Origin of the sequence: Mycobacterium sp. SMC-21 (assembly GCF_045310825.1) — a bacterium.
In the GTDB taxonomy this organism is placed as follows: Bacteria; Actinomycetota; Actinomycetes; order Mycobacteriales; family Mycobacteriaceae; genus Mycobacterium.
In genome coordinates this window covers 1-57671 of sequence record NZ_JBJIAO010000005.1, presented here as the reverse complement: position 1 = coordinate 57671, position 57671 = coordinate 1, and the positions used below count along the sequence as shown (strand labels likewise).

Genomic DNA, 57671 nt, shown 5'->3' with positions numbered 1-57671 from the left:
CCGCCCCCACCTCGGCGACCGCAGCATCCCACCCATCACAGGCCCACCACTGCCGACCATCTTCGTCAGCGACACGCAACGCCACCAGATCAGCGATCGCCCGAAACTTCCCGCACTCAGCCACATTCGACACCCGCGCGAAATGCACCACCGCATCGACCACAGAGGCATCGTGAACCAGCACACCGCCGACCCCGACACTCACATGTTCGAACATATGTGCGATTATGCCAGACGGGTCGGACACGTGCCATGTATTGCCGCCGGGTCCCGTGCACAATCGGTGCGTGACCGGCCGACCGCTCAAGCCCTGGCACTTCGTCCTCGTCTTCGGGGTGGTGAGCCTGCTCGCCGACATGGTGTACGAAGGCGCCCGCAGCATCATCGGTCCCTATCTTGCGACCCTCGGCGCGTCCGCCGCAGTCGTCGGATTGGTCGCCGGCGCAGGCGAATTCATCGGATACGGGCTGCGCGTCGTCGCCGGCTATGCCGTCTCGCGCACCCAGCACTACTGGACGTGGACGATCACCGGCTACGCGCTGACCGTGCTGAGTGTCCCGTTGATCGGCGTCACCGGATCTCTCGTTCCGGCGCTGCTGTTGTACGGCACCGAGCGTCTCGGCAAGGCGGTGCGCTCGCCGGCGAAGGACACTCTGCTGTCGCATGCGTCGACGAGCACCGGGCGCGGCAGCGCGTTCGGCGTGCACCAGGCCCTCGACCAGACCGGTGCCATCGCCGGGCCGCTGTTGCTCGCGGCGGTGTTGAGCGCCCACGCGGGCGACTACCGAATGGCGTTCGGCGTACTCATCGTTCCCGGCGTCCTGGTCCTGGTCCTGCTGGGCTGGCTTCGGTTTCGCGTTCCCGACCCGCGGAGCTACGAAGAAGAGGCCGTTCGCGAAGCCACGGAATCCACCCCGGGCAGCCCCGCGGTGCCGAAGCGATTGCCCGCCCAGTTCTGGCAGTACGTCGTCGCGATCGGCCTGCTGTCATGCGGCGTCGCATCATTCCCGTTGTTGGCGTTCCATGCCCAGCGCACCGGACTGCTCACCGACGCTCAGGTGCCGATCCTGTTCGCGATCGCGATGGCGGTGGACGGCGCAGCGGGTCTGGTGATGGGCCGGGTGTACGACAAGCGTGGACCGATCGTGCTGCTCGCGGTTCCCCTCGCCGCCGCGTGCTCGGCGATTGCTTTCACCGGTGACCGCACCCTGGTCTGGGTCGGCGTCGCGATCTGGGGTGTCGTCAACGGCGTGCTCGATTCCACGGTGAAATCGGTGGTCACCGAGCTCGTGCCGGCAAACACCAGGGCCATCGCCTTCGGCTGGCTGGCCCTGTTGCGGGGCGTCGCGTTGCTGATCGCCGGCGGCCTGCTCGGTGCCGTCTACGACATCTCCCCCGGCTACACGATGGCCCTGATCGTCGTGGCGAACATCGCGGCGCTCGCCGGTTTGGTGCCGGTGTTGCGGCGGATCCAGCCGGCCGCACGCTGACGCCGCGCTGAAACACCTGGGTGAGGCCTGTTCGGCGCACGCGCCAGCGTGCCTGTCAACCCCTACGTGCCCTGCCAGCGGGACGACCTGCAGAACCGGAAATGCCGATCGCTAACATGAATGCGCTGCTCAGCGCGATCGGCCAAGCGACCCGTAGGACAGATGAGTTGAATACACCAGAACTTGCCAATTGGAACACCCAGGAAGCCCTGGCGGAGGCGATGATTCCGATCGTCGGCACCTTGCACCGCACGCGCGGCGTCACCGTCCTGCTGCACAGCCGGTCGCTGGTGAACAAGTCGGTGATCAGCATCCTGCGCACCCACCGTTTCGCTCGGCAGATCGCCGGCGAAGAGCTGTCGGTGGTCGAGACCTTCCCGTTCCTGGAGGCTCTGGCGAACCTGGACCTGGGTCCGGCCAAGATCGATCTCGGCCTGCTGGTACACGCCTACCGCGCCGATGAGCGTGGCCTCTCGGTCGCCGACTTCGTCGCCGACGCGCTGTCCGACGTCACCGGTGACAACAAGGCCGAGCCGCAGGGCCCGCGCGACGTGGTCCTGTACGGCTTCGGCCGGATCGGTCGCCTCGTGGCGCGACTGCTCGTCGAGAAGGCCGGCGGCGGCAACGGCCTGAACCTGCGCGCCGTCGTGGTCCGCAGCGGTGGCGCCGACGACCTGAAGAAGCGTGCTTCGCTGCTGCGCCGCGACTCGGTGCACGGACACTTCAACGGCACCATCAAGGTCGACAAGGAGAACAACCTCCTCATCGCCAATGGCAACGTCATCAAGTTCATCTACGCCAACGACCCGTCCGAGGTCGATTACACGCAGTACGGCATCAACGACGCCATCCTCATCGACAACACCGGCAAGTGGCGTGACCGCGCGGGTCTCGAGCAGCACCTGCGTCCGGGCGTCTCGAAGGTCGTCCTGACCGCGCCGGGCAAGGGCGACGTGCCGAACATCGTGCACGGCGTCAACCACCTCGGCCAGGATGTCAGCCAGCAGATCTTCTCGTGTGCGTCGTGCACCACCAACGCGATCGTCCCGCCGCTCAAGGCGATGGACGAGAAGTTCGGCATCATCCGCGGCCACGTCGAGACGGTGCACTCGTTCACCAACGACCAGAACCTGCTGGACAACTACCACAAGGCCGACCGTCGTGGCCGTTCCGCGCCGCTGAACCTGACGATCACCGAGACCGGCGCCGCCTCGGCCGTCGCCAAGGCCCTGCCGGAGCTCAAGGCCAAGATCACGGGCAACTCGATCCGCGTCCCCACCCCCGACGTCTCGATCGCCATCCTGAGCCTGCAGCTCAAGAAGGAGACGACGAAGGACGAGGTGCTCACGCACCTGCGCGAGACGTCGCTGTCGGGCCCGCTGAGCCGCAACCTCGACTACACCGCGGCCACCGACGCGGTGTCGAGCGACTTCATCGGTTCGCGTGCGGCGTCCATCATCGACGCGAACGCGGCCATCGTCGATGGCGACCAGGCGATCCTGTACTGCTGGTACGACAACGAGTTCGGTTACTCGTGCCAGGTCGTCCGCGTCGTGCAGTTCCTCTCGGGTATCGAATACCCGACGTACCCGCGCAGCTGATCCACCTTCCGCCGAAACGGCATTCCGACAGACAAGTTCACGAGACTTGCTCTGCTGGAATGCCGTTTCGGCGCTAGAGGGGCAGCCCGTAATGCGCCGCGATACCGGTCAGCAGCAACGTGATTCGATGCTGGAAGGCCTCGTCACCGAACGGGTCGTCACCCGATTTCGCGATGGCACGCAACGTGGGAAACTCCGACGGTGAACGTTTGGCGGTGAGCGCGAGAATCCGGGCCAACCATGGCTGCCCGCTCTCGGAGTACAGGTATTCGCGATGGGCCTCGGTGACACTGCCGACTGCCATGGTACTCACCGATGCCCATACCGCGAGGGCGTCGCTCGGCGACAAACCTTGCGCGGCAAGCGCTTCCACTGCATCGGCGGTGTACTCCATCTCGACGTCATGGCCGACCGCACCACTGACGAACTTCTCCACCAGCGCGGGTTCGGCGGCCAGCACCGTCCGGATGTAGGACGCATAGTCGCGGAGCCAGGTCGCCCAGTGTCCGCCGGTGTACCGCGGCGGCGGTGAGTTCGTCAGGGCACTGACGGTGGCCAGGCGCAGCAGGTCGTGCTGGTTTTTCACGTGATGGTAGAGCCCCGGCAGGCTGATACCGAGATGCTCGGCGACCCGGCGCATCGTGGCGTTCTCGGTGCCGATCTCCAAAACCGCTGCGGCAATGGCACTCTGGTCGACACGCGGCGGCCGCCCCCGGCGGGGTGCTGCGTTGTTGACGCTCATCGGACTCTCCTGGCGACCACTTCCACATTCGGGGTTGACGATAACCGAGAGGACTTTTAATAATCAATATGAAAACTCTCCGGTACCCACAGAAACGACACGATGAACCGAGAAAACCGTCAGATCCGGTTGCGGCGCCGCCCCAACGGTCTGGTCTCCCCCGACGACACCGAGATGGTGACGGTGCCCGCACCCGTCCCCGCAGAGGGTGAAGCACTGCTGCGGACGACCTATGTCGGCATCGACGCCGCTGCCCGCACCTGGCTGGACGGCGAACCCGGTTATCTCCCGGCGCTGGGGCTCGGTGAGGTGGTGCGCGTGGCAGGCATCGGCGAGGTCGTCGAATCTCGTTGCGAGGCCTACAAAGTCGGCGACCTGGTCACCACGCTGACCGGCCTGCAGGACTACGCGATCATCCGCGACGACCTGTTCAGCACACCGGTGGTGGGGTACACCGACCCTCTCGCGGTGATGTCGATCTACGGTCCCACCGGGGCGACCGCCTACTTCGGCATGACAGGCGTCGGAAAGCCCCAACCCGGCGAGACGGTCGTCGTCTCCGCCGCTGCAGGCGCCACCGGATCGGTCGCCGGGCAGATCGCCAAGATCGCCGGCGCGCGCGTCGTCGGCATCGCGGGCGGCCCGGAGAAGTGTCGCGTCGTGGTCGAGGAGTTCGGGTTCGACGCCTGCGTCGACTACAAGGCCGACGATTTCCCGGCCGCCTTGAAGGCGGCCTGTCCGGGCGGCATCAACGTCTACTTCGACAACGTCGGTGGCGACATTCTCAATGCCGCACTCGGCAACCTCGCCCACCGGGCGCGGGTGGTCATGTGCGGCATCATCACGACGTACCTCAACGGCGACCACCCCGGTCCGTCCAACTACGTGAACCTGCTGTCCACGGCCTCGACGATGCAGGGCTTCATCGCACTCGAGGAGTGGGCACGGTTCGACGAGGCCTTCGCGGCACTCAGCGGCTGGGAACAGCAGGGCCTGCTGGTGCATCGCGAAACCGTTTACGAGGGACTGGAATCCAGCATCGACGCGCTGAACGGTCTGTTCACCGGGGCGAACATCGGCAAGATGCTGGTGAAGATCAACGACCCGAAGCGGTGACGCCGCCGTGCTGACGCCCTTTGACGACTATCCGATTCACGCCTCGGCAGACCCGGTAGGCGTGCCGGCCAGCGGTGACCCCAACCACTACGATCGCTACTGGTTCAACGGCCACCAGCGTGACGGCGACTTCTACTTCGGTGCGGCCATGGGGCACTACCCCGTTCGCGGCATCATCGACGCTGCCTTCAGTGTCGTGAAAGACGGTGTCGAACATTCGATCTTCGCCTCGGGCGCTATGCCCCTGGACCGGTCGGCGACCATCGGCCCTTTCCGCGTCGAAGTCGCCGAACCATTGCGGACCATCCGCTATGTCGTCGAGGACAACGAGCAGAACATCTCCTGCGACCTGACCTTCCGAGCCACCACCGTGGCCGTCGAGGAGCCACGTCAACAGCGCCGCACCGCTGAAGGCATCGTGCTGACCGACCACACCAGGCTGACGCAATGGGGGTCGTGGGAAGGGATCATCAGCGTCGACGGCGAGGACCTTGCGGTCAGAGCCGGTGACGTGCCGGGGACCCGGGATCGGTCGTGGGGCATCCGGCCGGTCGGCGAACAGCTCGCCGTGTTGCGCCAACCCATGCCGTTCCAGGTCTTCTGGCTCTGGGCGCCATTGCATTTCGGAGACCGATTCACCCACTACGCGTTCCATGAGCATGAGGACGGCCGCCGGTGGCTGGAGACTGCCGCGGTCCTGGACCCGCTGCCGGACGGTGCGTCACCGTGCAGTCGCGTCGGCGTACGCGAGTGCTACGACATCGGCTACGAACTGGACTGGGAGCCCGGGCGGCGCGAAATCCGGCGGGCCCACCTGTGGTTCACCGATCCCATCGAGGGCGAGACACACATCGAACTGGAGAAGCTCTATACGTTCCGGATGCGCGGCATCGGCTACTGGCACCCGCACTGGGGCCACGGCTCCAATCATGGCCCGTACGAAATCGGCAGGGAATCAATCCGGTTGGGCGATTTCGATCCGACGGACTTCACGTCGCTGCACCTGCAGAACGTCGTGAAGGCGACCATGGGTGAGCGCACCGGGATCGGCGTCGTCGAACAGATCGCCATCGGTCCGCACACCCCGTCGGGACTCACCGGATTCCTGGAGGGCTACCAGGGCTGACCCGGCACGGCAAAGATCTCCCCCGCTGACGCGACCGTCAGTGGCGTACGGCACAGTAGACCCCGGATCGGGGAGCAGTCTCTTGCCGCATCAGCAGAAGGAGGTGTCGAGTTGTCTGACACGAGTGTGGTGGCACCGGTACTGCCGGACGGTGGCGTGTTGCCATTCCCGCCGGTTCCATCCGCCAGCATCGCCGGCCGGACGCTGCAGGAGTCGACGTACCAGCCGCGGACCGTCCCCAAGCGGTTGCACGACGACACCCCCAACATCGTCATCGTCCTCATCGACGACGCCGGTCCCGGACTGCCGTCCACTCTCGGTGGTGAAGTGACCACCTCGACACTCGACCGGGTGTGCGCGGAAGGCGTCTCCTACAACAGGTTTCACACCACGGCCATGTGCTCGCCGACGCGGGCCTCGCTGTTGACGGGTCGCAACCATCACGAGATCGGCAACGGGCAGATCGCCGAACTCGCCAACGACTGGGACGGGTACGCGGGCAAGATTCCGCGGTCCAGCGCGACGGTCGCCGAAGTTCTCAAACAGTACGGCTACGCCACCTCGGCTTTCGGCAAGTGGCACAACACCCCAGCAGAGGAAACCACCGCGGCCGGCCCGTTCGAGAACTGGCCCACCGGTTTGGGTTTCGAATACTTCTACGGCTTTCTCGCCGGTGAGGCGTCCCAGTACGAACCCAACCTGGTCCGCAACACCACGGTGGTCGCCCCGCCGAAGACTCCCGAAGAGGGCTACCACCTGTCGGAAGACCTCGCCGATGACGCCATCTCGTGGCTGCGCCGGCACAAGGCCTTCAATGCCGACAAGCCGTTCTTCATGTATTGGGCGAGCGGCTGCCTGCACGGCCCGCACCACATCATGAAGGAATGGGCGGACAAGTACGCGGGCAAGTTCGACGACGGCTGGGATGCCTACCGGCAGCGGGTCTTCGAGCGGGCCAAGGAAAAGGGCTGGATTCCGCAGGACTGTGAACTCACCGAACGCGACGAGACCCTGCCGGCGTGGGACGACATCCCCGAGGACGAGAAGCCGTTTCAGCGGCGCCTGATGGAGGTCGCCGCCGGCTACGCCGAGCACGTCGACGTTCAGGTCGGCCGGATCGCCGACGAACTCGATGCCCTCGGCTACGGCGACAACACCCTGTTCCTGTACATCTGGGGCGACAACGGTTCCTCCGGCGAAGGCCAGAACGGCACGATCTCAGAGCTGTTGGCGCAGAACGGAATTCCCACGACGGTGCGCCAGCACATCGACGCGCTCGATGAGCTCGGCGGACTGGACGTCCTGGGCTCTCCCCTGGTCGACAATCAGTACCACGCGGGCTGGGCCTGGGCCGGCAGCACGCCCTACAAGGGCATGAAGCTGCTGGCGTCGCATCTGGGCGGCACCCGGAATCCGCTGGCGGTGCGTTGGCCCGCGAAGATCGCCGCCGACACCGTGCCGCGCGACAACTTCCTGCACTGCAACGACATCGTGCCGACGATCTACGAGGTGGTCGGCATCGAGCCGCCGCGCACCGTCTACGGCGAACCGCAGATGCCGCTGGCCGGCGCCAGCTTTGCCCGCACCCTCGCCGACCGGAACGCGCCGGGCGGCAAGAAGACTCAGTACTTCGAGATCATGGGCAGCCGGGCGATCTATCACGACGGCTGGATCGCGTCGGCGCGTGGGCCGCGGTTGCCGTGGGTGCCGGGGCAACCCCCGGGCATCGCGACGTGGACGCCCGATCAGGATGTCTGGGAACTGTACAACCTGGATGAAGACTGGTCGCAGGCCAACGATCTCGCAGGGCAGCTGCCGGAGAAGCTCGCGCAGATGCGGGAGATGTTCGCCATCGAAGCGGCCCGAAACGCCGTGCTGCCAGTCGGTGGCGGACTGTGGGTTCCGGTGTACCACCCGGAATTGCGGATCGCGCCGCCGTTCCGGGAGTGGCACTTCTCCGGCGACATGATCCGCATGCCCGAGTTCTGCGCCCCGGCACTGGGCAACAAGAACAACGTGGTGACCATCGACGCCGACGTCCCGGAAAACGCATCCGGGGTCCTGTACGCCCTTGGCAGTGGCGCCGGCGGCCTGACCTGCTACCTCGAGAACGGCCACGTCCGCTACGAGTACAACCTGTTCATCCTGCAGCGCACCAAGATTCATTCCGACGCCGCCATCGCGCCCGGCCGGCACACCATCACGGTGACCACCCAGTACGCCGAGGTGCGTCCCGGTGGCCCGCTGGACATCACCGTCGCGGTCAACGGCGAGACGGTGGCCGCCGGACAGGTGCCGATCAGCGCCCCGCTGCTGTTCACCGCGAACGACTGCCTCGACATCGGCACCTGCCTGGGGTCACCCGTTTCGATGGACTACCGCGAACGCGCGCCCTTCCCGTTCGAAGGGCATATCCACCACGTCCACGTCGCCTACGCGTAAGGCGGCCGCCGTCCTGCCACGGCCCGCGCCATTGCGGACCGTGGCAGGACGCCCCGAGTTGGGTCAGGTCACCACGTCACCGACGTTTCGACGTGGCCGATCTCCGACTTCTGCTTACCGCCGGCGTCGTGGCAGGACAGCACGACGTTGTAGGTGGAGAAAGTCGGTGCACCACTGAAAGTCTCGGTGTGGTTCCCGTTGGCGGGGACATTGAATTGCCGGGTGGTCTTGCGCGGCACCAACGGATTCACCGAGTTCGTGGTGGCGACATAGTTGCACGTGGCCGCGAGATTCGACGTGTTCGAGACATTGAAGGCAATGCTCGTCGCACCCGGAGCGCCGAACGACGCCTGAATCGCGTTGGTCACCTCGGGAATCGGGGCGCACTGTTGGCCGGCATGCACCGTCGGGGTCGGCGACCCGTCCGGGCATTTGATGTCCGCCAAGGGTGCTGCCTCACACTGTTGTCCTGCAGGCACCGTCGAAGTCTTCGATCCCGGCGGACACTTCACCGGCGCCTCCTGCGGTTTGGCGGGCGGGGTGTAGTTGTAGTCGGCCCACGGCCCGCACCAGTCGCCTTCGAAGTCCTTCTTGCGGCAGCCCTGGACGCCGATCTTGAAAGCCTTGCCGCCGTTGTCATGTCCCCACCGTGCGGTGGCGCCGTTGATGCATTTGAATTCGTATTCGGACTGGATGCCGTTCCACATGATGTGTACCGCGTCGATGACGTAGTCACCGTGCACGCGAGCACATCCGCCGATGATGCACGTGACGTGGACGTCGCTGTCGGGCGTACAGGTCGCGGTGAGCCCGTTCGACAACTGATCGGCGCTCGCCGCCGGCGGCAGCATCAGACCGAACGTGCACAGACACGCGACCAGAATCGGCGTGACGATGCGTCTCAGATTTCGCCTTCGACTGGGCATGACATCTCCTCGGGCAGCGGAACATGGCAGACGGATCGCGGTGCGCTGGCCAGCTCGAACCACGGTTCGACGCTACGTCCGCGTCACGGCCCGGCAAATAAGGGAACTCCCTATGATGTGCCCGCCGCCGTCAGGCCTGCCGGATCACCGCTCGATCGAATGCACCAGGTCGATGGCGGCACCGAGCGTGGTGAACCGTTCCTCGAGAGTGTCGCCCGCCGGGTAAATCCGGACGGTGTCGACGCCGGCATCGCACCACACCTGAAGGCGATCGCGCACCATGTCGGCAGTGCCGATCAACGTGGTGGCCAGGATCATCTCGTCGGTGATCAGCGCCGCCGCGCCGTCGCGGTCGCCGGACTGCCAGCGTTCCCGGACCGCGGCCGCGACCTCGGCCCAGCCCTGCCGGCTGTACGCCTGGTTGTAGAAATTGGTCGAGGCCGAACCCATCCCACCGAGGCTGAACGCCAACTCGGACTTCCGGGCGTCGATCAGCGTCTTGAGATGGGCCTCGTCGCGGGCGAACGACACCTCGGCACCCTGGCAGATGTCGAGATCGGCACGCGCGCGGCCCGAGCGCCCGAGACCGTCGTCGAGGTGGGCGAAGTAGGCGTCGTCGGCACCTTCGGGGACGAAGCTGGTGCCGAGCCAGCCGTCGGCGACCTCGCCGGTGAGCCGCAGCATGGCGGGTGTGAGACTCGCTATGTAGAGCGGGATTTCGTGCTCCGCCCGCATCGACAGGCGCATCGGCTTCACGTCACCGCCCGGCAGCGGAATCTGGAACTGGCTGCCGCTGTGCGTGACCCGCTCGCCCGCGATTACTTGCCGGATGATGTCGATGGTCTCCCGCATCCGGCCCAGCGGCTTGGCGAACGGTACGCCGTGCAGTCCCTCGATGACCTGGGGTCCCGATGCGCCGAGGCCCAGCAGGAAGCGCCCGCCCGACAGATTCGACAGCGTGATCGCGGCCTGGGCGATGGCCACCGGCGTCCGGGTGCCGAGCTGAATGATGCCCGAGCCCAACAACATCCGTTCCGTGCACGCGGCGTAGTACCCCAGTGCCGACGGCGCGTCGGATCCCCACGCCTCGGCGACCCAACAGATGTCCAGGCCCAACTTCTCGGCCTCGGAGACGAAAAGCCTTTGATAATTCCAGTTTCCGAGGCTCGCTGCCTCGACCGTCGTCGCGGCGCGCATCAGCTCTCGGCCCGCTGCTTGATGTACGCCAGTGCGCACTGCATCCCGGACTCGAATTCGCGCAGCCGGTTGAACACGATCTTCTGCTCCTTGTCGGGCATCCGGGCGATCGCCAGAGACAACCCCGACGGTGCGGGGCCCATCTGGGCCCATTCCGCCAACCGGGTCCCGGTGCCCTCGGGGTGCAGGCTCAGGCGCCACGTTGCGGTCGGGTTGCCGGCATCGCCGATGGCCCAGGCCATCACATGTTGTGGTTCGTACTCGACGATCTCGCACTCCGTCGACCACTCCCCGAGTGCGGGATGGCTGTTGTGGCCGACGAAACGGGCGCCCACACGCGGTGCGTCACAGTCCCCGAGCCATTCGACCCGCTGCAACTCGGGGCTGCACTCGGGCATCACCGTGATGTCCGACGCCACTTCCCAGACCCGCGCCACGGGCGCGTCGATCCACGTCGACGCCTCGACGGTAGGGGCGTCGGCATACACCGCACCGGTCCATTCCATGGTCTCAACTTCCCTTCGGGGTAGGTGCGCCGGCGGCAAAGAGCGTCCGGGCTGCCAACAGCAACTTCAGTTCGGCGTTGACATCATCGAGCGGCTGCAGGCTCGATGTGGCCCGGCACATGGTGATGGCACCTTCGATGGCACCGAGCGACATGGTGGCCAGTCGGCGGGCAACCACGGTGCCGACGCCGTCGGCCACCAGACAGTCGGTGACCAGCTGGTACCAGGTGCGGAAGATCTGATTGGCGTGCTGCGCCAGCGCCGAGCCCGGTGCGGCGCTGACGGCAATGGACACCACCGGACAGCCGACCGAAAAGTTGTTCTGGCGCAGCAGCTTCCGCCAGAATCCGGTCACGGCGTCGACGACGGCCGCCGGTCCGTCCGGTGCCGCCCTGGAGATCAGCCGAGAGATGGCATCACCGCTGAGCTGCGCGGCCTCGTCGATGATCTGAGCGCGCCCGCCGGGAAAGTGGTGGTAGATGGAGCCTCGCGGCGCGCCGCTGCGGCTCAGCACATCGTCGAGCGTGACACCGTCGACGCCCCGCTCACGCAGCAGTTCGACGGCGGCGAGCACCATCGACTGGCGAGTGTCGGGCGGCATGGGGCGACTCCTGGCGAGCGGATCGATTGACTCGAATTATGATCGTGTTCATATCGAGGAGTCAAGAACCGCCCACATCCGAAGCGCACGAGCTGTATGGACGTGCGTCAACGCACCCGAATATGATCGGATTCATAACCGGCCGCGTGGCGCCCGGTGCTTACAGCGAACCGTCCAGATAGGCGGCTCTGCAGGCGCGGCGCGCCAGCTTCCCGCTGGTGGTGCGCGGGATGCCGCCGGCGGGCAGCAACCGGACCTCGGCGACGGTCACGCCATGACGCTCCGAAACGAGCGCATGGACCGACTCGATCGCGGGCCGGGGATCATGGCGCGCCGTGCCCGAGGCACGTTCGGCGATGATCACGAGCTGTTCGCCATCCTCGCCCGGCACGGTGAAAGCCGTCACGTAGCCGCGCCGCACCAGTGGTGACGCGTCGGCGGCCGTCGTCTCGATGTGCTGCGGATAGTGGTTCTGCCCACTGATCGTGATGACGTCGGCGAGACGACCCGTGACGTACAACTCGCCGTCGAGGTAGAAACCCAGATCACCTGTCCGCAACCAGGATCCGTCGACATCGGCGCCGTCGGCGTGACTGTTCAGCGGCAAGGTGCTGCGCAGCCGAGCGTGGAAAACCTCTCGGGTCTCCTCTGGCCGGCCCCAATAACCACGGCCGATGTTGTTGCCCTGCAACCAGATCTCGCCGACGCGACCGTCGGGCTGTTCGGTTCCGGTGACCGGGTCCACCAGCACCACCCAGAGACTGCTCGCCGGCTGCCCGCACGCCACCTGCGCAACCGCACCCGGTGCGTCCTCGGCCACCGGCACCGCCACACCGGACGCCAGTTGCGCGCGGTCGAAGTACCGCACCGTCGCCTCCGCGTCGGGCGCGATGTTGGACACGAAAAGTGTTGCCTCGGCGATGCCATAGGACGGCTTGATCGCCGTCTTCGGCAGTCCATACGATTCGAAGACCGCGTTGAAGCTCTTGATGGCGTCCATGCTGACCGGTTCCGAGCCCACGATCATCACCACGTTCGCCAGGTCGATGTCGTCACCCGGGCTCGGCGCACCACGATGCGCCGCCCATTCGTAAGCGAAATTCGGTGCCGCGGTGACCACTCGGCCGACCTTCGAGCCGTCCGACAACGCCTGGATCCACCGCAACGGCCGGCGGACGAACGCCGTCGGCGACATCAATGTCGAGTGCCCGCCGTACACGGTGGGAAAGCCGATCATCGACAGACCCATGTCGTGATACAACGGCAGCCAGCTGACGCCGTGTGTGTTGCGATCCAGCATGTCGATGGACAAGATCATCTGAATCAGGTTGGTGCCCACCGCTTTATGGGTGATCTCCACTCCGACGGGCGGGCGGGTCGCCCCCGAGGTGTACTGCAGGTGCGAGACATCGTCGATCTCGAGGTGGACGGGTTCGAACGAAACACCCTCGTCGTCCGGCACCTCGTCGATGGCGACGACTGCCGGCGTGCCCAGGTCCGGATGCGCGGCGAGGAATTCGGTGACGGCCGGCCGCGCCGCCGCCGTCGTCACGATCGCTGCCGGTCGCGCATCGTGGAGTGCGGTGTCCAACCGCTCGGCATGCCCCGGCAATTCGGGCGCGAACAGCGGTACTGCGATGGCGCCGGCCTTGATCGCCGCGAAGAACCCGGCGACATATTCGAGGCCCTGTGGCGCCATGATGGCAACGCGGTCACCGCGCTCGGTGACGGACTGCAGCCGGGCCGCGATGGCCGCCAGTCGCACCCCGAGTTGGGCCCAGGTCACTTCGTAAGTCCGCGCTTCGGTGCCGGAGTAGTCGAGGTAGCGGTATGCCACCATGTCGGGGAGATGCGCGATGTTCCCATCGATCAGGGCGATCAGCGTCGCGCCGGGCGGCAGCGTCACCGCCCCCGATTCGTCGACGCAGTCCTCGATCTGGAAAAGGCCGCTGCCCGGTGTCATGGGTCCAGCCTATGCGCACCCTTGAAAATGGCTGCGCCGCTACACATCTATCTGTAGTTGTTCACCGCCGCGACCACTCGTCGGCCAACAACTCGTAGGAGCGCACCCGGTCCCGGTGGTCGTGGGTGATGGTGGTGATGATCAATTCGTCGGCCCCGGTCGCGTCGCGTAGCCGTTCCAGCTTGTCGGCGACCTGTGCGGCGGTCCCCACGAACTGGGTGTCCACCCGGTCCGCGACGAGCTCACGTTCGGCAGCCGTCCAGCTGTGCGCACGCGCTTCGGCCGGGGTCGGGAACGGGATTGCGCCTTCGGCGGTGCGGATGCTGCGCACCCACAGGCCGTATCCGGTGGCGAGTTCGCGGGCCGTGGCCTCGTCATCGGCGACGACGACATCCGCCGACACCGCGACGTACGGCTCGTCGAGTTCAGTCGATGGACGGAACGCGGCCCGGTAGGCATCGGTCGCCTCGAGGACCGACGATGGTGCGACGTGGTAGTTGCTGGCGAACCGCAGTCCTCTGGTCCCGGCGACCTCGGCGCTCTCACCGCCGCTGCTGCCCAGGATCCAGATCTGGAGGTCGGCGCCTTCCCCGGGCACGACCTGCGCCGCCAAGCCGTCGGCGTCGCGGTAGACGCCGGCGATCAACGCCAGGATGTCGCTGATCTGGTCGGTGTAGTCCTGCGATTGCGCGCCGGGCAGCTGCAGGAGTGCCCGTTGGAGGGCGAACCGCGGTGACTGCAACAGCGGGCGCGGATCGAACTTCGGTGGAATCAGCAGCCCGCGCGCGCCGTTGCGGACACCCGGTGCGCCCACCGAGGCACCCACCGGGACTTTCGGTTCCCGCGGCTTCCCACCGGAGCGCCCCAGGCCGAGGTCGAACCGGCCCGGGTGCAGCGCGTCGAGCAGACCGAACTCCTCGACAGTCGCCACCGCGGTCCGGTGACCCATCTGCACTGCCCCCGAGCCCAGTCGGATCGTGGAGGTCTCCGCCGCGGTCAGCGCGAGCAGCACAGCCGGCGAGGTGCCGGCGATACCGGGATTGAGGTGGTGCTCGGCGAACCAGTAACGCGCGTAGCCCAGGGCCTCCGCGCGCTTGGCGAGGTCGATGCTGTTGCGTAGCGCCTGCGGCGCAGTCGAACCCGACGAGATCGGCACCAGATCGAGCACGGTCAGTGGAGTCGCCATGAGCTACGACGCCACTTCTGCGGAGACATTGGTGCGCACCGCCGGCCGCGGCAGCGGCGCCAGTCCCAGGTGGTCGCGCAGTGTGGTGCCCGTGTAGTCGGTGCGGTACGTGCCGCGCTCCTGCAGCAGTGGCACCACCCGGTCGACGAACGGGTCGAGGCCGCCGGGCGTGATGTGCGGGACGAGGATGAATCCGTCGCTGGCATCGGCCTGGACGTAGCGGTCGATCGTCGCCGCGATGGTGTGGGGCGATCCGATGAACGATTGCCGCCCGGTGACTTCGACGATCAGCTCGCGCGTGGTGAGGTTCTGCGCCTCGGCCTTGGCCCGCCACTCGGCGGCGATCGCGAGCGGGTCCCGGAACATGCGCACGCTGGCCCGGCCGCGCGCGATGGTGTTCTCCCCCACGACCGGATCCACCGCCGGCAGCGGCCCGTCCGGGTCGTGGTCGGACAGGTCGCGGTTCCAGAGCTGTTCGAGGAACTTGATCGCGGTCTGCCCGGACACCTGGGCGAGCCGGACCTCGTGCGCCAGGTCGGCCGCCTCATCGTCGGTGTCACCGATCACGAACGTCGCGGCCGGGAGGATGAGCAACTCGTCATGGCGCCGGCCGTAACGTGCCAACCTGCCCTTGACGTCGGTATAGAACGCCTGCCCGGCCTCCAGCGTGCTGTGCCGCGAGAAGATGGCGTCGGCAGCCGATGCCGCGAACTCGCGGCCCTCGTCCGAGTCACCCGCCTGGAAGATCACCGGGCGCCCCTGCGGGCTGCGTGGCACGTTGAACCGGCCGTGGATGTCGAAGTGGCCGTCCGTGTGCGAGAACGCGCCGGCATCGGGTTCGGACAGGAACACGCCGTTCGTCTTGTCCGCCACGATTTCGTCGCCGCGCCACGAGTCGAACAGCTCCAGCGCCGTCTGCAGGAATGTCTTGGCCCGTTCGTAGCGCTGGTCCTCCGCCAGGAACCCGCCGCGGCGAAAGTTCTCGCCCGTGAACGCATCCCACGAGGTGACGACGTTCCAGGCCGCACGGCCGTCAGAGAGATGATCCAGGGAGGCGAACTGCCGGGCCACCTCGTAGGGTTCGTTGAACGTCGAATTGATGGTGCCGGTCAAGCCGATTCGCTCGGTCACCGCGGCCAGCGCGGCCAGCACGGTGAAGGTGTCCGGGCGCCCGACGACGTCGAGGTCGTAGATCTCGCCGTTCTGTTCGCGCAGGCGCAAGCCCTCGGCCAGGAACAGGAAATCGAATTTCCCGCGCTCGGCCGTCCGCGCGAAGTGCTCGAACGAACTGAACTCGATGTGGCTGCCGGCCGCCGGGTCACTCCACACCGTGGTGTTGTTGACGCCCGGAAAGTGCGCGGCGAGGTGAATCTGCTTGACTGGCTTGCTCATTGGCTGCTCCTTGCGTAACGGTTGGACGGGCGCGGCAACCCGAGCAGGCCTCGCAACGTGTTCGCTTCGTACCCGTCGCGGAAGAGTCCGCGGCGCCGCAATTCGGGCACCAGTTGTTCGGTGATCTGGACCAGGTCGTGCGGCAGGGTCGCCGGCCGCAGCCGAAATCCCGTCAGCCCGGCGCCGTGCCACTCCGTCAGCAGGTCGGCCAATTGCGCGGCGGTTCCGGCGAACACTGTTGCATCGCTGCGATATTCGGCACCGGCGACGTCATCGAGCCGGCGCCGGCGGGCCTGTGCCGCCGGCGCACTGTCATCGAGAAACACCACCACATCGCCGAAGATGTGCAACGTCTCGGAACCGCGGCCGGCGTCGTGTTGCAACCCACGGATTTCCTCGACGACAGCTACGGCCTGTGCGGCGTCGCCAGGGGTGACAAAGCCGACGTCCGAGCTGCCGGCGATCAGCTCGTGGCCGGCGCGGCCGTGGCCCAATGCCGCGACGATCGGCTGCCCCTGCGGTGGGCGCGGCGTGATGGACGGACCCTTGACCGAGAACCAGCGGCCACTGAAGTCGATGTAGTGCAACTTGTCCCGATCGATGAAGCGGCCGGTGGCCGCATCGCGGATCTCGGCGTCGTCCTCCCAGCTGTCCCACAGCCGGCGCAGCACCTCGACGTAGTCGGCGGTCTCGGCGAAATACTCGCCGGCCCGCGACCGGGCCGCAGCCTCACGTCGCCCGAAGTGCGCGGCGACATCCGGGCGGCCGGCGATCTGGACGCGCACGCCGGCCCGGCCGGCACTCACGTAATCGAGCGTCGCGATGGACTTCGACACATGGAACGGCTCGGTGTGGGTGACGACGGCCGTGGGCACCAACCCGATCCGCTGGGTACGGGGCGCGACCCGAGCCGCGATCAACACCGCGTCCAACCGGCCACGGACCCGATCGACGCGCTGGTCCGGCACGAAGGGGTCGTCGGACTGGATTGCCAACGAGTCCTCGACGGTCACGAAGTCCAGCGCACCGCGTTCGGCCTCGAGGACCAGGTCGGTCCAGTAGCCGGCGCCGAAGAGATCGGCGGGTCGCGCGTCGGGTTCGCGCCACGCGGCCGGGTGCCAGCCGGCGCCGTCCAGCGCCACGGCCAGATGGATTCGGCTCGACGAATCAGGCATCGCAACCTGCCTTCCTGACGGGGTACGACCACTCTGCCGAGCCGCGCGCAGATCGCGGCGGTGGCCGCAGTGTCCGCGCCAGGGCAGGGAATAGTCGGCCGAGCGGTCGGCACGTCCGGTAGGCGGACACTCGGCCGGCGCGATGGCCGGCCGGAGATCAGGCCGGCGGGATCGCCGATGTCCGCCGGAGCGGCCGTTGGCGGGTGCGCTGGGGCATCAAAAAGGCTCTATGCCAACGTCTTTGCGACGTGCGGCAGTCGACGGCGTCCGAACCTGGCGCGCCTCGCGGCGAGTTCCGGGGACCCAGGACAGATCACTGGGATGCGAGTTTGCGCGCGGGGCCTGCCGCGTCTGCACGACCCCAGAGGTATCGCGATGCTCCTGAAATCATCAGGATTCCAAACCAGCTAGCGGATGCCGCGGACCAGCCGGCCCGGCCGTGCGCCGGTGTCGATGCCGTGCCGGCGGGTGACGGTGCCGCTGACGATCGTCGCGTCGTAGCCACTTGCGCCCTGCACCAAGCGTTTTCCACCGGCGGGCAGATCGTGCACCATCTTCGGCGCGTGCAGCGTCAGCGCGTCCAGATCGATGACGTTGACGTCCGCCTTCTTGCCGACGGCGATGACGCCGCGGTCCGACATCCCGTACAGCTGGGCGGTGTCATGCGACTGCTTGCGGATGACGTACTCCAGCGGCAGCTTCTCACCGCGATGGCGGTCCCGGGCCCAGTGCGTCAGCAGAAACGTCGGGTACGACGCGTCGCAGATCATGCTGCAGTGCGCGCCGCCGTCCGACAGCCCGAGCACCCCGGCCGGATGCGTGAGCATCTCGCGGATGGCGTCATGGTTGCCGTCCGAGTAGTTGAACATCGGGTACATCAGCATGGCGCCGGCGTCGGCTTCCAGCATCAGGTCGTACATCGCGGCCAGCGGGTCCACGCCGCGGCGCTCCGCGATCGCCGCCACGGTGCGCTCGACCGTCGGCTCGTAATCCGGCGGTTCGCCGATGTGGTACAGGCGATTTGCCGCATTCTGCGCCAGCATGAACATGCCGTCGAACAACTTCGTGGGATCGATCGGCAGGTCTTCCTCCGCCAGGATCGCGGCCCGCACCGCGGGCTCGGCCAGCTTCTCCGCGAGCTCCTCGCGCGTGCACTCGGCGACCAGCCGGCGGTACGTCGGCCGGTGGGTGAACGCGTGGTGGCCGGGGAAGCCCAGCAACATGCCGAACGGCCGCGCAGCCACCTGCGGGAACAACCGGCTGCCCGCCTGGTGCGCGGCCGCCGACAGATCGAGCTGCTCACGCCACAGATTGGGGTCGGCGTCGACCTGGATGAGCGCGAAGCTCAGGGCACAGTCGATCTCCTCTCCCAGCCGGCGCATCCACTCGAGTTCCTTGCGCGGCGCGACGATGTCCTCGCCCGCCGCGCCCTGCGGGGCCAGCTCGAAGACGGCCGCCCCACCGGCCGCGGTCGCCCGGCCCAGTGCGAACAACTCGTCTTCCGCGGCGAAGGTGCCGGGCACGGGCTCGCCGTCCATGGCGCGGTGTGCCAACGTGCGTGATGACGAAAAGCCCAGGGCCCCGGCCTCGATCGCGTCCTGGACCAGTTTGGCCATGGCCTTGATGTCGTCGGCGGTGGCCGGTTCGTTGCGGGCGCCGCGCTCCCCCATGGCGTACGCGCGGACCGCGCCGTGCGCGATCTGGGTGCCCATGTCGACGGCCAGTTCACGCTGCCCGACGACGTCGAGGTACTCGCCGAAACTCTCCCAGCCCCACGTGATGCCCTCGGTCAGGGCAGTGCCGGGGATGTCCTCGACGCCCTCCATGAGCGCGATCAGCCATTCCTCCTGGCCGGGGCGCACCGGCGCGAAACCGACGCCGCAGTTGCCCGCGACCACCGTCGTCACGCCGTGGTTGCTCGACGGCTCCAGCACGCTGTCCCAACTCACCTGGCCGTCGTAGTGGGTGTGGATGTCCACGAACCCGGGAGCGACGATCTTGCCGGTGGCATCGATGGTCTCGGCCGAATCACCGGACAGCACAGGGTCGTTCGGACCGCGGCGGTGAACCTCGACGATCTTGCCGTCCTTGATCGCGACGTCGGCGGTGAACCGGTCGGCGCCGGTGCCGTCGACGACGGTGCCACCGGTGATCTTCAGATCGAACACATCTGCTCCCTCGTTGCTGCCCGCGAACATCCGTCGGCGGCAGTACTGTAACAGTGTTACACCGTGCTGGGCGGTAGATCCAGAGACAGGACTCAGCCCTGGTGTGATTAGGTGTTCGGCAAGGCTGAAGGAGGTGGTCATGGCTGAGGCAACCCAGCGCGGGTCCGATGGTCCGTCGAAACCTGTTGACGCTCAACTCATTCTGGATACCGCCGCGGCGCTGCTGGAACGCGACGGTGTCGAGGGCTTCTCCATGCGCAGCCTGTCCGAGCATCTCGGCGTCGCCGTCACCTCGATCTACTGGCACGTCGGCGGCCGGGACAAGCTGTTCGACCACCTGATCGACCGGCTGATCGAGGTGATGGCGAGCCTGCCCGCCACCGGCGACACGCCGGCCGATCGCATCGCATCCCTGGCCCGCGCACAGCGCACCGCGCTCATCGAACGCCAGCACCTGATGGCGATCGCGCACGAACGCGACCGGACGCCGTCACTGTTCCAGCCGGTGCAGCAGACCCTCGCCGCCGAACTGGCCGCACTGGGGATCACCGGCAATCAGGCGGCACTGGCCTTGCGGTCCATCGAGGTACACGTGATTTCGTCTGCGCTGATGCAGTTTTCGGCCATCCGCAGCGGCGAGCACGAGGAAGAGGACCCCTCACTCTGGGGCGACGATTGGCCAGATCAGAAACTGGTCGACGCCCTGCGCTCGCCGACCGACTACGACGCGGTGTTCGAGTACGGACTGGCCGCGCTCCTCGCCTCACTGGTGTGATTTGTGCACGAAAATCCGCGGTGAGCGCGGAAAATCGTGCACAAATCACTTGGTGGCGAACCGGCGGGTGCGCAGCTTCGGGATCGCCTGCTCACTGAGGACCCGGGCGCGTTCGGCCATGGCGCCGGCGACGGCGTCGGGGTGGGTGGTCAGATAGAAGCCGCCGGCCGCCGACTGGTCGAAGATGGCCGCGGCCGCGGTGAGCGGGTCCATGGCGGAGAGCTGGTGCATCGCCGCGCGCTCGGACTCTGAGGCGTCGGCGGCGTCCCCGCTTCCGCTGTCGACACCGCCGGCCGCGGTGAAGATGTTGGATTGCACCGGTCCGGGCAGCACCGCCTGCACGGTTACGTGGTCGTCGTGCCCGGCGAGCTCGACCTCGACGCGCAGGCACTCGGTGAGTGCGAGCACGGCGTGCTTGCTGACGATGTACGGCGCCTGCAGCTGCACCGTCGACACGCCACCGACGGACGACATGTTCCACACCCATGCCGGTTCGTCCGACGCCAGCATGGCGGGCAGGAAGGCCCGCACGCCGTGGAAGACGCCGCTGACATTGATGTCCATGACGCGCTCCCAATTGGCGACCGGCGTGTCCCACAGGTAGCCGAACTGCTCGATGCCGGCGTTGTTCACCAGCAGCCGCACCGGCCCGATCTCGCGGTTGACCCGGTCGGCCAGGGCCTGCACGGCCTGCGCATCGCGGACATCGCACACCGCGTCGACAGCGGTTGCACCGGCAGCGGACAGTTCATCGCGCAGCGCGGCGATCGCGGCGGCGTCGACGTCGGCGAGCACCGTCGTCATCCCGAGCCCGGCGGCGTACCTGGCCAGTCCGGCCCCGATGCCCGAGCCGGCACCCGTGATGACCGCGATCCCACCACCGAACAGTTCCTGTGCACCCATGGCCGAAGTAAATCGCAGGGCGCGGGCCCGGACGGCCCGAACGTCCGATCAGTGGAATGCCGGTCAGGCCGGCTGGACCTCGACCTCGGCTCTCGGCGCCGCGCGCAGCACACACCGCGCATAGCCGATCCAGCTCACCACGCAGGCCACGAAGCCGATGACGATCATCGGCGTGACCGCCTGACCGAGAACCACTGCGACGGAATCACTTCCGGCCAGCCGCCGGTCGACCGCGCCGCCCGTCATCAACGGCAGCAGACTGACCACGAAGCAGGCGATGGCCGCGGCCAGCGCGGTGCCGAACATGGCGCGCACCGCGGCGACGATCATCGTGCCGGCCGCGAGCAGGATCAGCACCGCGAAGGGCAGCGGCCGCAACGCGGCGCCCAGGTTCCCGGTGATGTCCCAGATTCCCCAACCGCTCATGGAACCGTGCCCATGGTCGTTGTGGGCGGTGTACCACGGCAGCACGGCAGCGACGACGATCATCGCGAAGGCGATGACCCCGATCGCCCAGCGCGTCAGTACGTTCTCGATCTCGACTCCTCAGACCCCCGTGAACGTCGGCTGCATCAGCGTCAAGATGGCCATGGCCAAGCTGATGAGCAGACACAGACTCAATACGATCATCGCACCCACCAGCAGCCAGCGGCCCATCCGGCGGCGAATGCGCGTCAATTTCGCGATGCGACGGTCCGCGACGTAACTGATGGCGACCATGGCGAACGCCACGTCGATGTGTTCGTCGCCGACGGTCGCCGCGCCCGCCGCGATCTCCTGCAGGCGCCCGGGCTCGATCTGCACTCCCGCGACGGCGAAGCGCCGACTGAGCCGGCGCGCCTGACCCCGCGTGAGCGGATGGTCGCACACGTGCACGTGGTGTCGTGGGGCTGCCACTTTGCGTCGTTCCCTCGATTCGGGCACCTCGACAGGCCCGAAAATGCAGAAGGCGCCCGGGAATCAAGTTACTCCGACGGGCGCCTTCGCACACTGCGACAGCGCTTTTAGAGCCCCATGTCCTTCGCGATGATCATCTTCATGACCTCACTGGTACCGCCGTAGATGCGGCCGACGCGGTTGTCGGCGTACAGCCGGGCGATCGGGTACTCGTTGATGTAGCCATAGCCGCCGTGCAGCTGCAGGCAGCGGTCGATCACGCGCGCGGCCGCATCGGTGCAGAACAGTTTGGCCTTGGCGGCGTCGGCAGCGGACAGCTCGTCGAGGTCGTGCGCTTCCATGGCCCGGTCGACGACGGCTTCCATCGCGTCGACGTCGGCCTGGCAGGCGGCGAGCTCGAACTTGGTGTTCTGGAATGAGGCCACCGGCTTGCCGAACACCGTGCGGTCCTTGGTGTACTGCACGGCGAACCGGACGGCGGCCTTGGCCTGCGCGTACGCGCTGACGGCGATACCGAGCCGCTCGCGCGGCAGGTTCTGGCCGAGGTAGTTGAAGCCCTGGTCGGCCTCGCCGAGGATGTCCTCGACCGGGACCTTGACGTCGGTGAAGTTCAGCTCGGCGGTGTCCGAGCAGCGCAGGCCCAGCTTGTCGAGCTTGCGACCGACCGAGTAACCCTCCAGCTTGGTGTCGACCACCAGCAGCGAGATGCCGAAGCGGCGGTCGTCTTCCTTGGGGGCCGACGTGCGGGCACAGACGATCACGCGGTCGGCGTGCACACCACCGGTGATGAAGGTCTTGGAGCCGTTGAGGACGTAGTGGGTGCCGTCCTCGGAAAGCTTTGCGGTGGTGCGCATTCCGGCCAGGTCGGAACCGGTGCCGGGCTCGGTCATCGCGATCGCGAACATGATCTCGCCGCTGAGCATGCCGGGAAACCAGCGCTTCTTCTGCTCTTCGTTGCCGATGTCGCGGATGTACGGCAGACACAGGCCGACGTGCACGCTGGAGCCGCCGAACGACACCGCGGCGCGCGCCAGTTCCTCGGTCAGGATCGCCTGGAACTTGTACGAGGTCAGGCCCTCGCCGCCGTACTCCTCCGGGATTTCCGCGCCGAAGATGCCGAGTTCGCCGAGTTTGTAGTAGAACTCGCGCGGCACCAGGCCCTTCTCGAACCACTCGTCGTAGACGGGACTCACCTCGGCCTCGACGAAGGCCCGGATCATGGCCCGGTAATCCTCGTGCTCTTCGCTGTAGACCTCGCGTTTCACAGACATCTCCTCAGAAGTGGTGAACAGTGTTAGCTTGTTGCTGTCACAATAAGCTAACGACGTTCGCTAATTCAAGGGAGACGCAGATGGGCAGGCCGCGCGTACCACTGCTCAACCGCGAACTCATCCGTGACACCGCACTGGACTTGATCGATCGCGACGGCCTCGCCGAGATGTCGATGCGCAAGCTGGCCGCCGAACTCGGCGTGCAGGCGTCGTCGCTGTACAAGCACTACCCCACCAAGGACGACGTGCTCGACGCCGTCGCGAGTCGGGTCGCCGGGGAAATCGACACGTCCGGGTTCGACCGGGGCGACGACTGGCAGGACGCGCTGGCGGCATGGGCGCGCTCGCACCGCGCCGCGCTGGCCGCCCACCCGAATCTCGTGCCCTACCTGGCGACGGGGCCGGGCCGTCGCGATGTCAGCCTCCGGATCGCCGACGCCGTCCACGGCGGACTCGTCGGCGCCGGCTGGCCACCGCGGGAAGCGACCTTGATCGGTGCCGCCACCCGGTCACTGGTGCTCGGGTCGACCGTCGGCTCCTTCTCACGCGGGTTCACCGACGACGTGCAGGTCTACCGCGACCGCTACCCGCACATGGGTCAGGCACACCTACTTCGCGGCAAGGCCGACCAGATCGACACGGCCGGTTTCGAACTGGCCCTGACCGCATTCATCGACGGACTGGCGATCCGCTTCAGCGCCCTGGAGTGATTTGTGCACGATTTTCCGCGCTGGCCGCGGAAAATCGTGCACAAATCACTTGTCTTGCGGCGGCCTGGGCCCGCCACCGAAGGGATTCAGCCTCGAAACGCCGGGGATGTTCGACAGCAGCCGGAACACCTCGTTGCCGGTATTGACCAGGGCTTCCAGTTGCGGCAGCAGGGCGTCGAGCGTGCGGAACATGGGATCGGCCATGGCCATGACCCGCTCGGTCCGGTCGATCGTGGTGTTGAGCCGCTCGGTGGCCACCGCCAGATTCTCGATGAGATCGGGCACCTGGGCGGCGAGTTGGACGGAGGCCGGCGGAATGCGCAACGCACCGCTGGCCACCGCCTGCGTCATCTCGACGGCGGACTGGGCAGCATCGACCGCGGACTGGGCCGCGGCCTTCAGATCGCTGGGCTTCGGAATCATTTGACCGGCCATACAGTTAACTGTGCCGCACCCGGGCCCGCCTGTCCCGTGATCGACACGGCTAGACGTCGGTAACGCTGCTCACGATCTCAGGACGGCAGTACCAGGATCTTGACGTGCTCGTCCGGATTCCGCAGTGCCGTGAACGCATCTGCGATGCCGTCCAGCCCGGTACGTCCCGTGATCAGGGCTTCTGCGTCGATCTCACCGGCAGCCAGTCGAGCCAGCACCTTCTCGTACGCCTGCTCGTAGGGGCCGTGACCGAAGTTGATCGCGATCTGCCGCATCTGCGCCACCACCGGGATGATGGTCTCCTCGGCGAACGGCGATGCCACCACCTGAATCCGCGAACCCCATGGCAGCGTGTGCGTCAGGGTGTTGAGCGTGCCGACCCGGCCGCTGCACTCGTAGGCGATCAGCAGGCCGCCGCCGGTCTTGCCGCTACCCAGCAACTCGTTGTAGACCTCGATGGGGTCCTGCTCGCCCGGGTCGACGACGATGTCGGCGCCCATCTTCGCGGCCAGTTCGCGCCGCTTCGGCGACGGCTCGGACGCGATGACGAGGTGCGCGCCGGCAGCTTTCGCGGCGAGGATCGTGCCCAGACCGATCGAACCGCAGCCGATCACGAGTGCGGTATCCGCGGCCGTCAGCCCGGACTGCTGCATGTGCATCTCGCCGACGTGTAGCGGCTCGGCCAGAGCGGCATGCTCCAGCGACAGGCCGTCGGGCACGTGCCGGACCCAGAACGCGTCGACGACGATGTACTCGCCGAAGGCCCCGTGGTAGTCGTTCGAGTAGCCGATGATGGTCGGCATCCCGTTCTGCTCGGTGGTGATACCCAGCCCGGTGACGCGGTCGTCGACCGTGAAATCCTCGACGCCGTTGCCGGTTTCGACGACGACGCCCGCCCATTCATGCCCCAGCACCACCGGACGGGTGGCGTCGAAGACCGCGAACGGGAAGCCCGCCCCGGCGGCGACGGACACGAACCGGCACGGGTCCTTGGACATGCTCAGGTCACTGCCGCAGATGCCGCAGGCCGCCACTTTGATACGCAGCTGGCCCGGACCGGTGACCGGGGGCTCCGGCACGTCCGTCACGGTGAACTGGCCGTCGATGAACTGCGCTGCCTTCATGCGTGTGCTCCTGCGGTGTTGAGTTCGGTTGAAGGCGCCGGAGTGGCGGGGAGGTCGGTCGGCCGGCCGTAGTAATCGGTGTACGCCTTGGTGATGGCGCCGACGAGATTGCCGATCAGCACCTCGGAGTTGTCCTGTGCGAACTGCAGGCTGGCCTGCCGGGCGACGTTGCGGCGACGGAAGTGCGGGATGACCTCGGAGGCGAACAGCTCATAGCTGCGCTTGGTGTTCTCCCAGTCGGCGAGGTCCACGTGCATGATCAGCAGCGTGCCGAAGCCGCCCGTCTTCTCGATGAGGCGGTCGATCTGGGCGATGGCGTCCTCCGGCGTGCCGATGATGGCCTGGCCGAACTCGCCGAGCGACTCGTTCCGCCAGTAGTCGATGATGCCGGCCGGCGTCTGCGCCCAGTCCGGGTTGATGTTCTGCTGCCGGTTGACGTATTCGGCGATGGCGTGAATCCGGCGGCTGACGGCGCGCTCGGCTTCCTCACGCGTCTCGGCGATGAACATCGGGTTGACCAGACGCCATGTCGACCGGTCGGCGACATGGCCGTTCTCGGCCGAAACCTGTTCGTATACACCCCAGTTGCGGTCGAGCGACTCGTAGCCGGCCTGCGAGCTCGCGGCCAGCGACAGCAGCGACAGTCCGTGCTTGCCGGCCAGTACCGAGCCGTTGGGCGAGATGGTCGAGGCGGTGGCCACCTCGATGCCGGCCGGGTTGTAGGTGGGCAGCTGGGCGCGGGCGTCGCGCAGGGTGAACCAGTCGGTCTCCATGTTGACCACCTCACCGCGCAGCAGACGCAGGACGGCTTCCAGCGCCTCGCCCTGCATGCGCCGCTGGTTGGTGGTGGTGATGCCCATCATGTGCGCGTCGAGCGGGATCTTGCCCGGGCCGGTTCCGACGATCAGCCGGCCGCGGGTCTGCAGGTCCAGCTGCGTGATGCGGTCCGCGGTGATCAGCGGGTGGTGGTACGGCAGCGACATCACACCGGTGCCGAAGCGGATGCGCTCGGTGCGCTCGGCCGCGGCGGCGATGAAAACGTCAGGCGCCGGGACGATCTCGGCGCCGGTGGAATGGTGCTCCCCCATCCAGGCCTCTTCGAAACCGAGGTGGTCCAGATGCGTCATCAGGTCGATGTCGCGGCGCAACTGCAACGCCGGGTCGGCATCGAGCGGATGGTACGGGGCGAGGAACGCCCCGAACTTCATGGACGTCGGGCTCCACTGGGCAACGCTGCTCACGGTGGTCTCCTGATTCTCGGTGAGGGCTGTCTCGGCTTGCCCGGCCGACTGTAATCCGATCACTCGATTGGATCAAGTGATCCAGAAATATGGGCGCGCTCGTCAGCCACGAGTGCGACGAAAATGCACGCAGATTGCGGCGTGTTGCCGTACAGACACGGCCGCTCGCGGTTAAGAGTTCAGGAGGCGCTCGGTGCCGCCGACGACGAACGTCACGAGGTCTTCGTAGAACGCTTCCAGTGCCGGGGCCGACAGCTTGGCGCGGTCCCATTCGTCGGCGCGGCTCAGGCCCTGCACGAAGCCCATGATCGACACCGCCCAGCGGGCCTCGAGCCGGGCCTCGTCGGCGTTCGGGAAGGCCCGCCGCACCTGCGCCAGCAGGGCGACGCGCAGCTTGGGCTCGATGTTCTCGTCGGCCGGGCCGGCCTGGGTGATCTGGGCCATGATCTTGATCCAGCGCATACCGCGGGTGCGCTGGCGCCGCAGCAGATCGAGATAGGGCGCGGTGACGGCGCGGACCAGCGCGTCGGGTGTTGGCGCGGCCGAATCCGCCGCCAGCACATCGACATTCGCCTGGATGGCCGAGCCCACCGCGGCCCCGAGGTCGAGCACCACCGCGCGCAGCAGCTCGTCCTTGGAACCGAAGTGGTAGTGCACCGAGGCGGCGCCGAGGCCCGCCGCCGCATTGACCGAGCGCACCGAGACGGCGTCCACGCCCTGCTCGGCGAAGAGCTTCTCGGCCGTCTTCACCAACTTGGCGCGGGTGGCATTGCCCTGGCGGTTCTGCGATGTGCCCGACACGGTCAGAAGCATGTCACAGCGGTGCGCCGACGCCACCGAAAGCGTTGCGTGTCTCCAGGATCAGCAACGCCACGTGCAGGGAGGTCGCCGACTCACCGTCGGCGAGGTCGACGCCGAGGATCTGCTCGATGCGGCTGAGCTTCGCATAGAGCGACGGGCGGCTCAGATGCAGCCGCGACGCGAGCGCCGACTTGTTGCCGCCGAGTTCGAGGTGGCCGCGCAAGACGTCGAGCAGGCCCTCACCCGTCTCCATGTCGTGCAGGATCAGCGCGCGGAGCTCCCCCTCGGCGAATCGCTGCACCCGCGGGTCGGTCCGCAGCATCGACAGCAGCCCGCGCAGCCTGATGTCGGCGACCCGGAAGCAGACCCGTTGCGACGCGGGCAGCGACAGCGCCGCCTCGGCGACATGGGCGGCATCGGTGATGCGGTGAATCGCGTCGATCAGGCCCGCCGCCGGCGAACCGATGCCCAGTACCAGGCCGTGAGCGTCGACGGCACGTTCGGCGTCGCGCCGCAGCGCCCGGCCCAGTGGTTCCAGCGCGCCGCCCGCGCGCGTGTTGAGCGACAGCACCATGGCGATCTCGCCGGGACCGCGTAGCGAGAACAATCCGGTGTGCCCCAACGCCTTCACCGACCGGGTGACCACGTCGAGCAGGCGCGCGCTGCGGCGTTGTTCGGACACCGGGTCGGTGCCGGAACCATCCGGCGCGGCCCAGCCCGCGATCCGCAGCGTCGCGGGCAGGTACTGCGCCGCCGGCCGCAGGCCCAGCGCGAAGGCGCGCGCGGTCGCCTCATCCTCGAACCGGATACGTTCGCGCGCAACATCTTCCAGCAGGCCGGCCTGCGCCTGATGCTCGATGTCGGTGCGGCCGCGCTCGGCCATCCGGTGCAACACCAGCGCCTGCGACGCCCGCTCCAGCACCATCGTGAACCTGCCCGCCACGTCGTCCGAGGCGCTCAGCGCGATCAGACGGCCCCACGCATCCTCGCCGCGTCCCACCTCGCTGATCACCCAGTCGTCGGTCCGTTCGGCCCCGGTCTCGTGCTGACGGGACCGACGTTGCCAGTCCCGCAACACATCTGAGGTCGGGCGCCCGGCCGTCGCCACCGCGACCGCCTGATGGGTGAGGTCCTCGAGGACGACGGGCGCGCCGAGCAGATTCGCCGCCGCCTCGGCGATCCCGGCGGGCGTCGCCCGGCGCATGCTCAGGTCGGTGAACACCTCGTGCGTCTGCCGCGCGAAATCGACCTCCTGGTACTGGTCGGCGACGATCACGCGGTGCACCTGTTCGGTCACCTCGACGAACTTGATCACCCGGCGCACCGCCACCAGGGCCAGCCCGAGTTCTTCCGCGATCGCGCCGACGTTGACGGGCAGCGGCACGGCGCCGGCGCCCAGTTCGACGATGACGCCGACCGCCTGCGCGGCGGCGACCGACCGCAGGTAGTCCAGCGGCGCGGCCCGCAGCGCGGCACCGGTCGTCAGCACCAGCTCACCGCCCTGCAGGACTTCCGAGAGGTCCGGGACGTCGCTGACGTGGACCCAGCGGATCGGGCGGTCGAATCCGGTGGCGCAGAGAATCTCGGGCTCCCCCTGCTGGATGACCGGCAGGGCGACGATCTCGGCAACGGTGGGCATTTACAAAGTGTAAATCGGGTGGTCGAACTTGATACAGATTGTCGGCCGATTCAGAGGTTCCATCGCGGCATGCTGAGTGCACACCCGCCCCGACCAGGAAGGCCAACCTCGACGATGACCACCTCGCAGACCATCTCGCACTGGATCAACAACGACGTCTTCACCGGATCCTCGGGACAGTCGGCACCGGTCACCAACCCGGCCACCGGCCAGGTCACCGGCCAGGTCGCGCTCGCCAGCGTCGAGGACGCGCAGACCGTCATCAACGCCGCCGTCGCCGCCTTCCCGGCCTGGCGCGACACCTCGATCACCAAGCGCGTGCAGACGCTGTTCGCCTTCCGCGAGCTGCTCAACGCCCGCCGCGAAGAGCTCGCCGCGATCATCACCGCCGAGCACGGCAAGGTGCTCTCCGACGCCATGGGTGAGGTCGCCCGCGGCATCGAGGTCGTCGAATTCGCCTGTGGCATCCCGCATCTGCTCAAGGGCGGCTACGCCGAGAACGCCTCCACCAACGTCGACGTCTACAACATCCGGCAGGCCCTCGGCCCCGTCGCCATCATCGCGCCGTTCAACTTCCCGGCCATGGTGCCGATGTGGTTCTTCCCCATCGCCATCGCCGCCGGCAACACCGTCGTCGTCAAGCCGTCCGAGAAGGACCCGTCGTCCTCGCTGTGGATGGCCGAACTGTGGAAGGAAGCCGGCCTGCCCGACGGCGTCTTCAACGTCCTGCAGGGCGACAAGACCGCCGTCGACGAGCTCCTGACCAACCCCGCCATCAAGGCCGTCTCGTTCGTCGGCTCCACCCCGATCGCACAGTACGTCTACCGGACCGCCACCGCCTCCGGCAAGCGCGTGCAGGCCCTTGGCGGCGCCAAGAACCACGCCGTGATCCTGCCCGACGCCGACCTCGATCTGGCCGCCGACAGCATGGTCAACGCCGGCTTCGGCTCGGCCGGTGAGCGCTGCATGGCCATCTCGGCCTGCGTCGCGGTCGGTCCGATCGCCGACGACCTCGTCGCCAAGATCGTCGAGCGTGCCGCCGCCATCAAGACCGGTGACGGCGCCAAGGACTCCGACATGGGCCCGCTGATCACCAAGGTGCACCGCGACAAGGTCGCCGCCTACATCGACGCCGGCGAGGCCGAGGGCGCCAAGGTCGTGCTCGACGGTCGCAACCTGACCGTCGAGGGCGCCGAAGACGGCTTCTGGCTCGGCCCGACGCTGCTCGACAACGTCACCCCCGAGATGAGCGTCTACACCGACGAGATCTTCGGCCCCGTGCTGTCGGTCGTGCGCGTCGAAACCTACGCCGAGGCATTGGCCCTCATCAACAACAACCCCTACGGCAACGGCACCGCGATCTTCACCAACGACGGTGGCGCGGCCCGCCGGTTCCAGAACGAGGTCGAGGTCGGCATGGTCGGCATCAACGTCCCGATCCCGGTTCCCATGGCGTTCTTCAGCTTCGGCGGCTGGAAGGCCTCGCTGTTCGGCGACACCCACGCCTACGGCCCCGAAGGCGTCCAGTTCTTCACCCGCGCCAAGGCCGTCACCCAGCGCTGGGCCGACCCCAGCCACGGTGGCATCAACCTGGGCTTCCCGGAAAACAACTGATCGCGCGACCCAGATAGAGGACCTGACATGACCCTCGCCGCGGACCACGTCCTGCCCGCCGGACACACCCTCGACTCGATGCGCGCCGAAGCCGAGCGCGCCTACGCCCTCGACCGCGCCCACGTCTTCCACTCGTGGTCGGCCCAGGGCGCGCTCAACCCCATGACCATCACGGCGGCCGAAGGCAGCTACTTCTGGGACGGCGACGGCAACCGGCTGCTCGACTTCTCCTCGCAGCTGGTCAACACCAACATCGGCCACCAGCACCCGAAAGTCGTTGCCGCGATTCAGGAACAGGCCGCCAAGCTGTGCACAATCGCACCGCAGCACGCCAACGCCGCCCGGTCCGAGGCCGCGCGGCTGATCGCCGAGCTGACCCCCGGCGACCTGAACCACATCTTCTTCACCAACGGTGGCGCCGACGCCAACGAGCACGCCGTCCGCATGGCGCGGCTGCACACCGGCAAGCACAAGGTGCTGGCCCGCTACCGCGCCTACCACGGCGGCACCGACCTGGCGATCAACCTGACCGGTGACCCGCGACGGTTCGCCAACGACCGCGGCGCCGCCGGCGTCGTCCACTTCAACGGCCCGTTCCTGTACCGCTCGGTGTTCCACGCCGAGACCGAGGAGCAGGAATCCGCCCGGGCCCTCGACGAGCTGCGGCGCGTCATCGAGCTCGAGGGCGCCTCGACCATCGCCGCCATCATCCTGGAGTCCATCCCGGGCACCGCCGGCATCATGGTGCCGCCGCCGGGCTACCTGGCCGGTGTGCGCGCACTGTGCGACGAGTACGGCATCGTGATGATCGCCGACGAGGTCATGTCGGGCTTCGGCCGATCCGGAAAATGGTTCGCCATCAACCACTTCGATGTCATTCCGGACCTGCTGACGTTCGCCAAGGGCGTCAACTCCGGCTATGTGCCGCTGGGCGGTGTCGCGATCAGCGACGCCATCTTCCAGACCTTCGCCGAGCGCGCCTACCCGGGTGGCCTGACCTACTCCGGGCACCCTCTGGCGACGGCGGCCGCCGTCGCGACCATCAACGCGATGCGCGACGAAGGCATCGTCGAGAACGCCGCCCACCTCGGTGCGGACATCATCGGGCCGGCCCTGCGGGATATGGCGCAGCGGCACCGCAGTGTCGGTGAGGTCCGCGGCGCGGGCGTGTTCTGGGCCGTCGAACTGGTCAAGGACCGCGAAACGCGGGAACCGCTGGCGCCCTACGGTGGCAGCAGTGCCGCGATGAACACCGTCATCGCGTTCTGCAAGGAGAACGGCCTCATGCCGTTCACCAACTTCAACCGCATCCATGTGGTGCCGCCGTGCAATGCCACCGACGACGAGGTCCGGGCCGGGCTGGAAATCCTGGATCGCGCCCTCGACGTGGCGGACCAGCACGCCCGGTAGGGGTACTGTCGGCCGGTGCGGATAGCGCTGTTCGCGACCTGCCTGGCCGACGCCATGTTCCCGGCTGCCGCCATCGCCACGGTGCGGCTGCTGGAGCGGCTCGGGCACGAGGTCGCGTTTCCGGCCGGGCAGACCTGCTGCGGCCAGATGCACGTCAACACGGGTTACCTGCGTGAAGCCGTGCCGTTGGTGCGCAACCACGTGGACGCCTTCAGCGGATTCGATGCCGTGGTGGCGCCGTCGGGATCGTGTGTCGGGTCGGTGCGTCACCAGCACGCGATGGTGGCGCACCGCGCCGGCGACACCGAGCTGGCGGCGCGCGCGGACTCGGTTGCGGCGCACACCTTCGAGCTCTCCGAGTTCCTGATCGACGTGCTCGGCGTCGACGACGTCGGCGCCTATTACCCGCACCGCGTCACCTACCACCCGACGTGTCACTCGCTGCGGCTGCTGGGTGTCGGTGACAAGCCGCTGCGATTGCTGCGCAACGTCCGCGGCCTGACGCTCGTCGAACTGCCGCAGGCCGAATCCTGTTGCGGCTTCGGGGGCACCTTCGCCGTGAAGAACGCCGACGTGTCCACCGCGATGCTCGAAGACAAGATGGCGAACATCGCGACGACGGGCGCCGCGGTGTGCACGGCAGGTGACGCATCGTGCCTCATGCACATCGGCGGCGGACTGAGCCGGATCGGCAGCGACGTCCGCACCGTGCACCTGGCCGAAATCCTGGCGGCCACACCATGACCGCGGTGTTTCTCGGGCAGCCCGGCGTGGGGAATCTCCGTGGCGACCAGAGCTTCCCGGCTGCCGCGCGCACCGCCCTCGGCGACGCGCAACTCCGCCGCAACATCGGCCATGCCACCGGCACGATCCGCGCCAAACGCCTTGCCGCCATTGCCGAATGCGACGACTGGGAGCAGCTGCGGGCCGCCGGCAGTGCCCTGAAACAGGATGTGCTGGCGCGGTTGCCGGAGTTACTGGAGCAGCTCGAAGCCAATGTCACAGCGCGTGGCGGCACCGTGCACTGGGCGCGCGACGCCGACGAAGCGAATCGCATTGTCGCCGAGCTGATCCGGGGCACCGGCAGCAACGAGGTCGTCAAGGTGAAGTCGATGGCCACGCAGGAGATCGGGCTCAACGAGTACCTGGAGGCCGAGGGCATCACGCCCATCGAAACCGACCTGGCCGAGCTGATCGTTCAACTCGGACACGACAAACCGAGTCACATCCTGGTTCCGGCGATCCATCGCAACCGCGCGGAGATCCGGGACATCTTCGAACGCGAAATGCCCGGCGCCGGCGAACTCACCGACGAGCCCCGCGTGCTGGCCATGGCCGCCCGCGCGCATCTGCGGCGAAAGTTCCTGTCCGCCAGGGTCGCCGTCAGCGGCGCCAACTTCGGGGTGGCCGAGACCGGGACCCTGGCGGTCGTCGAATCCGAGGGCAACGGGCGGATGTGCCTGACGCTGCCCGAAACCCTGATCACCGTCATGGGCATCGAGAAGGTGATCCCGCGCTTCACCGATCTCGACGTGTTCATGCAACTGCTGCCGCGGTCGTCGACCGCCGAGCGGATGAACCCGTACACGTCGATGTGGACGGGCGTGCACCCCGGCGACGGGCCGCAGCGGTTCCATCTGGTGCTGCTCGACAACGGCCGGACGCGTGTCCTCGCCGACGAAGTGGGACGTGCTGCGCTGCACTGCATTCGGTGCAGCGCCTGCCTGAACGTCTGTCCGGTCTACGAACGTACCGGCGGGCACGCCTACGGCTCGGTGTACCCGGGGCCCATCGGCGCGATCCTCAGTCCCCTGCTGACCGGGACCACCGGCCACGACGACCCGAACGCGAGCCTGCCGTACGCGTCGTCGTTGTGCGGCGCCTGCTTCGAGGCCTGCCCCGTGCGCATCGACATCCCGTCGATCCTGGTGCATCTGCGTGCGGTGCAGGTCGATTCAGAACGTGGCGGGCTGCCGGGCGGACAGGACCTGGCGATGAAAGCCGCGGGCTGGGCCATGGGTTCCGCGGCGCGGTTCGGGTTGGCGGAGAAAGCGCTCGGGGTAGGCCGACTGATAGCGGGGAAAGACCACCACATCAGCAGACTGCCCTGGCCGGCATCGAAATGGACTGCGAGCCGGGATGTTCCGGCACCGCCCACCGAGACGTTCCGGCAGTGGTGGGCCCGAAACCGGGGCGGTGAACAATGACCGACGCGCGGGCAGTGATACTCGGGCGCATCCGCACCGCACTCGGATCAGCCCCGCCGGCCGAGGTACGCGTGCCGCGCGACTATGACCGGCAGCCGCTGACCGGCCCTGGTGACGTCGACCGGTTCGCCGAGGCGGTGGCCGACTACCGCGCGCGCGTTCACCGCGTCGGGCCAGATGCGGTCGCCCCGACCATCAGCGCTCTCGTCGGCAGCGGGACCGCCGTCGTTCCCGCGGACCTGCCGCCCGACTGGGTGACAGGCAGCCACACCGTCGTCGACGACCCGCCCGTCGGCCTCGAGGTACTGGACAGCGTCGCTGCGGTGGTGACGGGCTGCGCCCTCGGGATCGCGGCAACCGGAACCATCGTGCTGGATGCCGGTGCGGCACAGGGCCGCCGCGCGCTGACGCTGGTGCCCGACCATCACATTTGCGTCATCCGGGCCGACCAGATCGTCGACACCGTGCCGCAGGCCTTCGCGGCGCTCGACCCGTCACGCCCGCTGACCTTCATCTCCGGCCCGAGCGCGACGAGCGACATCGAACTGCAGCGCGTCGAGGGTGTACACGGTCCACGGACCCTCGACGTCGTGATCGTCGGGGCCGCAAGGTAAGAATGGATCCTGTGACTGACATTGCCCCGTTTCAGATTGCCGTGCCCGACGCCGTGCTGGACGATCTGCGCCATCGTCTGACCAACACCCGGTGGCCGGAAGCCGAGTGCGTCGACGACTGGAGCCAGGGCATTCCGCTGGGCTACACGCGCGCCCTCGCCGACTACTGGGCCAATGGCTACGACTGGCGGGCCCGCGAGGCCACGCTGAACCGGTTCGATCAGTACGTCACCGAAATCGACGGTTTGGACATCCATTTCATCCATCAGCGGTCACCGCACCCCGATGCGCTGCCGCTGGTCATCACGCACGGCTGGCCCGGGTCGATCGCCGAGTTCCAGAAGGTCATCGGCCCGCTGACCGATCCGACCGCGCACGGCGGACGGGCCGAAGACGCCTTCCACGTGGTGTGTCCGTCGCTGCCCGGCTACGGCTTCTCGGGCAAACCCGCCGCCACCGGCTGGGGCGTCGAGCGGACCGCGCGGGCCTGGGACGAGCTCATGGTGCGGCTCGGCTACACCCGTTACGGCGCGCAGGGCGGCGACTGGGGTGCGGCGGTGACGACCCAGATCGGGCGGAACGTGGGTCATTGCATCGCAATCCACACCAACATGCCCATGGGCCGTCCCGCCGCCGGCACGACGGAGTTCACGGCCGAGGAACAGAATGCGTTGGCGGCGCTGAAGCGTTACCAGGACGTCGATTCCGGCTATGCCAAGCAGCAGTCCACGCGTCCGCAGACGATCGGCTACGGCCTGGTCGACTCACCGGTGGCGCAACTGGCGTGGATCGTGGAGAAGTTCTGGTCGTGGACCGACCATGACGGTGACGTGGAGAGCGCGCTGAGTCGCGACGAGATGCTCGACGACGTGATGATCTACTGGGCGACGGCCACCGGGGCGTCATCGGCGCGGCTGTACTGGGAGAGCTTCCGGGTGTTCGGCGGTGGCCAGAAGAAGGTCGAGCTGCCCACCGGCGTCGCGTCGTTCCCGAAGGAGATCCTGCGGGCGCCACGGTCCTGGTGCGAGACCGGCTACAACATCACCCACTGGACCACGATGCCGCGCGGTGGCCACTTCGCTGCATTCGAGCAGCCCGAGTTGTTCGTCAACGACGTGCGTGCGTTCTTCGCGACGGTGCGCTGACGACTGAGTTATCCCCAGTGTGAGGTCTATGCACAGAAGCAGCCAGTTATGGGTGCACAGCACTCACATTCGTCGGTGTCGCCACCGACGGTGTGGCCATGCAACCTTTCATCGGAAGTCAGGAAGTACGCCGGGGAGCGCTCACCAGACATGATCTGGCCCGCGATTACCGGTCGATATTCCGCGATGTATACCTACCGCGAGATATCGAACTGACGGCGAAGCTCCGAGCACAAGCCGCTTGGCTCGCGAGCGGTGCGCCGCTGTGCGGATTGTCTGCAGCCGCGGTGCTCGGCACAAAATGGTTGGACCCAAGCGACCCCGCGGAGATCTTGCGCGCAAATCGGCGGTCTCAGGCTGGGCTCGCCGTGCGGTCGTGGACTGTCGGCGCGTGCGAACTGTGCGTAGTCGGTGACATCACCGTCACCACCGCGGCCCGGACGGCCTTCGACATCGGCCGCACTCGCCCTGCACCACAAGCAATTCCGATTGTCGACGCGGTGCTCAACGCGACCCGCATCACGGCGGCCGATGTGGCAGCGGTCGCCGAGGCACACCGTGGAGTCCCGGGTGCAGCGAGACTGCGAGCCATGCTTGGGCTGGTCGACGGGGGTGCGGAGTCCCCGCAGGAGAGCAGATTGCGGCTCGTTCTAGTCGGTGCGGGTCTACCGACGCCACAAACGCAGATCGAGTTCCGTCACCTCCACATCCGCGTCGATATGGGATGGCCCGAGTGGAAAGTGGCAGTCGAGTACGACGGCGTGCACCATTGGACGGACCGCCGGCAGCGGTCGTGGGATATCGATCGGATCGCATTGCTCGAAGCCGAAGGCTGGACCGTGGGCCGGCTGCCCGATCTGACGACTGTGAGTCCTACGCAGGGATTTTCGCGAAATCACCTGCATAGGACTCACACTCGCGACGCTCGCCACCGCCGGTAGCCGCCGTAGACCACCAGTGCGACAACGAAATTCACGAAGTACGCGATGTCGGCGCCATGCCACGCCACGGCGACGGGTCCCTGCAGCAGCGTGGTGTTCATGAACGGGATCGCGGCGCCGTAAGCCACCGCGAACGCGACGAGCGCGGCAATGGCATCGGCGCGCGGCGTCGTCTCCGCCGCGGGATCCACCGTCTGCCGGCCGCGGCTGCGGCGGCGCCAGTCGACGATCACGATGGCCGCGAAGGCGGGAATCCAGTAGCTGATCAGGAGCAGCACATTGGTGAATCGCGTTGCGGTGTCGCCGGTGTGGAGCCACAGGATGAGGCCGAATGCCAGCGCCGTCACCACCAGCGAAGAGATTGGCCGCCGTACGCGGACGCCCAGCGTCTGCAGGGCGAGGGAACCGCTGTAGTCGTTCATCACGCCCGAGCCCACCGATGCCAGCGCGATGACCGCCAGCGCGATGGCACCCAGTGCTCCCCCGCCCATCACCGACCGCACGCCCTCGGCAGTCTGGTCGGTGATGAGACTGCCCGCGGCGATGCCGATGGTCTCGACGAACACGTACGCGGCGGCCAGCCCGGCGAAACTGAACCCGAACACCTTGCGCGGCGTGGAATCCGCCGGGAGGTAGCGGCTGAAGTCGGCGGCATAGCTGGCCCAGGACACGGCCAGGCTCAGGGCAATGGTGACCGCCAGCACGAAGGCGCCGGCGAGGTCGGCGCCGTGCGCGGTCGCCGGCGTCACAACCTGTTGTCCGGCAACGAGTTTGACCGCGAACACGACGAACGTCACGAACAACACCACGGTGAGAACGGCCTGCAGCCGATGGATCAGCTCGTAGCCGATGAACCCGACCGCACCCTGCACGCCCAGCACGATCAGCACCGCCGCCCAGAACGGGATACCGAGCAGGACGGCGAGCGCTTCGCCGCCGAACAGACCGACCAGTGCGTCCCATGCCACCGACGAGAGCCATTGCAGCACAGCAGGTACCGCGATCAAACCGCCGAAAGCCAGCCGCGCCCCGGGCAGCTGCGCGGTGCCGGTGCGCGCGCCCAGCGTGGAGAGGTAGCCGACGACCAGCGACCCGAGCACCGTGCCGACGAGCATCGCCAGCATCGCCAGCCAGAACCCCAGACCGAGCGCGCCGATCATCGCGCCGGTGAAGACGCACGTCATGTTGATCTGCGGCGCGAACCACACCGTGAACAACCGGCCCGGCGTGCCGTACCGGCGGTCGGCCGGAACCGGGGCGATGCCATGGGTTTCCACCGACAGGTCCCCGGCCCGGCTGGGGGTGCGGCCGGTGAACGGCGAGGCGGTGAGCGCGGTGGCCGGTGGCGTCATGCCCCTATTCGACCACGAGGACCGGTTCCTGGTGGTCCGCTCCGGCCACGGGTCGAGCGCCACTGCGGGCGGCGCCGACACCGGCCAGCACGACGAGTGCGAGACCGGCGACGGCGGGCAGCCCCGGCACCTGATGCAGCACGATCAGCCCAAGCATCATGGCGAATGCGGGTTCGAGGCTCATCAGCGTGCCGAACGCGGCCGCGGTGAGGCGCTTGAGGGCCAGCATCTCCAGCGTGAACGGGATGGCCGGCAACAGGATGGCCAGACCCAGGCCGGCCAGCAGCAGGTGCGGCGTCAGATGGCCGACGACAGACGGACCGGCCACCATGGTGACGACCAGCCCGGCCACCGGCATGGACACCGCCAGACCCGTGATGCCGGAGACCTCGTCGCCGACGCGCTGTGTCAGCAGGATGTAGGCACCGAGGCAGACCGCTGAAGCGAGCGCCGCGAGCACACCCACGGGGTCGACGGCAGCAGCCCACGGTTGGGTCAGCAGAACGACGCCGGTGCCCGCCATCGCGGGGAACAGCAGCCGTCCGCGTCCGCGCCCCTTGGCCACTGCGACGGCAAGCGCGCCGAGGTATTCCAGGGCACTCGCGGTGCCGAGCGGAATGCGGGAGACCGCCACCATGAACAGCAGGGTGAACCCGGCGGTGGTGATGCCGAGCAGGACACACGACAGGAACGCCGACCGGGTGAACGACGCCGGCCGCGGGCGGACGAACAACAGCATCAGCGCACCCGCCCAGGCAAGGCGAAGCCAAGCCACGCCGGCCGGCCCGATCCCGTCCATCAGCTTCACCGCAAGCGCCGCGCCCAGCTGCACCGACATCATGGACGCGACGGTCATCAGTGCGCCGTTGCGGGCTGCTGCGGTGGTCATGCGTCGTATTGAACGGGAGGAAGACCGTTCATGTCCACGTGATAATCATGGACATATCGTTCGCAATTCATGAATGAAGCCGTTGTTGCAACGACTGCAACAACGGCCTCTTCGTGATCCGGATCAGAACCGATCAGAACGTCGGAACGAACGTGCCGTTCACCCACACGCCCCAGTGGTTCCATCCGGCATCCCAGACCTGGGGATTACCCATCGACCACGCCGGTTCCGCCGGCTTCGGCGGTGCCCATGACGGCGGCGCCGTCACGGTGGGCCCGGGAGGCGGCGTCATGCCGGCCGTGGCCATGCCTGCGCCGACACCTGCGGCGCCGGCGAACAGTGCACCGGCAACAGCAGTGGTGACGACTGTTTTCTTCATCCTCATCGCGATCCTCCAATCAGATGATTGCGGGGTGTCCACCCCACGGATTGCTCGGACAGTCCTTGGTTACCGCAGGCGTCCCGGTGCTAAACCTGCGCTAGAGTTCCCGCCGGATCCGCTCGGGGAACCGGCTGTGGCCGAAGTCGATCTGAGCGGCGGGATTGCTGACCGCGGTGGTCAGGCCGGTGCCGATCGGTCCAGCACTGTCGTACAACGTGGTGGCTCCCACCGCGATGCCATGGGCCGCCCAGTGCGTCTCGGCTTCGACTCCGACCCAGTCGTCCTGCGGCAGCCGCGTCAACGCCACAGTGAGGTCGCCGTTGATGTAGCCGATGCCCGCGGTGCCCAGATTCGTGACCATGCTGGTGCCCTCGGCCGTCACAGCGGCCCGGACGAACGGGGTGTTGACCTGCCCCTCGATGACGTCGATGGGCCGGTTGACGTAACGCTTGCGACCGGTGTTCTGATGCTCGGCGATCGCCCGCGTCCAGCCGACACCGTCACTGCTGATGTACGGCGCCAGGCCGTCATCGATCACCGCGGGCGGCTCGAAATCGGTTGTAGCGAACCACTCCTCACCAGCAGGCGCCTCGGCGAGCCGATACTGCACCAGCGTGGCCCTGGCGACAGTCACGCCGTCCTGCACCACGTCACACTCGGAATTGCGCACCCGTCGTCCGTCCCGGACCAACTTCACCGCGGTCGTCGTCGGCACGCCGCGCGCGGCACGGAACAGGTCGACGGTGAGCCGGGCCGGCAGAAAGTCGGGCAATCCGAACGCGGTCTCCAGCGCGTGCGCGGCCAGCCCCACCACCGCCGGGCCGTTGAGGTGGTCTTCACCCCACAAGCTCTGGGCGAATCGGGTCGGCTGAACCCGATCGGCGTCGATCGGGACGAAGTGGGCGGGGCGTGCGGTCATTTTCGGATCGTCGCACATTGGCTAAATATTCATAACTTCGGGCCGGAACACGCAGAATCGTGCAGATTCCCTGGACAATGATGAGATGGACACCCGCCGGCTGCGCCTCCTGCTGGCGCTGTCGCGCCTGGGGTCGATGCGAGCCGTCGCCGAGAACCTCAATCTCACGACGTCGACGGTGTCGCAACAGATCGCTGCGCTCGCCAAGGAAACCGGCACCCAACTGATCGAACCGGAAGGGCGCCGGGTCAGGCTGACACCGGCCGGACAGCGCCTCGCCGACCATGCGGTGACCATCCTCGCCGCCGTCGACGCGGCGCGCCTCGACCTCGATTCCGGCGCCGAACCCGTCGGCACCCTGCGGATCGGCGGCTTCGCCACCGGCATCCGCGTCTCGCTGCTGCCGATCCTGGCGGAATTGACCCGGGAACACCCCGGAATCGATGTTGCGATAAGCGAATACGAGCCCATCGAGGCGTTCGCGTTGCTCACCGACGACGACCTGGACCTGGCCCTGACCTACGACTACAACCTGGCTCCGGCCTCCCCCAGCCCGCTCCTGGAAGGCTTTGCCCTGTGGTCGATTCCATGGGGGCTGGGCCTGCCGGCCGATGAGGCGAACGGACCCGCCGAACTGTCCGAGTACGCGGACCGGACCTGGATCGTCAACTCCCGCAACACCGCTGACGAGGACGCCGTCCGCACACTAGGTGCGCTGAGTGGATTCACCCCGCGCATCGCCCATCAGATCGACAGCCTGGAACTGGTCGAGGACCTGATCGTCGCCGGGTACGGCGTCGGGCTGCTGCCGCTGGAACGGCCCACCAGCGCGGGCATCAAGGTCGTCCCGTTGGCCGGGCCGACGGTGATCCACACCGCCTACGCCGTCACCCGCAAGGGCCGCACCAACTGGCCACCGCTGCGGGCGGTGCTCGACCGGCTGCGCCCGGGCGACGGGCCCGTGCCGCTGCCGACGTGGCCCCGGCCAGAGGCCGTCGGCACCGAATGACACTGACCGAGATCTGGGAGGCTACCGGCGTGAAACTGCTCAGGGCGGCACTGGTCGCAACGCTTTTGACCGGGACCGCACTGCCCACCGCCCGTGCCGAATGCACCGGCGCCTGCGATGCGCAGCAACGCGTCGCGGCGGCGGACGCCTATCTGGCGACCCGGCCGGGCACCGTCGGATACGTGCTTCGTGATCGAAAAACCGGTGCGGTGTACCGCAATTCGCATGCGGGGGACATGGTCTGGACGGCCTCGACCATCAAGCTGGGCATGGTGGTGGACCTGTTCGCCCGGCAGAGCGCCGGGCTGCTGCGGCTCACCGACAACGACATCGCCCTGATGGGCAAGATGCTGCACACCTCAGACAACGACGCCGCCGACACCCTGTGGACCCGGTACGGCGGACCCGACCACACCATCTTCAACAACGACTTCCCGCATTTCGGCATGACCCGGGTCCAACCACAGCGCGGATTCGGAGACATGTTCCCGTACTGGGGCTTTCAGAAGTCCACCACCGACGATCTGGACCAGATGGTCAACTACATGCTGACCAAGCTGCGGCCCAACGAGACAGCCTGGATCGTCAATGCCATGCAGCACGTCGACCCCATCCAGCAGTGGGGTGTCTGGGGCGCCGGCCCGAGCATGGCGCCCGGTAACAAGGACGGCTGGTCCGACGAGCAGGGCGGCTGGGTGACCAACACCGTCGGATTCGCCGGGCCCGGACAACGTTTCACCCTCGCCGTCATGAATGCGTTGAACGGCGCCGGCGGCAATGCGGACGGCCAGGCCACCACTACGCGGCTAAGCCAGATATTGCTGGCCGGTCGGCAGTAAATTGACGCCTTGACCTACGGCGAGAACTACCCCACCTCAGGCGCTTACGGCGCACCCACCCCGGTGCATCCCGGTGACCTGGTGCCCCGTTTCTTCGCGCGGTTCATCGACGGACTGATCGTCGGAGTCCTGGCCTTCTTCGGCGCCTTCTCGATCGGCTCGATGTCCGACGTCATGGTGACCGGCCTGTTCTCCGGACTGGGCACCTTCCTGTACTTCGTGCTGTTCGAGGTGCTGGCCGGCGCGACGCCGGGCAAGATGCTGCTGGGCCTGAGTGTGCGTGGGCCCCACGGTATGGCGAAGCCCGATTTCAAGCAGTCGGCCATCCGCAACTCGTTCACACTGCTGCCCATCATCCCGTGGGTCGGCGGGCTGCTGGCGTTCATCGCGTACATCTTCATCGCCGTCACCATCAACTCCAGCCCCTGCAAGCAGGGCCGGCACGACGAACTCGCCGGCGGCACCCAGGTGGTCAAGAAGTAGGCCCTAGCCGTTGACCAGTGAAAAGCCTTCCCAGGCCTGACGCTGCTCGGCGCGGGGATCGAACTCGACGCGGGTCCTGCGGTCGAACACCAGCACGGCGCGGTCGTCGGCGTCGTACCGCGGCCAGCTCTCGCCGGGGACGCCCGTCCTGGCGAACGCCCGCCACCGGTTCTGGACGTCATTGCTGATCCGCAGCGCCGATTTGCGGTCCATGGCGGCCGTCAGTACCGAACCCAGCGGGGTTCGGTACACGTCGAAGACCGCGAGCAGTTCGGTGGCGTGCGTGGCACCGAGACCAGTCCAATGCAGTGCCGGCGGCGCATAGTCGTACCGGTAGGCATAGGTAGGTGCGTGGCGCATGTGCGCCCCGGCGATCTCCCACGACGCGGTGCCGAAAGCGAAGTCGCCGCCGAGCTTGATACAGGCATCGGCCGACTGCGGGTAGCCCGGATACGCGCCGGTGATCCGGGCGCGCTGTTCCGCCGGGACATGCGCCAGGATGCGTTCGATCATGGCCTCGTTCGTGGGCAGCAGCTGCATGAACTTGGTGAACAGACGCCCCTCGTCGGCATTGCTCCCCACGATCAGCGGCACCTGATGAGCCCGACCCTCGCGCATCGCGACCATCGGATCTTCGGGCAGGAACTCGGTTCCGCAGGCCGGCCCGGCGGGGAACGCGCCCGGCATGTCGGTCACCGCACCACGGATGACGCGGTCCAGCGCGGCCAGCAGCTCAGCGGGCCTCGCCGCCATCAGCGCGGCCGCACCGTCCCGCTCGCCGGCGCCCAGCTCTGCGGCGAACTGCTTCGCGAACTGGGCGGCCGCGTCGGGTGAACGCACCATGCCACTGGCGGGACTCTCCGCAATCGCCTGGTGGAAAAGGCCTTTCGCCTGCGGCACGGCGAGCAACGTCGCCACGGCGTGGGCCCCGGCGCTCTCCCCGAAAATGGTCACGTTGTCCGGATCGCCACCGAACACCGCGATGTTGGTCCGCACCCACTTGAGCGCCGCCACCAGGTCGCGCAGGAACAGATTGTCGTCCAGCGGGTGCTCAGCCGTGGCCAGGGTGGACACATCGAAGCAGCCGAGCGCGCCCAGCCGGTAGTTGGCCGAGACGAAGACGCAGCCGCGCCGTGCCAGCGCGGCGCCGTCATAGATCGGGGTGGCGGAACTGCCGAGGATGTAACCGCCACCGTGGATGAAGAACATCACGGGCAGCGGCTCACCGGTGTGCTGCTCGGGCGTCACCACGTTCAGGGTCAGGCAGTCCTCGCCCATCGGCTGATACTTGCCCACACTCAGCATCGTGTACTTGCGCTCCTGCGGCGCACAGTAGGTGAAGCCATGGCAGTAGCGCACGCCGCGCCACGGCTGCACGGGTTGCGGGGCCCGGTAGCGCCACGGGCCCACCGGGGGCCGCGCGTAGGGTACGGAACGCCAGCGGTGCACGCCGTCGCGGGTGAACCCCTCGATGGTTCCGCTGTCGATAGTCACGCGGACGGTACGTTCGTGCATAACTGGACACTATCGAAAATCTGTAATCCTCGGGGTGCCTGAACCGCGTGTTGGGGTGGTGCCGGTTACCCTGGCGGGCATGCGACTTCCGGTGGCCCTCGCGGCATGTGCCCTGGTTGCCGGTTGTGCCGCCAATTCGGACCAGCACGGACAGCCCGGCGTGGCGATCTCCGAGCCGTCGCTGTCGGCCACCGCCCCGGCGAGTCGTCCCCCGACCGCGGCGCCGAAGGCCGCGCCCACCACGCCGCCGCCCGCCGGCGCGCCCGTCGCCGACGTGATCGCCTGGGTGGAGGCAGGCACCCCGGCCGACCCGGCCGGGTTCCACACCGCGACACGCGACGGCACGCCCACCGATCTCGGCACCGACATCGCGTTCACCACAGCGTCAGGCGCCAACTGCATCACCGACAAGAGCTTCAACGGTGCACTGGCATGCCTGATGCACCTGACGTCCCCACCGCCGCAACCGGCCGACACCTACGGCCACTGGGTCGGTGGTTGGGTCGATTTCGAAGGCCCCACCGCGGAAGTCGGTTCGGTACACGGCGATCCAGGCCGATTCAACGCCGGCACCGGACCCAAACTGAAAGACGGACAGAGCCTGCGGTTCGGCGACTATCAATGCCGCGCCGACGCCACCGGGCCGGTCTGCGTGAACTACGCGCGCCGTACCGCGGTCCGGTTCAGCAACGCCGGCATCCAGACCTTCGGTTGCCTGACGCCGGTGCTGCCGGCGCCCGAAGGCATCGGGCTGAAGTTCGCCTGCACGACAGCCTGAGCATCAATTCGTCGCGGCGGCGGCCAAACACGAAATCCGCAGGGCGCTAAACATTTTGGGCAGAACGTTCAGCTCAGATGCAGGCGTATGGTCGGAACGATGGGAATAGCTGTCACGTCACTGACACCTGTGGAACGGACTGCCCTGCTCACCGTGTATGCGCGGGCTCTGGACAGCCGCAGGCCCCGCTCGATTCTTCGTGACACCTGGGCGGACTCGGCAGTGACGGGCATCGACTACGACTTCGCCGCGCTCGGAGTCCAGACCAGCGTGGTCTGTCAGACCGCGCTGCGCGCCAAGATGCTCGATGCCCGCGTATCTGCATTCACCGCAGCGCACCCCGATGCGGTCGTGGTCGATCTGGGCGGAGGACTCGACAGCGGCTTCCATCGGGTGGCCCCGCCGCCGACGGTCGATTGGTACACCGTGGACCTGGCCGGCATTTCCGCGCTGCGTGAGCAGCTGTTGCCGGCGAATCCGCGCTCTCGGACGGTGGTGGCATCGGTGGCCGAAAAGGATTGGGCGGCAGGCATTCCTGCGGACCGGCCGACCATGCTCGTGGCAGACGGGCTGTTCGCGTTCCTGACCGAGCCCGTCATCGCCGGCGTGTTCCGCGGCGTCACAGAACACTTCCACCGCGGCGAGCTGGCGTTCAACGACTACGGACAGTTCGGACCGATCAGCCTCGCGGCTTTCAAGTACCTGCCGCAGCAGATGTTCAAAGACGTTGGCAGCCAACTGGGTTATGCGGGTTTCAAAGATGCCCGGCACCCCTTGAGCTGGAATCCCCGCATGCAGCTCGTCGAAGAGGCCAGCCTGGCCCATCAGCCCGAGGTCGACCTGTTTCCCCCGGTGCTGCGGTTCGCCACCCGGCTGACCGGGTGCACCCGCGCCGGCGCGCGGAAGGCACGGATCCTGCGCTACCGCTTCTGAACTGGGACCACCCGGACTACCCGCCGAGGCAGCCCGGCCCCAGCAGCGCCTTCAAGTCACCCATCAACGCCGACGACGGTGTCACCCGCAGCGTCTGGTCCAGTTCCAGGGTGGTGATGCGGTCCCCACTGATGAGCCGCAGATGCACCTGAGAAGTGCCCGGGTGGTGAGCCAGCACCTGCTTGAGCGCGCTGACCTTCTCCGGGGTGCACTGCCGCGTCGGCAGGCTCACCGCGAGCGGACGGTCGGCCTGCGCGTTCGAGAAGTCGGGCACCACAAGGTCACTCGCGAAGATCGACACCCGCTCGTCTTCGACGCGGGCCTTGCCGCTCACCAGCACGATGGCGTCGTCCATGATGTCGGCACCGAACACGGCGTAGGTCTTCGGGAAGAAGTTCACCGTCACCGAACCGTTGAGATCTTCCAATTGCGCTGAGGCCCAGGGCAATCCCTGCTTGTTGACGCGCCGGACCACGCCCGCCAGGATGCCGCCGATGCGGACCTGGCTGTCGTTGGCGACCGCGCCTTCGAGGATGGCGGGAATCTGGGTGTCCACCTGCGCGTTGAGCAGGTGCGCGACGCCGTTGAGCGGATGGCCGGAAACGTACAGGCCCAGCATCTCTCGCTCCAGGGCGAGCTTGTGCTTGTCGTCCCACTCGTCGTCGGGCACCTTGATGGTGAAGGCCGCATCGCCGGCATCCCCCGCGTCACCGCCGCCGAACAGATCGAACTGACCCATGGCCTCGGCCTTCTTGGTGCCGAGCACCGAGTCGACCGCATCGGCGTGCACCAGGAACAGGCCCTTGCGGGCATGGCCCAGCGAGTCGAAAGCGCCTGCCTTGACCAGGGATTCGGTGACCCGCTTGTTGCAGGCCGTGATGTCGATCTTGCTGAGGTAGTCGGAGAAATCGGTGTATTTCCCCTTGTCGGTCCGGCCCGCGATGATGGACTGCACCACGTTGGCTCCGACGTTGCGCACACCGCCCAGGCCGTAGCGGATGTCCTTGCCGACCGAGGCGAAGTTGTGCACCGACTCGTTGACATCCGGTGGCAGCACCGTGATTCCCAGGCGTCGGCAATCCGCCAGGTACACCGCGGCCTTGTCCTTGTCATCGCCGACCGACGTCAGCAGACCCGCCATGTACTCGGCCGGATAGTTGGCCTTGAGATAGGCGGTCCAGAACGACACCAGGCCGTAGCCGGCGGCGTGCGACTTGTTGAACGCGTAGCCGGCGAACGGCAGCACGGTGTCCCACAACGCGGTGATGGCCGCCTGAGAGAAGCCGTTCTGCTTCATACCGTCGGCGAAGCCGCCGTACGCCTCGTCGAGGATTTCCTTCTTCTTCTTACCCATCGCGCGACGCAGCAGGTCTGCTTGGCCGAGCGAGTAGCCCGCGACCTTCTGTGCGATGTGCATGATCTGTTCTTGGTAGACGATCAGACCGTAAGTCTCGGAAAGGATGTCGCGCAGCGGCTCTTCGAGCTCCGGGTGGATGGGCTTGATCTCCTGCAGCCCGTTCTTGCGCTTCGCGTAGTCGGTGTGCGCGTCCACACCCATCGGACCCGGTCGGTACAGCGCCAGGACGGCCACGATGTCCTCGAAGCCGGTCGGCCGCATCAGTTTCAGCAGATCGCGCATCGCGGATCCATCGAGCTGGAACACGCCCAGCGTGTCGCCGCGCGCCAGCAGCTCGTAGGTTTTCGGGTCGTCCAGGCTCAGGTGGTCGAGGTCCAGATCGATGCCCCGGTTCGCCTTGATGTTCTCCAGCGCGTCACCGATGACGGTGAGGTTGCGCAGGCCCAGGAAGTCCATCTTCAACAGGCCGATGGCCTCACACGACGGGTAGTCCCAGCCGGTGATGATGGCGCCGTCCTGGGCGCGCTTCCACATCGGGATGGCGTCGATGAGCGGTTCGGAGCTCATGATCACCGCACAGGCGTGCACACCCGCGTTGCGGACCAGCCCCTCCAGACCGCGGGCGGTCTCGTAGATGGTGCGCACGTCGGGGTCGGTGTCGATCAGCGCGCGGACCTCGGCGGCTTCCTTGTACCGCTCGTGGTTGGGGTCGGTGATCCCCGCCACCGAGATGTCCTTGGCCATGATCGGCGGCGGCAGCGCCTTGGTGATGCGGTCGGCGATGGCGAAGCCCGGCTGCCCGTAATGGACTCGAGCCGAATCCTTCAGTGCCGCTTTGGTTTTGATGGTACCGAAGGTGATGACCTGGGCGACGCGGTCACTGCCCCACTTCTCGCTGGCGTAGCGCACCATCTCGCCACGGCGGCGGTCGTCGAAGTCGATGTCGATATCGGGCATCGACACGCGCTCGGGGTTGAGGAACCGCTCGAACAGCAGACCGTGCGGGATCGGGTCGATGTTGGTGATGCCCATCGCCCACGCCACCAGCGAACCTGCGGCCGAACCTCGGCCGGGGCCGACCCAGATTCCCACTTCGCGCGCGTGGCTGATGAGGTCACCGACGACGAGAAAGTACGCCGGGAAGCCCATCTGCACGATGACGCTGATCTCGTACTCGGCGCGATCGAGGTACTCCTGCGGCGGGCCGCCCGGGAAGCGCCGGTCCAGACCACGCAGCACCTCTTTGCGCAGCCACGTGGCCTGCGTCTCGCCCTCGGGCACCGGGAAGATCGGCATCCGGTCGTGGAACTTCCAGACATCGGCATAGGACTCGACGCGCTCGGCGATCAGCAACGTCGAATCGCAGGCACCGGGTACCTGGTGATCCCACATGGCCCGCATGTCCTCGGCCGACTTGAGGTAGTAGCCGTCACCGTCGAACTTGAACCGCGTCGGATCGGACAGCGTCTTGCCGGTCTGGATACACAGCAGCGCCTCGTGGTTGTGCGAGGCCTCGCGGGTGACGTAGTGGCAGTCGTTGGTGGCGAGCGGCGGGATGCCCAGCTTCTTGCCGATGTCCAGCAGGCCCTCGCGAACCCGGCGCTCGATCTCGATGCCGTGGTCCATCAGTTCGAGGAAGAAGTTCTCCTTGCCGAAGATCTCCTGCCACTTCGCGGCGGCCTCGACAGCTTCCTTCTCGTGACCGAGCCGCAGCCGGGTCTGCACCTCACCCGACGGGCAGCCGGTCGTGGCGATGATGCCCGCCGAGTGCTCGGCGATGATCTCGGCGTCCATGCGGGACCACTTGCCGAGCTGTCCCTCGAACGACGCCAGCGACGACAGCTTGAACAGGTTGCGCAGACCGGTCGCGTTCTCCGCGACCATCGTCATGTGGGTGTACGAACCACTACCCGAGACGTCGTCGCTCTTCTGGCTCGGATCGCCCCAGGTGATGCGCTTCGTGTTGAAGCGCGACGCGGGCGCGATGTACGCCTCGATGCCGATGATCGGCTTGATGCCCTCTTTGGTGGCGGTGTTGTAGAACTCGCTGGCGCCGAACATGTTTCCGTGGTCGGTCATGCCGATTGCCGGCATACCCAACCGGATGGCTTCCTGCACCATCGGCTTGACCTTCGCCGCACCGTCCAGCATCGAGTACTCGGTGTGATTGTGGAGGTGCACGAACTGGCTCATAGGGCTGCCAGTCTAAAACGGGCCACCGACACCTCTCGGCGTGTCGGGCGCTGTGTCGTCGGCGGGACTACGACGTGGGCGCGGCCGCTGTTGCCACGGGACCCACCAGCAACCCCTTGTGCAACACCTGTTGCAGTTGCTTAGTTACCGCTTCGACGCGATCCCGGTCGGCCACGAGCCCGGCATAGAAGCCGAGCCCCCACACCATGGTGTAGAGCAGGTCCGCCACAGGGGCCACAGCCGTCTCGGCAGGCAACTCACCGCGCGCCACGGCGTCGCGTACAGCCTGGTCCATGAATTTGCGGACGGCCGCCTTCGCGTCCCTGCGCGGGGCCGGCAACCGGTCGGCCTCCAGATAGGAGCTGACCAGCAGCGCCACACTGCCCGGTTCATGGACACCAGCGTTGCGGAATTCGGTGACGAGTACCGAAATCTGTTCTGGCAGAGTGGATTCCGCTCCCGCTCGGGCGATGCAGAGGTCGATCGTCGTGGCGATCTCATTCAGCAGACAGTGGTAGATGTCCTCACGCGTCTGGAAGTGGTAATGCAGCGTGGGACGGCTCAACTCGGCGATCTCGGCGATGGCCTGGATGGTGGTGGCGTGGTAGCCACGGACTGCGATCACCTCGCGTGCGGCGTCCAGGATGCGCGCCCGCGTCTGCGCCGAATCGGTGCCGGCCGGGCGGCCCCGACGGCGTGTCGCCTTCACTGGGAGAACATCGAGATGCACCATGCCACGTCCTCGCACAGAAAGGGATATTTACGAATTCAGCAAACTCTAAGACATAGCTGATACGTGGTCAACCGCAACCTCGACAACGGCGGGTCGACTTGCCTCGCGACAACCCTGGGCAAGGTCCATTCAGTCCGGTGACCACCACAGACGGCGTCATGCCCGGCGGTCGATCGGCGGCGCGTTCCGCGATGGCGACGAGCACCGCAATTCATTTGCCCGAAAATTTGTCGCCGACGTAGAGATCCGGCAACCGAATCGGGGTCTCGATGGGGCCCTCGCCGAGCGCCACATAGTGATGATGTCCACATCACGGCGTGCGCTGTGCGAATTGAATGCGCTGCGGCTCTCTGTATCGTATGACTCCGTGATCGAGCTCATTAACGTCGCCAAGACTTTTGGCGGGTCTGTTCCCGCACTCCGCGACGTGAGCTTTTCCGTCCCCACCGGCTCTGTGTGTGCGTTGCTGGGACACAACGGCGCCGGCAAGACGACGACCGTCAAGATCCTCTCCACCTTGCTCAAGCCGACCTCGGGCCAGGCGATCGTCGCCGGCTACGACGTGGCAAAGGAACCGGCGAAGGTGCGTCAGTCCATCGGCGTCACCGGACAGGATGCCGCCCTGGACCTCCGGCTGACCGGACGGGAGAACCTCGTCCTGTTCGGGCGCCTGCGGGGCCTGCGGCGCGGCGAGGCCCGCAGCCGGGCCGACGAACTGATCACCCAATTCGACATGGGGCACGCCGCGGACCGCCAGGTGAGCGGGTATTCCGGCGGCATGCGCCGCCGCATCGACATCGCGGTGTCCCTCGTGGTCCCACCGAAGGTGCTGTTCCTCGACGAGCCGACCACCGGGCTGGACCCGCGCAGCCGCCGCGACGTCTGGAATCTGGTGTCCTCGATGAAGTCCCAGGGCATCACCGTCCTGCTGACGACGCAGTACCTGGAAGAAGCCGACATCCTCAGCGATTCCATCGTCATCCTCAACGGCGGACAGATCGTCGCCCGCGGGACCGCCGACGAGCTCAAGCGCCAGACGGGCTCGAGCTACTGCGAGATGACCCCGCTCAACCCGGATGACCTGCCGCGCATCGCCACGGCCCTGGCCGATTTCGACGAGATCGAGGTCGACACCGACGCGACGACGGTGTCGGTACCGGCGCCGGGCGGCGTCGCGACCCTGACCGAGGTATTCCGCCGGATGGACGAGATCGGCGTCGAACTCATCGACATCTCGCTGCGCCGCCCCTCACTCGACGAGGTGTTCCTCCACCTCACCACCCCGGCGACCACGGCATGAACGCGCCGACAATTCTTACTGCCCGAATCGTCAGCCGAAGTCGGGTAGATTTGATCTTCGCAGCGGTGGCTCCGTTGCTGGGCTTAATTGGCCTAACCTTGTTGCTGCGCGATGTGATCAACACCGGCGGAATGAGTTACGCGCAGTACGTACTGCCTGCCGTGGTTGTTCAGGCTATGTTATTTGGGGCGCTCACCACCACCGATCGGGCGGCGCACGAAAAGGCCAGTGGTATGGGTGTTCGACTACGCACTCTCCCCATTTCCCAATACGCGCCACTCTTGGCCCGAATGAGCTACTGCATCATACGTGGCGCACTCGCGACAGTTGCATCAATCGCTGCAGCATCAGTGTTCGGATTCCGATTCGCTGGCGGCATTGGCTATGTGGCAGCGTTTTTCGGTCTGGCTCTCACTCTCACCTTGGCGCTGTCGCTGGGCGCCGACGCGACAGGCAGTAAGGCTGGTCGGACCGAAGTTGCCAGCCAGTTACTTATGGTGCCCCAGCTGCTATTGGTCCTGCTTTCGACCGGACTCGCTCCGCTGGGATCGTTCCCCACTTGGGTACAACCCTTTGTCCGTTACCAACCCATTTCTCAGATCACCGAAACGCTGCGCGGCCTCACCAGCGGTCACGTGCACCAAGGCAATCTGCTCGTCAGCCTCGCATGGTGCGTTGGGCTTCTCATTGTCTTCGGCATGTTCGCACTCCGGTTGCAAAGGCGGGCCCAGTGAATACCCAATCAACGCGGCAATTTTCGCTGTTAACCGAAAGTTGGATATTCGCCAGCCGGTTGCTCATACAGTGGCGGCGCTACCCAACCGTGCCCCTTCAAGCGCTGCTGTTTCCCACGGTTCTATTGGTCGCCTATAGTCTGCTAGTCGGAACCTCGATGACCCGCCTCACCGGCAACAGCGGCCTTGACGTACTGATCCCGGTGTGCGCGGTTGCGGGTGCCATGTCCGGTTGTGTGGGCGCCGGGATGACTATGCCTCATGATCGAGAGAGCGGCCTGCTCACCCGGCTGTGGATCATGCCCGTCCGAAGAGCGAGCGCGCTGATCGGGACGCTGCTCGCCGAATCCATGCGCACTTTCGCCGGGAGCGCACTTATCCTGGCAACTGGCTATGCACTCGGCTTCCGATTTGGCGGCAACATCATCGAACTGCTCGCATACCTCGCTGTTCCGAGTCTCGTAGTCCTCGTCTATGCGATGATCGTGATCACGTTGGCATTACACGACCAAGGCCGCACAATCCTGGCATGGGTAGGTACTGCCAGCATGGGTTTAGCGTTCGCAGCGATCATTCCGGTCGCCAAACTCCCGGCGTTACTGCGTCCCCTTGCCCAATATCAGCCCGTCGCCCCGGCTATTCAGGCCATGAGCCAGCTGTCGCAAGGCGCTGGCGCATTCTGGCTGCCACTCGCGGCTTCCGTTGCTTGGATCGTTGTTCTCAGCGCGCTGTTCGGCCCCCTTGCCGCGCGTAACTACCGGCAAGCTGCTGAGACAGGACAGCTTGGCGACTGATTCCAGTCGCTATCTGACCTGACGGGTCAAGTCAGATAGCGCCAGCCGCACTTGGTCCACCACTCACGGTCCAGGCAGAGCCGGCCGTCGATCACGGTGGTACGACGCACGATGGCACTGAGTTCAGCCGGGTTAATCTCGGTGAACTCAGACCACTCGGTCAATACCAGGACGACGTCGGCATTCTCGCATGCGCCACGAACCGAGTTCGCGTACGAAAGCGTCGGAAACACTCTGCGGGAGTTCTCAATCGCCTTCGGGTCGTACACCGTGACCGAAGCACCCTGCAGCTGTAGTTGACCAGCGACATTAAGTGCAGGCGAGTCACGGACGTCATCAGAATCCGGTTTGAACGCCGAGCCCAGGATCGCGATGTTCGCACCCAGGAGCGACCCGTTGCAGGCAGCTCTAGTGACCTCGACCATACGTGTACGACGCCGCATGTTGACGTTGTCCACTTCACGCAAGAACATTAGGGCCTCCGAGGCGCCTAGTTCGCCAGCACGCGCCATAAAAGCCCGGATGTCCTTGGGAAGGCAGCCGCCGCCAAAGCCTAGACCGGCGTTGAGAAAACGGCGGCCGATGCGCGCGTCATAACCGATCGCGTCGGCGACTGCTCTCACATCCGCGCCTACAGCATCGCATACCTCGGCGATCGCATTGATGAAGGAGATCTTGGTAGCCAGAAAGGCGTTGGCGGATACCTTGACCAGTTCGGCGGTCTCCGGGTCCGTCACGATGAACGGTGTATCCCGCTCAAGAATCGTGGCATACACCTCGCGGGTCAGTGTCTCAGCCCGGCCACCTTCGGTACGGCCCAACACAATCCGATCCGGGGTCAATGTGTCATGCACGGCATAGCCTTCGCGGAGGAACTCAGGGTTCCAGGCGATTTCGATCTCGCCCTCCGTGGACAGAGCGCGGGCTCGGTCAACGAGCTTCGCGCATGTGCCCACGGGCACAGTGGATTTGCCGAGGATCAACACCTCGCTGCGCACTAGCGGAGCGAGTCCATCGATAACAGCTTCGACGTATCGCAAGTCTGCAGCCGATTCGCCCTTCTTCTGTGGGGTACCGACCGCGATGAAGTACAGCGCCCCCCAATCCGCAGCGTCCTGATAGCTGGTGGTGATACGCAAAAGGCCGGATTCCAGGTGCTTTTTCAGCAGCGCCGCCAGTCCAGGCTCGTAGAACGGCACTTCGCCATTCGCAAGCTTGGCAACCTTGTCGTGATCTACCTCGACCCCGAGCACCTCGTGGCCCAATTCAGCCATACACACAGCGTGGGTGAGTCCGAGGTACCCCATACCGAATACTGTCAGCCGCACGACTGATCTCCTTGCTTCTGCTTGCTGTCATCGAGGTATAGCGAGCCCTGAGGGCCGAGCTCGCCCGACGCGCGCTTCCAATTGCCAGCTAACACGGCCGATCGCTGTGAGGCTACCGTACGGCCGACGTCGAACTGCCGAAGCGCATTGTCTGCTGACCACACCTCACAGCTTGTCGCGAGGTGGTGGTCAGTCGGATGGTAGGTTTGCGCATGGCGCGAGAGGCCACAGAGAGGCCATGCAACGGTTTGCCCGGCGGCGTCGTTGGCACCCCGAAACATTTTGGCGTAGGCGTCATTTGAGACGCAGTACGGAAGGGACACTAACCGTAATGTCGAACGAGTTGCCGGTCATTGCCGCGATTCCCAACTACAACATGGGCCACCACCTACGCAAGCTCCTGCCACAGGTGCTGGTACAGGGCTACGACCGCATATATGTGTTCGATGACGGGTCCACTGATGACAGTGTCGAGGTGGTCAAGGAGTTTGGCGGTCAGGTGCAGATGATCGTCGCCCCGCAAAACCAGGGCTGCACAGCGAACCGCAATCAAGTCCTCAAGGTGATCGATGGCGACGAGCTCATCCACTTCATCGATGCCGACATGGATCTGGAGACCGAGAACATCGCCGACGTGGCGCGCCAGGTTGCCGCTCGCTACGTCGACAAGGGCGTGGGTGCGATAGGCGGGCTGGTAAGCCGCACCGACGGAAGTCAGGAACCTTACAATTTCGGCCCAGCGTTTTGTTTGCACACGCACATGACGGCGATTCCCCCAGTCCTCGACCGGATCCGCAACCGTCCCAAATTGGCCCGCACGATTCAGCAGGCGGTCCGGCCAATCGTCAAGAACTATCCGAACGTGCTGGATGCACCAACAGCTCAGGAGACTTTCTGGCTGCACGAGGGCAACATGCTGATCTATGCCGATGCGTACAAATCGATCGGCGGCTATGACATCAACATGCGCAACCATGGGGCTCAGGATCTGGCGATCCGATTGGAGAAGAAGGGCATCAAACGCTGGTTCGACCCTTCAATCGAAGTGGTCCACCACTACATCGATGTGCGCGGTAAGAAACGTAAGAAGCAACAGTACGAATCTCTGCGTTACCTGCTCGGAAAGCATGGGTTCAAAGCCTGGGTCACGGGTAACTATCGCTGACGTGGCTTAACATGCAACTTGCTCGGGCGCTTGCGACATGAACAACCGATATTTCCGAGAGGCGGGTACTTTCGTAGCGTGGTGACCCCGTGATGGGACAACCCCGGTTTGGTTGTCTCTTGAACTGTGAGGATCGAAACGATCAACCTCTTGCCACAGCCGTTCCCGCCAAGCTTCGAGTCGACGCTACCGCAGTGGCCCGCACCGGCGGAGCCTCTGGCCGGTAACCTTGCCGATGACGGCGTGCCCGTCGAGGCGAACCTGCCGGTTCTTAGGGTCTCCATCCAGGCGATCTATAGTTGGCACAAAAGCGCCTGTGACGCAGCGAATTTGGGGCGATGTGCACTTGATCAACGCCGCCCGCGACATCGACGCCGACGACCAAGCCTTCGGATACTGATTCACTGCCGACCAATTACCAGGGCGCGGAATCCGCGCTGGCAAGAACCGGCAGCGCGGTTATGCTCCCAGGAGCGCATCTGGTCAAGCTTCGTCAAGAAGCGTGGCCTGAACTCTCAACTCGGTCCTGCGCCATCAAAGGCGTCTACTTCAACTCCTATTGTGGGCCACTCGACCTTATCGCGGATAAGTTCTCGCCGACGGTAGCCGCTTTGAATCAGGCTGTGTCATCGTACTCGCCGGTCGCGACGATCACTATTCAGCCCGCGGTTTGGCTTTACCCTCCTGGGACCCGAAGACCTCGCAGATGGGGTCGACGCAATCCATCGGGAGTCGCGGCACGATTTCGCAAAAATCGGCACATCAAGTGCAGGTGCGACCCTAGAATGGAGGTCGTGCACCACCGCGGACATGTCCGTGGTAAGAAATTGTACATAGGGGGATAAATGCATTCTGCCGAATATTGGGTATTTAAAGCACGTCAAAACTGGTCTAAATTGTCGGTACCCGATAATCCGCATTTCGACAGCGCCGAATCGACTAAATGGTTTATTGGCCAACTGAATAATGCGAAGTCGTATCTTGAGTACGGCACCGGCGGATCAACCATCCAAGCCGCCAGTCGCGGCGTCAACATGGTGTGAGTCGAGTCCGACCCCAACTTCCTCCGTCTCGTCGGCGCAAAAATTGCGGCAGCCGGACTTGAAAGCGAAAACCAACAACTGGTATACGCGGATATAGGCCGCACGGGCCCTTGGGGACGGCCATACGGCCACGCAGATGAGCAGCGCCTAGCACTGTACCGACGCTATTCGGATCCGCGATTCATAAATGTGCCACCAGATTTGGTGTTAGTAGACGGGCGCTTTCGAGTGGCTTGCGCCGCGAAATGCTTTAACCTGCTACGGGATACACACGGGTGGCAAGTCGTCGTCGACGACTACATCAACAGACCGCATTACCACATTCTGGAGAATGTGGCAGAATTCTTCCCGGTCGGTCGGATGGCGGTCTTCACGAAAGTAAAATCGAATGCCGACTTAAACGCCGTGATCGACGTCTGGAAGACCGAACCTGAGTAAGAACGTTCGGCGCACTACCAACCGCGATTAGCGGCGTCCCGCAACATTTACTGGCTCTTCATGATTGAGGGTGTAGAACGGTCAGCTGCTGTCGGCCTGTGATTGGGGTGTCTGGTTGGCTGGGTGTGT

51 protein-coding genes and 1 pseudogene (1 of these 52 running past the window's edge) are annotated in these 57671 nt (G+C 66.4%); 24 read left to right on the top strand and 28 right to left on the bottom strand.

What is annotated here, in order from left to right; genetic code table 11:
* A protein-coding gene (locus ACJH6H_RS07440; RefSeq protein ID WP_406774562.1) for a DUF222 domain-containing protein crosses the window boundary here: on the bottom strand, window positions 1-217 show its beginning. The gene continues 1670 nt to the left of window position 1, outside the view; only the first 217 of its 1887 coding nucleotides appear in the window; its start codon is at window positions 215-217; the stop codon falls past the left edge of the window.
* Between the two features lie 70 nt (window positions 218-287).
* Between ACJH6H_RS07440 and ACJH6H_RS07435 the strand changes: the two genes are divergently transcribed.
* Both ACJH6H_RS07435 and ACJH6H_RS07430 read left to right on the top strand, forming a co-directional pair.
* The gene (locus ACJH6H_RS07435; RefSeq protein ID WP_406774561.1) at window positions 288-1490 is read left to right on the top strand and encodes an MFS transporter; all 1203 of its coding nucleotides are present in this window, start codon (window positions 288-290) and stop codon (window positions 1488-1490) included.
* Between the two features lie 167 nt (window positions 1491-1657).
* Window positions 1658-3091, top strand: coding sequence for a glyceraldehyde-3-phosphate dehydrogenase (locus ACJH6H_RS07430; protein WP_406774560.1), 1434 nt, complete (start codon window positions 1658-1660; stop codon window positions 3089-3091).
* A 73-nt stretch (window positions 3092-3164) separates the two neighbouring features.
* On the opposite strand, the gene ACJH6H_RS07425 is transcribed toward ACJH6H_RS07430, so the two are convergent.
* Window positions 3165-3833 (bottom strand): TetR/AcrR family transcriptional regulator C-terminal domain-containing protein, encoded by a 669-nt coding sequence (locus tag ACJH6H_RS07425; RefSeq protein WP_318985072.1) that lies wholly within the window; start codon window positions 3831-3833, stop codon window positions 3165-3167.
* Between the two features lie 102 nt (window positions 3834-3935).
* Between ACJH6H_RS07425 and ACJH6H_RS07420 the strand changes: the two genes are divergently transcribed.
* From ACJH6H_RS07420 to ACJH6H_RS07410, 3 genes are all read left to right on the top strand, one after another.
* Window positions 3936-4949, top strand: coding sequence for an NADP-dependent oxidoreductase (locus ACJH6H_RS07420; protein WP_406774559.1), 1014 nt, complete (start codon window positions 3936-3938; stop codon window positions 4947-4949).
* A 7-nt stretch (window positions 4950-4956) separates the two neighbouring features.
* Window positions 4957-6075: a hypothetical protein gene (locus ACJH6H_RS07415; protein WP_406774558.1), complete on the top strand. Its 1119-nt coding sequence runs from the start codon at window positions 4957-4959 to the stop codon at window positions 6073-6075.
* Window positions 6076-6186: 111 nt separating this feature from the next.
* On the top strand, window positions 6187-8517 hold the full coding sequence (locus ACJH6H_RS07410; protein ID WP_406774557.1) for an arylsulfatase: 2331 nt from the start codon (window positions 6187-6189) through the stop codon (window positions 8515-8517).
* A 68-nt stretch (window positions 8518-8585) separates the two neighbouring features.
* Here ACJH6H_RS07410 and ACJH6H_RS07405 read toward each other — a convergent pair whose 3' ends face one another.
* From ACJH6H_RS07405 to ACJH6H_RS07365, 9 genes are all read right to left on the bottom strand, one after another.
* Window positions 8586-9443, bottom strand: coding sequence for a hypothetical protein (locus ACJH6H_RS07405; RefSeq protein ID WP_406774556.1), 858 nt, complete (start codon window positions 9441-9443; stop codon window positions 8586-8588).
* 144 nt (window positions 9444-9587) lie between these two features.
* Window positions 9588-10640: an LLM class flavin-dependent oxidoreductase gene (locus ACJH6H_RS07400; RefSeq protein ID WP_406774555.1), complete on the bottom strand. Its 1053-nt coding sequence runs from the start codon at window positions 10638-10640 to the stop codon at window positions 9588-9590.
* Window positions 10640-11146 (bottom strand): SRPBCC family protein, encoded by a 507-nt coding sequence (locus tag ACJH6H_RS07395; protein WP_406774554.1) that lies wholly within the window; start codon window positions 11144-11146, stop codon window positions 10640-10642. Before ACJH6H_RS07395 ends, ACJH6H_RS07400 begins: the two co-directional genes overlap by 1 nt.
* 4 nt (window positions 11147-11150) lie before the next feature.
* Complete coding sequence (locus ACJH6H_RS07390) at window positions 11151-11747, bottom strand: TetR/AcrR family transcriptional regulator (protein WP_406774553.1); 597 nt, start codon at window positions 11745-11747, stop codon at window positions 11151-11153.
* Window positions 11748-11907: 160 nt separating this feature from the next.
* Window positions 11908-13710, bottom strand: coding sequence for a fatty acyl-AMP ligase (locus ACJH6H_RS07385; protein ID WP_406774552.1), 1803 nt, complete (start codon window positions 13708-13710; stop codon window positions 11908-11910).
* 61 nt (window positions 13711-13771) lie between these two features.
* Window positions 13772-14896, bottom strand: coding sequence for an LLM class flavin-dependent oxidoreductase (locus ACJH6H_RS07380; protein WP_406774551.1), 1125 nt, complete (start codon window positions 14894-14896; stop codon window positions 13772-13774).
* Window positions 14897-14899: 3 nt separating this feature from the next.
* Window positions 14900-16288, bottom strand: coding sequence for an NtaA/DmoA family FMN-dependent monooxygenase (locus tag ACJH6H_RS07375; protein WP_406774550.1), 1389 nt, complete (start codon window positions 16286-16288; stop codon window positions 14900-14902).
* Entirely contained in the window at window positions 16285-17463 is a 1179-nt protein-coding gene (locus ACJH6H_RS07370; RefSeq protein WP_406774549.1) for an LLM class flavin-dependent oxidoreductase, read from the bottom strand. Before ACJH6H_RS07370 ends, ACJH6H_RS07375 begins: the two co-directional genes overlap by 4 nt.
* Before the next feature lie 407 nt (window positions 17464-17870).
* On the bottom strand, window positions 17871-19631 hold the full coding sequence (locus tag ACJH6H_RS07365) for an amidohydrolase family protein (RefSeq protein WP_406774548.1): 1761 nt from the start codon (window positions 19629-19631) through the stop codon (window positions 17871-17873).
* A gap of 139 nt (window positions 19632-19770) precedes the next feature.
* Here ACJH6H_RS07365 and ACJH6H_RS07360 point away from each other — a divergent pair, with 139 nt between their 5' ends.
* Complete coding sequence (locus tag ACJH6H_RS07360) at window positions 19771-20406, top strand: TetR family transcriptional regulator (RefSeq protein WP_318985079.1); 636 nt, start codon at window positions 19771-19773, stop codon at window positions 20404-20406.
* Window positions 20407-20451: 45 nt separating this feature from the next.
* Here the strand turns inward: ACJH6H_RS07360 and ACJH6H_RS07355 are convergent, their stop codons facing one another.
* From ACJH6H_RS07355 to ACJH6H_RS07340, 4 genes are all read right to left on the bottom strand, one after another.
* Entirely contained in the window at window positions 20452-21309 is an 858-nt protein-coding gene (locus ACJH6H_RS07355; protein ID WP_406774547.1) for an SDR family NAD(P)-dependent oxidoreductase, read from the bottom strand.
* 63 nt (window positions 21310-21372) lie between these two features.
* Window positions 21373-21798 carry a hypothetical protein gene (locus ACJH6H_RS07350; RefSeq protein ID WP_212811458.1) on the bottom strand — a complete coding sequence of 142 codons (426 nt, stop codon included), beginning with the start codon at window positions 21796-21798 and terminating at the stop codon, window positions 21373-21375.
* Between the two features lie 57 nt (window positions 21799-21855).
* Entirely contained in the window at window positions 21856-22206 is a 351-nt protein-coding gene (locus ACJH6H_RS07345; protein ID WP_212811459.1) for a hypothetical protein, read from the bottom strand.
* Between the two features lie 107 nt (window positions 22207-22313).
* Window positions 22314-23471, bottom strand: coding sequence for an acyl-CoA dehydrogenase family protein (locus ACJH6H_RS07340; protein ID WP_020100487.1), 1158 nt, complete (start codon window positions 23469-23471; stop codon window positions 22314-22316).
* Window positions 23472-23557: 86 nt separating this feature from the next.
* On the opposite strand from ACJH6H_RS07340, the gene ACJH6H_RS07335 reads away from it, so the two are divergent.
* A complete protein-coding gene (locus ACJH6H_RS07335; RefSeq protein ID WP_406774546.1) occupies window positions 23558-24187 on the top strand; it encodes a TetR/AcrR family transcriptional regulator in 630 nt (209 codons plus the stop codon).
* 45 nt (window positions 24188-24232) lie between these two features.
* Here ACJH6H_RS07335 and ACJH6H_RS07330 read toward each other — a convergent pair whose 3' ends face one another.
* The 5 genes from ACJH6H_RS07330 to ACJH6H_RS07310 form a co-directional block, all read right to left on the bottom strand.
* Complete coding sequence (locus ACJH6H_RS07330; protein WP_267325862.1) at window positions 24233-24622, bottom strand: hypothetical protein; 390 nt, start codon at window positions 24620-24622, stop codon at window positions 24233-24235.
* A 77-nt stretch (window positions 24623-24699) separates the two neighbouring features.
* A complete protein-coding gene (locus ACJH6H_RS07325; RefSeq protein ID WP_406774545.1) occupies window positions 24700-25746 on the bottom strand; it encodes an alcohol dehydrogenase catalytic domain-containing protein in 1047 nt (348 codons plus the stop codon).
* Window positions 25743-26987 (bottom strand): LLM class flavin-dependent oxidoreductase, encoded by a 1245-nt coding sequence (locus ACJH6H_RS07320; protein WP_406774544.1) that lies wholly within the window; start codon window positions 26985-26987, stop codon window positions 25743-25745. Before ACJH6H_RS07320 ends, ACJH6H_RS07325 begins: the two co-directional genes overlap by 4 nt.
* Window positions 26988-27158: 171 nt before the next feature.
* Window positions 27159-27788 (bottom strand): TetR/AcrR family transcriptional regulator, encoded by a 630-nt coding sequence (locus tag ACJH6H_RS07315; RefSeq protein ID WP_406774543.1) that lies wholly within the window; start codon window positions 27786-27788, stop codon window positions 27159-27161.
* A gap of 13 nt (window positions 27789-27801) precedes the next feature.
* Window positions 27802-29427 (bottom strand): PucR family transcriptional regulator, encoded by a 1626-nt coding sequence (locus tag ACJH6H_RS07310; protein ID WP_406774542.1) that lies wholly within the window; start codon window positions 29425-29427, stop codon window positions 27802-27804.
* A 114-nt stretch (window positions 29428-29541) separates the two neighbouring features.
* Here ACJH6H_RS07310 and ACJH6H_RS07305 point away from each other — a divergent pair, with 114 nt between their 5' ends.
* The 6 genes from ACJH6H_RS07305 to ACJH6H_RS07280 are packed head-to-tail and all read left to right on the top strand — an operon-like array spanning window position 29542 to window position 36417.
* On the top strand, window positions 29542-31041 hold the full coding sequence (locus ACJH6H_RS07305) for a CoA-acylating methylmalonate-semialdehyde dehydrogenase (protein ID WP_406774541.1): 1500 nt from the start codon (window positions 29542-29544) through the stop codon (window positions 31039-31041).
* Between the two features lie 27 nt (window positions 31042-31068).
* Window positions 31069-32451 (top strand): aspartate aminotransferase family protein, encoded by a 1383-nt coding sequence (locus ACJH6H_RS07300; RefSeq protein WP_406774540.1) that lies wholly within the window; start codon window positions 31069-31071, stop codon window positions 32449-32451.
* Between the two features lie 15 nt (window positions 32452-32466).
* Window positions 32467-33195 carry a (Fe-S)-binding protein gene (locus ACJH6H_RS07295; protein WP_406774539.1) on the top strand — a complete coding sequence of 243 codons (729 nt, stop codon included), beginning with the start codon at window positions 32467-32469 and terminating at the stop codon, window positions 33193-33195.
* Complete coding sequence (locus ACJH6H_RS07290; RefSeq protein WP_406774538.1) at window positions 33192-34658, top strand: LutB/LldF family L-lactate oxidation iron-sulfur protein; 1467 nt, start codon at window positions 33192-33194, stop codon at window positions 34656-34658. The genes ACJH6H_RS07295 and ACJH6H_RS07290 overlap by 4 nt, the downstream gene beginning before the upstream one ends.
* Complete coding sequence (locus ACJH6H_RS07285) at window positions 34655-35272, top strand: lactate utilization protein C (protein WP_406774537.1); 618 nt, start codon at window positions 34655-34657, stop codon at window positions 35270-35272. The genes ACJH6H_RS07290 and ACJH6H_RS07285 overlap by 4 nt, the downstream gene beginning before the upstream one ends.
* Before the next feature lie 20 nt (window positions 35273-35292).
* Window positions 35293-36417, top strand: a complete 1125-nt coding sequence (locus tag ACJH6H_RS07280) for an epoxide hydrolase family protein (protein WP_406774643.1) — start codon at window positions 35293-35295, stop codon at window positions 36415-36417.
* Between the two features lie 910 nt (window positions 36418-37327).
* On the opposite strand, the gene ACJH6H_RS07275 is transcribed toward ACJH6H_RS07280, so the two are convergent.
* From ACJH6H_RS07275 to ACJH6H_RS07260, 4 genes are all read right to left on the bottom strand, one after another.
* Window positions 37328-38710 carry a purine-cytosine permease family protein gene (locus tag ACJH6H_RS07275; protein WP_406774536.1) on the bottom strand — a complete coding sequence of 461 codons (1383 nt, stop codon included), beginning with the start codon at window positions 38708-38710 and terminating at the stop codon, window positions 37328-37330.
* Between the two features lie 4 nt (window positions 38711-38714).
* Entirely contained in the window at window positions 38715-39599 is an 885-nt protein-coding gene (locus tag ACJH6H_RS07270; RefSeq protein ID WP_406774535.1) for an EamA family transporter, read from the bottom strand.
* Between the two features lie 133 nt (window positions 39600-39732).
* On the bottom strand, window positions 39733-39978 hold the full coding sequence (locus tag ACJH6H_RS07265) for a hypothetical protein (protein WP_406774534.1): 246 nt from the start codon (window positions 39976-39978) through the stop codon (window positions 39733-39735).
* A gap of 100 nt (window positions 39979-40078) precedes the next feature.
* A complete protein-coding gene (locus ACJH6H_RS07260; protein ID WP_061006110.1) occupies window positions 40079-40900 on the bottom strand; it encodes an acyl-CoA thioesterase domain-containing protein in 822 nt (273 codons plus the stop codon).
* 85 nt (window positions 40901-40985) lie between these two features.
* Here ACJH6H_RS07260 and ACJH6H_RS07255 point away from each other — a divergent pair, with 85 nt between their 5' ends.
* The 3 genes from ACJH6H_RS07255 to ACJH6H_RS07245 are packed head-to-tail and all read left to right on the top strand — an operon-like array spanning window position 40986 to window position 43231.
* On the top strand, window positions 40986-41909 hold the full coding sequence (locus ACJH6H_RS07255) for a LysR family transcriptional regulator (protein ID WP_318985092.1): 924 nt from the start codon (window positions 40986-40988) through the stop codon (window positions 41907-41909).
* A 29-nt stretch (window positions 41910-41938) separates the two neighbouring features.
* On the top strand, window positions 41939-42748 hold the full coding sequence (locus ACJH6H_RS07250; RefSeq protein WP_406774533.1) for a tat pathway signal sequence: 810 nt from the start codon (window positions 41939-41941) through the stop codon (window positions 42746-42748).
* A 9-nt stretch (window positions 42749-42757) separates the two neighbouring features.
* Window positions 42758-43231, top strand: a complete 474-nt coding sequence (locus ACJH6H_RS07245) for an RDD family protein (protein ID WP_061006093.1) — start codon at window positions 42758-42760, stop codon at window positions 43229-43231.
* Between the two features lie 3 nt (window positions 43232-43234).
* On the opposite strand, the gene ACJH6H_RS07240 is transcribed toward ACJH6H_RS07245, so the two are convergent.
* On the bottom strand, window positions 43235-44746 hold the full coding sequence (locus ACJH6H_RS07240; protein ID WP_061006094.1) for a carboxylesterase/lipase family protein: 1512 nt from the start codon (window positions 44744-44746) through the stop codon (window positions 43235-43237).
* A 79-nt stretch (window positions 44747-44825) separates the two neighbouring features.
* Between ACJH6H_RS07240 and ACJH6H_RS07235 the strand changes: the two genes are divergently transcribed.
* Both ACJH6H_RS07235 and ACJH6H_RS07230 read left to right on the top strand, forming a co-directional pair.
* Window positions 44826-45524, top strand: coding sequence for a hypothetical protein (locus ACJH6H_RS07235; RefSeq protein WP_406774532.1), 699 nt, complete (start codon window positions 44826-44828; stop codon window positions 45522-45524).
* A 99-nt stretch (window positions 45525-45623) separates the two neighbouring features.
* Complete coding sequence (locus tag ACJH6H_RS07230) at window positions 45624-46457, top strand: class I SAM-dependent methyltransferase (protein WP_293021718.1); 834 nt, start codon at window positions 45624-45626, stop codon at window positions 46455-46457.
* Between the two features lie 16 nt (window positions 46458-46473).
* On the opposite strand, the gene dnaE is transcribed toward ACJH6H_RS07230, so the two are convergent.
* Complete coding sequence (gene dnaE / locus ACJH6H_RS07225; RefSeq protein ID WP_406774531.1) at window positions 46474-50007, bottom strand: DNA polymerase III subunit alpha; 3534 nt, start codon at window positions 50005-50007, stop codon at window positions 46474-46476.
* Between the two features lie 67 nt (window positions 50008-50074).
* On the bottom strand, window positions 50075-50740 hold the full coding sequence (locus ACJH6H_RS07220; protein ID WP_346414690.1) for a TetR/AcrR family transcriptional regulator: 666 nt from the start codon (window positions 50738-50740) through the stop codon (window positions 50075-50077).
* A gap of 367 nt (window positions 50741-51107) precedes the next feature.
* Here ACJH6H_RS07220 and ACJH6H_RS07215 point away from each other — a divergent pair, with 367 nt between their 5' ends.
* The 3 genes from ACJH6H_RS07215 to ACJH6H_RS07205 are packed head-to-tail and all read left to right on the top strand — an operon-like array spanning window position 51108 to window position 53568.
* Window positions 51108-52040: an ATP-binding cassette domain-containing protein gene (locus tag ACJH6H_RS07215; RefSeq protein ID WP_346414689.1), complete on the top strand. Its 933-nt coding sequence runs from the start codon at window positions 51108-51110 to the stop codon at window positions 52038-52040.
* Entirely contained in the window at window positions 52037-52774 is a 738-nt protein-coding gene (locus ACJH6H_RS07210) for an ABC transporter permease (protein ID WP_406774530.1), read from the top strand. Before ACJH6H_RS07215 ends, ACJH6H_RS07210 begins: the two co-directional genes overlap by 4 nt.
* Window positions 52771-53568 carry an ABC transporter permease gene (locus tag ACJH6H_RS07205; RefSeq protein WP_406774529.1) on the top strand — a complete coding sequence of 266 codons (798 nt, stop codon included), beginning with the start codon at window positions 52771-52773 and terminating at the stop codon, window positions 53566-53568. Before ACJH6H_RS07210 ends, ACJH6H_RS07205 begins: the two co-directional genes overlap by 4 nt.
* A gap of 26 nt (window positions 53569-53594) precedes the next feature.
* Here ACJH6H_RS07205 and ACJH6H_RS07200 read toward each other — a convergent pair whose 3' ends face one another.
* Window positions 53595-54896, bottom strand: coding sequence for a UDP-glucose dehydrogenase family protein (locus tag ACJH6H_RS07200; protein ID WP_406774528.1), 1302 nt, complete (start codon window positions 54894-54896; stop codon window positions 53595-53597).
* 331 nt (window positions 54897-55227) lie between these two features.
* On the opposite strand from ACJH6H_RS07200, the gene ACJH6H_RS07195 reads away from it, so the two are divergent.
* The 3 genes and pseudogenes from ACJH6H_RS07195 to ACJH6H_RS07185 all read left to right on the top strand — a co-directional run bounded on the left by ACJH6H_RS07195 (window position 55228) and on the right by ACJH6H_RS07185 (window position 57104).
* On the top strand, window positions 55228-56061 hold the full coding sequence (locus tag ACJH6H_RS07195; protein WP_346414685.1) for a glycosyltransferase: 834 nt from the start codon (window positions 55228-55230) through the stop codon (window positions 56059-56061).
* Between the two features lie 198 nt (window positions 56062-56259).
* Window positions 56260-56714, top strand: a pseudogene (locus ACJH6H_RS07190) (IS3 family transposase); the annotation flags it as partial.
* 192 nt (window positions 56715-56906) lie between these two features.
* Window positions 56907-57104: a hypothetical protein gene (locus ACJH6H_RS07185; protein ID WP_406774527.1), complete on the top strand. Its 198-nt coding sequence runs from the start codon at window positions 56907-56909 to the stop codon at window positions 57102-57104.
* Window positions 57105-57671 lie beyond the last annotated feature (567 nt).

What these genes read in the sequence shown, in the direction of transcription:
- ACJH6H_RS07335 (WP_406774546.1), top strand. Translation starts at nt 23,558, where the DNA reads ATGGGCAGGCCGCGCGTACCACTGCTCAACCGCGAACTCATCCGTGAC.
- ACJH6H_RS07260 (WP_061006110.1), bottom strand. Translation starts at nt 40,900, where the DNA reads ATGACCGCACGCCCCGCCCACTTCGTCCCGATCGACGCCGATCGGGTT.
- ACJH6H_RS07425 (WP_318985072.1), bottom strand. Translation starts at nt 3,833, where the DNA reads ATGAGCGTCAACAACGCAGCACCCCGCCGGGGGCGGCCGCCGCGTGTC.
- ACJH6H_RS07420 (WP_406774559.1), top strand. Translation starts at nt 3,936, where the DNA reads ATGAACCGAGAAAACCGTCAGATCCGGTTGCGGCGCCGCCCCAACGGT.
- ACJH6H_RS07330 (WP_267325862.1), bottom strand. Translation starts at nt 24,622, where the DNA reads ATGGCCGGTCAAATGATTCCGAAGCCCAGCGATCTGAAGGCCGCGGCC.
- dnaE (WP_406774531.1), bottom strand. Translation starts at nt 50,007, where the DNA reads ATGAGCCAGTTCGTGCACCTCCACAATCACACCGAGTACTCGATGCTG.
- ACJH6H_RS07220 (WP_346414690.1), bottom strand. Translation starts at nt 50,740, where the DNA reads ATGGTGCATCTCGATGTTCTCCCAGTGAAGGCGACACGCCGTCGGGGC.
- ACJH6H_RS07270 (WP_406774535.1), bottom strand. Translation starts at nt 39,599, where the DNA reads ATGACCACCGCAGCAGCCCGCAACGGCGCACTGATGACCGTCGCGTCC.
- ACJH6H_RS07275 (WP_406774536.1), bottom strand. Translation starts at nt 38,710, where the DNA reads ATGACGCCACCGGCCACCGCGCTCACCGCCTCGCCGTTCACCGGCCGC.
- ACJH6H_RS07385 (WP_406774552.1), bottom strand. Translation starts at nt 13,710, where the DNA reads ATGACACCGGGCAGCGGCCTTTTCCAGATCGAGGACTGCGTCGACGAA.
- ACJH6H_RS07285 (WP_406774537.1), top strand. Translation starts at nt 34,655, where the DNA reads ATGACCGACGCGCGGGCAGTGATACTCGGGCGCATCCGCACCGCACTC.
- ACJH6H_RS07370 (WP_406774549.1), bottom strand. Translation starts at nt 17,463, where the DNA reads ATGCCTGATTCGTCGAGCCGAATCCATCTGGCCGTGGCGCTGGACGGC.
- ACJH6H_RS07395 (WP_406774554.1), bottom strand. Translation starts at nt 11,146, where the DNA reads ATGGAATGGACCGGTGCGGTGTATGCCGACGCCCCTACCGTCGAGGCG.
- ACJH6H_RS07355 (WP_406774547.1), bottom strand. Translation starts at nt 21,309, where the DNA reads ATGGGTGCACAGGAACTGTTCGGTGGTGGGATCGCGGTCATCACGGGT.
- ACJH6H_RS07195 (WP_346414685.1), top strand. Translation starts at nt 55,228, where the DNA reads ATGTCGAACGAGTTGCCGGTCATTGCCGCGATTCCCAACTACAACATG.
- ACJH6H_RS07300 (WP_406774540.1), top strand. Translation starts at nt 31,069, where the DNA reads ATGACCCTCGCCGCGGACCACGTCCTGCCCGCCGGACACACCCTCGAC.
- ACJH6H_RS07325 (WP_406774545.1), bottom strand. Translation starts at nt 25,746, where the DNA reads ATGAAGGCAGCGCAGTTCATCGACGGCCAGTTCACCGTGACGGACGTG.
- ACJH6H_RS07350 (WP_212811458.1), bottom strand. Translation starts at nt 21,798, where the DNA reads ATGATCGTCGTCGCTGCCGTGCTGCCGTGGTACACCGCCCACAACGAC.
- ACJH6H_RS07290 (WP_406774538.1), top strand. Translation starts at nt 33,192, where the DNA reads ATGACCGCGGTGTTTCTCGGGCAGCCCGGCGTGGGGAATCTCCGTGGC.
- ACJH6H_RS07235 (WP_406774532.1), top strand. Translation starts at nt 44,826, where the DNA reads ATGCGACTTCCGGTGGCCCTCGCGGCATGTGCCCTGGTTGCCGGTTGT.
- ACJH6H_RS07400 (WP_406774555.1), bottom strand. Translation starts at nt 10,640, where the DNA reads ATGCGCGCCGCGACGACGGTCGAGGCAGCGAGCCTCGGAAACTGGAAT.
- ACJH6H_RS07265 (WP_406774534.1), bottom strand. Translation starts at nt 39,978, where the DNA reads ATGAAGAAAACAGTCGTCACCACTGCTGTTGCCGGTGCACTGTTCGCC.
- ACJH6H_RS07310 (WP_406774542.1), bottom strand. Translation starts at nt 29,427, where the DNA reads ATGCCCACCGTTGCCGAGATCGTCGCCCTGCCGGTCATCCAGCAGGGG.
- ACJH6H_RS07360 (WP_318985079.1), top strand. Translation starts at nt 19,771, where the DNA reads ATGGCTGAGGCAACCCAGCGCGGGTCCGATGGTCCGTCGAAACCTGTT.
- ACJH6H_RS07255 (WP_318985092.1), top strand. Translation starts at nt 40,986, where the DNA reads ATGGACACCCGCCGGCTGCGCCTCCTGCTGGCGCTGTCGCGCCTGGGG.
- ACJH6H_RS07240 (WP_061006094.1), bottom strand. Translation starts at nt 44,746, where the DNA reads ATGCACGAACGTACCGTCCGCGTGACTATCGACAGCGGAACCATCGAG.
- ACJH6H_RS07185 (WP_406774527.1), top strand. Translation starts at nt 56,907, where the DNA reads ATGCATTCTGCCGAATATTGGGTATTTAAAGCACGTCAAAACTGGTCT.
- ACJH6H_RS07380 (WP_406774551.1), bottom strand. Translation starts at nt 14,896, where the DNA reads ATGGCGACTCCACTGACCGTGCTCGATCTGGTGCCGATCTCGTCGGGT.
- ACJH6H_RS07230 (WP_293021718.1), top strand. Translation starts at nt 45,624, where the DNA reads ATGGGAATAGCTGTCACGTCACTGACACCTGTGGAACGGACTGCCCTG.
- ACJH6H_RS07210 (WP_406774530.1), top strand. Translation starts at nt 52,037, where the DNA reads ATGAACGCGCCGACAATTCTTACTGCCCGAATCGTCAGCCGAAGTCGG.
- ACJH6H_RS07405 (WP_406774556.1), bottom strand. Translation starts at nt 9,443, where the DNA reads ATGCCCAGTCGAAGGCGAAATCTGAGACGCATCGTCACGCCGATTCTG.
- ACJH6H_RS07305 (WP_406774541.1), top strand. Translation starts at nt 29,542, where the DNA reads ATGACCACCTCGCAGACCATCTCGCACTGGATCAACAACGACGTCTTC.
- ACJH6H_RS07390 (WP_406774553.1), bottom strand. Translation starts at nt 11,747, where the DNA reads ATGCCGCCCGACACTCGCCAGTCGATGGTGCTCGCCGCCGTCGAACTG.
- ACJH6H_RS07375 (WP_406774550.1), bottom strand. Translation starts at nt 16,288, where the DNA reads ATGAGCAAGCCAGTCAAGCAGATTCACCTCGCCGCGCACTTTCCGGGC.